59 protein-coding genes, 2 tRNA genes, 1 other RNA gene and 3 pseudogenes (1 of these 65 cut by a window edge) are annotated in these 54394 nt (G+C 69.9%); 41 read left to right on the top strand and 24 right to left on the bottom strand.

Annotated elements, in window-relative coordinates; translation table 11 throughout:
• A protein-coding gene (locus AB1K54_RS14965; RefSeq protein WP_371203557.1) for a CDP-glycerol glycerophosphotransferase family protein crosses the window boundary here: on the top strand, positions 1-779 show its 3' portion. Its footprint begins 670 nt before the window's first position; only the last 779 of its 1449 coding nucleotides appear in the window; the start codon falls outside the window, past its left edge; it ends in the stop codon at positions 777-779.
• Between the two features lie 54 nt (positions 780-833).
• Here the strand turns inward: AB1K54_RS14965 and AB1K54_RS14960 are convergent, their stop codons facing one another.
• Complete coding sequence (locus AB1K54_RS14960; RefSeq protein ID WP_371203556.1) at positions 834-1928, bottom strand: glycosyltransferase family 2 protein; 1095 nt, start codon at positions 1926-1928, stop codon at positions 834-836.
• A 41-nt stretch (positions 1929-1969) separates the two neighbouring features.
• Between AB1K54_RS14960 and AB1K54_RS14955 the strand changes: the two genes are divergently transcribed.
• A complete protein-coding gene (locus AB1K54_RS14955) occupies positions 1970-3256 on the top strand; it encodes a CDP-glycerol glycerophosphotransferase family protein (RefSeq protein ID WP_371203555.1) in 1287 nt (428 codons plus the stop codon).
• Positions 3257-3287: 31 nt separating this feature from the next.
• On the opposite strand, the gene AB1K54_RS14950 is transcribed toward AB1K54_RS14955, so the two are convergent.
• Positions 3288-4697, bottom strand: coding sequence for a phosphotransferase (locus AB1K54_RS14950; protein WP_371203554.1), 1410 nt, complete (start codon positions 4695-4697; stop codon positions 3288-3290).
• Between the two features lie 113 nt (positions 4698-4810).
• Here AB1K54_RS14950 and AB1K54_RS14945 point away from each other — a divergent pair, with 113 nt between their 5' ends.
• Positions 4811-5554: a dienelactone hydrolase family protein gene (locus tag AB1K54_RS14945; protein WP_371203553.1), complete on the top strand. Its 744-nt coding sequence runs from the start codon at positions 4811-4813 to the stop codon at positions 5552-5554.
• 27 nt (positions 5555-5581) lie between these two features.
• Here the strand turns inward: AB1K54_RS14945 and AB1K54_RS14940 are convergent, their stop codons facing one another.
• Positions 5582-5794 (bottom strand): SCO4848 family membrane protein, encoded by a 213-nt coding sequence (locus AB1K54_RS14940; RefSeq protein ID WP_371203552.1) that lies wholly within the window; start codon positions 5792-5794, stop codon positions 5582-5584.
• Positions 5795-6091: 297 nt separating this feature from the next.
• Here AB1K54_RS14940 and AB1K54_RS14935 point away from each other — a divergent pair, with 297 nt between their 5' ends.
• From AB1K54_RS14935 to AB1K54_RS14925, 3 genes are read left to right on the top strand one after another with little or no spacing between them, the layout of a single operon-like run.
• Positions 6092-6466 carry a GntR family transcriptional regulator gene (locus tag AB1K54_RS14935; protein ID WP_371203551.1) on the top strand — a complete coding sequence of 125 codons (375 nt, stop codon included), beginning with the start codon at positions 6092-6094 and terminating at the stop codon, positions 6464-6466.
• Positions 6463-7305, top strand: coding sequence for an ATP-binding cassette domain-containing protein (locus AB1K54_RS14930; RefSeq protein WP_371203550.1), 843 nt, complete (start codon positions 6463-6465; stop codon positions 7303-7305). The genes AB1K54_RS14935 and AB1K54_RS14930 overlap by 4 nt, the downstream gene beginning before the upstream one ends.
• Position 7306: 1 nt before the next feature.
• Complete coding sequence (locus AB1K54_RS14925) at positions 7307-7969, top strand: ABC-2 transporter permease (protein ID WP_371203549.1); 663 nt, start codon at positions 7307-7309, stop codon at positions 7967-7969.
• An 86-nt stretch (positions 7970-8055) separates the two neighbouring features.
• Here the strand turns inward: AB1K54_RS14925 and AB1K54_RS14920 are convergent, their stop codons facing one another.
• From AB1K54_RS14920 to AB1K54_RS14910, 3 genes are all read right to left on the bottom strand, one after another.
• Positions 8056-8262 carry a hypothetical protein gene (locus tag AB1K54_RS14920; protein ID WP_371203548.1) on the bottom strand — a complete coding sequence of 69 codons (207 nt, stop codon included), beginning with the start codon at positions 8260-8262 and terminating at the stop codon, positions 8056-8058.
• 9 nt (positions 8263-8271) lie between these two features.
• Complete coding sequence (locus AB1K54_RS14915; RefSeq protein WP_371203547.1) at positions 8272-9246, bottom strand: hypothetical protein; 975 nt, start codon at positions 9244-9246, stop codon at positions 8272-8274.
• Positions 9247-9340: 94 nt separating this feature from the next.
• Positions 9341-10033: an NTP transferase domain-containing protein gene (locus AB1K54_RS14910; RefSeq protein ID WP_371203546.1), complete on the bottom strand. Its 693-nt coding sequence runs from the start codon at positions 10031-10033 to the stop codon at positions 9341-9343.
• A gap of 383 nt (positions 10034-10416) precedes the next feature.
• Here AB1K54_RS14910 and AB1K54_RS14905 point away from each other — a divergent pair, with 383 nt between their 5' ends.
• Genes AB1K54_RS14905 through AB1K54_RS14895 form a run of 3 tightly spaced genes read left to right on the top strand, consistent with a single transcriptional unit; the run spans position 10417 to position 13364 of the window.
• Positions 10417-11529, top strand: a complete 1113-nt coding sequence (locus AB1K54_RS14905; RefSeq protein WP_371203545.1) for an ABC transporter ATP-binding protein — start codon at positions 10417-10419, stop codon at positions 11527-11529.
• Positions 11505-13070 (top strand): hypothetical protein, encoded by a 1566-nt coding sequence (locus AB1K54_RS14900; RefSeq protein ID WP_371203544.1) that lies wholly within the window; start codon positions 11505-11507, stop codon positions 13068-13070. The genes AB1K54_RS14905 and AB1K54_RS14900 overlap by 25 nt, the downstream gene beginning before the upstream one ends.
• Positions 13071-13097: 27 nt before the next feature.
• Positions 13098-13364 (top strand): DUF3039 domain-containing protein, encoded by a 267-nt coding sequence (locus AB1K54_RS14895; RefSeq protein ID WP_371203543.1) that lies wholly within the window; start codon positions 13098-13100, stop codon positions 13362-13364.
• A gap of 12 nt (positions 13365-13376) precedes the next feature.
• On the opposite strand, the gene AB1K54_RS14890 is transcribed toward AB1K54_RS14895, so the two are convergent.
• On the bottom strand, positions 13377-14723 hold the full coding sequence (locus AB1K54_RS14890) for a nicotinate phosphoribosyltransferase (RefSeq protein ID WP_371203542.1): 1347 nt from the start codon (positions 14721-14723) through the stop codon (positions 13377-13379).
• A 62-nt stretch (positions 14724-14785) separates the two neighbouring features.
• Between AB1K54_RS14890 and murI the strand changes: the two genes are divergently transcribed.
• Genes murI through rdgB form a run of 3 tightly spaced genes read left to right on the top strand, consistent with a single transcriptional unit; the run spans position 14786 to position 16961 of the window.
• Positions 14786-15613: a glutamate racemase gene (gene murI / locus AB1K54_RS14885; protein WP_371203541.1), complete on the top strand. Its 828-nt coding sequence runs from the start codon at positions 14786-14788 to the stop codon at positions 15611-15613.
• On the top strand, positions 15610-16356 hold the full coding sequence (gene rph, locus AB1K54_RS14880; protein ID WP_371203540.1) for a ribonuclease PH: 747 nt from the start codon (positions 15610-15612) through the stop codon (positions 16354-16356). Before murI ends, rph begins: the two co-directional genes overlap by 4 nt.
• A complete protein-coding gene (gene rdgB / locus AB1K54_RS14875) occupies positions 16299-16961 on the top strand; it encodes an RdgB/HAM1 family non-canonical purine NTP pyrophosphatase (RefSeq protein ID WP_371203539.1) in 663 nt (220 codons plus the stop codon). The genes rph and rdgB overlap by 58 nt, the downstream gene beginning before the upstream one ends.
• On the opposite strand, the gene AB1K54_RS14870 is transcribed toward rdgB, so the two are convergent.
• Positions 16958-17608: a TetR/AcrR family transcriptional regulator gene (locus AB1K54_RS14870; RefSeq protein WP_371203538.1), complete on the bottom strand. Its 651-nt coding sequence runs from the start codon at positions 17606-17608 to the stop codon at positions 16958-16960. The genes rdgB and AB1K54_RS14870 overlap by 4 nt on opposite strands.
• Before the next feature lie 93 nt (positions 17609-17701).
• Here AB1K54_RS14870 and AB1K54_RS14865 point away from each other — a divergent pair, with 93 nt between their 5' ends.
• The 3 genes from AB1K54_RS14865 to AB1K54_RS14855 all read left to right on the top strand — a co-directional run bounded on the left by AB1K54_RS14865 (position 17702) and on the right by AB1K54_RS14855 (position 20004).
• Complete coding sequence (locus tag AB1K54_RS14865; protein ID WP_371203537.1) at positions 17702-18286, top strand: hypothetical protein; 585 nt, start codon at positions 17702-17704, stop codon at positions 18284-18286.
• Position 18287: 1 nt separating this feature from the next.
• Positions 18288-18992 (top strand): DUF4386 domain-containing protein, encoded by a 705-nt coding sequence (locus AB1K54_RS14860; protein WP_371203536.1) that lies wholly within the window; start codon positions 18288-18290, stop codon positions 18990-18992.
• A gap of 91 nt (positions 18993-19083) precedes the next feature.
• The gene (locus tag AB1K54_RS14855) at positions 19084-20004 is read left to right on the top strand and encodes a cation diffusion facilitator family transporter (protein ID WP_371203535.1); all 921 of its coding nucleotides are present in this window, start codon (positions 19084-19086) and stop codon (positions 20002-20004) included.
• A gap of 26 nt (positions 20005-20030) precedes the next feature.
• Here the strand turns inward: AB1K54_RS14855 and AB1K54_RS14850 are convergent, their stop codons facing one another.
• Positions 20031-20444 (bottom strand): hypothetical protein, encoded by a 414-nt coding sequence (locus tag AB1K54_RS14850; RefSeq protein ID WP_371203534.1) that lies wholly within the window; start codon positions 20442-20444, stop codon positions 20031-20033.
• Positions 20445-20510: 66 nt separating this feature from the next.
• A complete protein-coding gene (locus tag AB1K54_RS14845; RefSeq protein ID WP_371203533.1) occupies positions 20511-23024 on the bottom strand; it encodes an ATP-dependent DNA ligase in 2514 nt (837 codons plus the stop codon).
• Positions 23025-23093: 69 nt separating this feature from the next.
• On the opposite strand from AB1K54_RS14845, the gene AB1K54_RS14840 reads away from it, so the two are divergent.
• Positions 23094-24002 carry a Ku protein gene (locus AB1K54_RS14840; protein ID WP_371203532.1) on the top strand — a complete coding sequence of 303 codons (909 nt, stop codon included), beginning with the start codon at positions 23094-23096 and terminating at the stop codon, positions 24000-24002.
• Positions 24003-24373: 371 nt separating this feature from the next.
• Positions 24374-24628, top strand: a complete 255-nt coding sequence (locus tag AB1K54_RS14835; protein WP_371203531.1) for a hypothetical protein — start codon at positions 24374-24376, stop codon at positions 24626-24628.
• A 175-nt stretch (positions 24629-24803) separates the two neighbouring features.
• Here AB1K54_RS14835 and AB1K54_RS14830 read toward each other — a convergent pair whose 3' ends face one another.
• Positions 24804-25577 (bottom strand): DedA family protein, encoded by a 774-nt coding sequence (locus AB1K54_RS14830; RefSeq protein ID WP_371203530.1) that lies wholly within the window; start codon positions 25575-25577, stop codon positions 24804-24806.
• Between the two features lie 427 nt (positions 25578-26004).
• Between AB1K54_RS14830 and AB1K54_RS14825 the strand changes: the two genes are divergently transcribed.
• Positions 26005-26859 carry a tyrosine-type recombinase/integrase gene (locus tag AB1K54_RS14825; protein ID WP_371203529.1) on the top strand — a complete coding sequence of 285 codons (855 nt, stop codon included), beginning with the start codon at positions 26005-26007 and terminating at the stop codon, positions 26857-26859.
• Between the two features lie 18 nt (positions 26860-26877).
• Here AB1K54_RS14825 and AB1K54_RS14820 read toward each other — a convergent pair.
• Positions 26878-26959: transfer RNA gene (locus AB1K54_RS14820), tRNA-Leu, on the bottom strand.
• Between the two features lie 308 nt (positions 26960-27267).
• Here AB1K54_RS14820 and AB1K54_RS14815 point away from each other — a divergent pair.
• The 13 genes from AB1K54_RS14815 to AB1K54_RS14755 all read left to right on the top strand — a co-directional run bounded on the left by AB1K54_RS14815 (position 27268) and on the right by AB1K54_RS14755 (position 36820).
• The gene (locus AB1K54_RS14815; RefSeq protein ID WP_371203528.1) at positions 27268-28509 is read left to right on the top strand and encodes a DUF6177 family protein; all 1242 of its coding nucleotides are present in this window, start codon (positions 27268-27270) and stop codon (positions 28507-28509) included.
• Positions 28499-28657 (top strand): hypothetical protein, encoded by a 159-nt coding sequence (locus AB1K54_RS14810; protein ID WP_371203527.1) that lies wholly within the window; start codon positions 28499-28501, stop codon positions 28655-28657. The genes AB1K54_RS14815 and AB1K54_RS14810 overlap by 11 nt, the downstream gene beginning before the upstream one ends.
• 128 nt (positions 28658-28785) lie before the next feature.
• Positions 28786-29139, top strand: coding sequence for a DUF6507 family protein (locus AB1K54_RS14805; protein ID WP_371203526.1), 354 nt, complete (start codon positions 28786-28788; stop codon positions 29137-29139).
• Positions 29136-31124 carry a DNA/RNA non-specific endonuclease gene (locus tag AB1K54_RS14800; RefSeq protein ID WP_371203525.1) on the top strand — a complete coding sequence of 663 codons (1989 nt, stop codon included), beginning with the start codon at positions 29136-29138 and terminating at the stop codon, positions 31122-31124. The genes AB1K54_RS14805 and AB1K54_RS14800 overlap by 4 nt, the downstream gene beginning before the upstream one ends.
• A complete protein-coding gene (locus AB1K54_RS14795; protein WP_371203524.1) occupies positions 31124-31576 on the top strand; it encodes a hypothetical protein in 453 nt (150 codons plus the stop codon). The genes AB1K54_RS14800 and AB1K54_RS14795 overlap by 1 nt, the downstream gene beginning before the upstream one ends.
• Before the next feature lie 261 nt (positions 31577-31837).
• On the top strand, positions 31838-32101 hold the full coding sequence (locus AB1K54_RS14790; protein WP_371203523.1) for a hypothetical protein: 264 nt from the start codon (positions 31838-31840) through the stop codon (positions 32099-32101).
• Between the two features lie 194 nt (positions 32102-32295).
• The gene (locus AB1K54_RS14785; RefSeq protein ID WP_371203522.1) at positions 32296-33483 is read left to right on the top strand and encodes a CpaF family protein; all 1188 of its coding nucleotides are present in this window, start codon (positions 32296-32298) and stop codon (positions 33481-33483) included.
• A complete protein-coding gene (locus AB1K54_RS14780) occupies positions 33480-34334 on the top strand; it encodes a type II secretion system F family protein (RefSeq protein ID WP_371203521.1) in 855 nt (284 codons plus the stop codon). Before AB1K54_RS14785 ends, AB1K54_RS14780 begins: the two co-directional genes overlap by 4 nt.
• Positions 34331-35260: a type II secretion system F family protein gene (locus AB1K54_RS14775; protein WP_371203520.1), complete on the top strand. Its 930-nt coding sequence runs from the start codon at positions 34331-34333 to the stop codon at positions 35258-35260. The genes AB1K54_RS14780 and AB1K54_RS14775 overlap by 4 nt, the downstream gene beginning before the upstream one ends.
• Before the next feature lie 18 nt (positions 35261-35278).
• Positions 35279-35470: a hypothetical protein gene (locus AB1K54_RS14770; protein WP_371203519.1), complete on the top strand. Its 192-nt coding sequence runs from the start codon at positions 35279-35281 to the stop codon at positions 35468-35470.
• A gap of 24 nt (positions 35471-35494) precedes the next feature.
• Positions 35495-35905, top strand: coding sequence for a TadE family protein (locus AB1K54_RS14765; RefSeq protein ID WP_371203518.1), 411 nt, complete (start codon positions 35495-35497; stop codon positions 35903-35905).
• On the top strand, positions 35880-36374 hold the full coding sequence (locus tag AB1K54_RS14760) for a TadE family protein (protein WP_371203517.1): 495 nt from the start codon (positions 35880-35882) through the stop codon (positions 36372-36374). Before AB1K54_RS14765 ends, AB1K54_RS14760 begins: the two co-directional genes overlap by 26 nt.
• Positions 36375-36379: 5 nt before the next feature.
• Positions 36380-36820 carry a pilus assembly protein TadG-related protein gene (locus AB1K54_RS14755; RefSeq protein WP_371203566.1) on the top strand — a complete coding sequence of 147 codons (441 nt, stop codon included), beginning with the start codon at positions 36380-36382 and terminating at the stop codon, positions 36818-36820.
• A gap of 37 nt (positions 36821-36857) precedes the next feature.
• Here the strand turns inward: AB1K54_RS14755 and AB1K54_RS14750 are convergent, their stop codons facing one another.
• Both AB1K54_RS14750 and AB1K54_RS14745 read right to left on the bottom strand, forming a co-directional pair.
• Positions 36858-37589 (bottom strand): alpha/beta hydrolase, encoded by a 732-nt coding sequence (locus AB1K54_RS14750; protein ID WP_371203516.1) that lies wholly within the window; start codon positions 37587-37589, stop codon positions 36858-36860.
• Between the two features lie 164 nt (positions 37590-37753).
• Positions 37754-39034: an MFS transporter gene (locus AB1K54_RS14745; RefSeq protein WP_371203515.1), complete on the bottom strand. Its 1281-nt coding sequence runs from the start codon at positions 39032-39034 to the stop codon at positions 37754-37756.
• A gap of 27 nt (positions 39035-39061) precedes the next feature.
• Here AB1K54_RS14745 and prfB point away from each other — a divergent pair, with 27 nt between their 5' ends.
• From prfB to smpB, 4 genes are all read left to right on the top strand, one after another.
• Entirely contained in the window at positions 39062-40174 is a 1113-nt protein-coding gene (gene prfB, locus AB1K54_RS14740) for a peptide chain release factor 2 (protein ID WP_371203514.1), read from the top strand.
• 74 nt (positions 40175-40248) lie between these two features.
• On the top strand, positions 40249-41304 hold the full coding sequence (gene ftsE, locus AB1K54_RS14735; protein ID WP_371203513.1) for a cell division ATP-binding protein FtsE: 1056 nt from the start codon (positions 40249-40251) through the stop codon (positions 41302-41304).
• Positions 41301-42215 carry a permease-like cell division protein FtsX gene (ftsX, locus tag AB1K54_RS14730; RefSeq protein WP_371203512.1) on the top strand — a complete coding sequence of 305 codons (915 nt, stop codon included), beginning with the start codon at positions 41301-41303 and terminating at the stop codon, positions 42213-42215. Before ftsE ends, ftsX begins: the two co-directional genes overlap by 4 nt.
• Before the next feature lie 106 nt (positions 42216-42321).
• Complete coding sequence (smpB, locus tag AB1K54_RS14725; RefSeq protein ID WP_371203511.1) at positions 42322-42798, top strand: SsrA-binding protein SmpB; 477 nt, start codon at positions 42322-42324, stop codon at positions 42796-42798.
• A gap of 21 nt (positions 42799-42819) precedes the next feature.
• On the opposite strand, the gene AB1K54_RS14720 is transcribed toward smpB, so the two are convergent.
• From AB1K54_RS14720 to AB1K54_RS14710, 3 genes are read right to left on the bottom strand one after another with little or no spacing between them, the layout of a single operon-like run.
• Positions 42820-44280 (bottom strand): MFS transporter, encoded by a 1461-nt coding sequence (locus tag AB1K54_RS14720; RefSeq protein WP_371203510.1) that lies wholly within the window; start codon positions 44278-44280, stop codon positions 42820-42822.
• A gap of 48 nt (positions 44281-44328) precedes the next feature.
• Complete coding sequence (locus tag AB1K54_RS14715) at positions 44329-45621, bottom strand: M20/M25/M40 family metallo-hydrolase (protein ID WP_371203509.1); 1293 nt, start codon at positions 45619-45621, stop codon at positions 44329-44331.
• A 53-nt stretch (positions 45622-45674) separates the two neighbouring features.
• Complete coding sequence (locus AB1K54_RS14710) at positions 45675-46343, bottom strand: SIMPL domain-containing protein (RefSeq protein ID WP_371203508.1); 669 nt, start codon at positions 46341-46343, stop codon at positions 45675-45677.
• Between the two features lie 281 nt (positions 46344-46624).
• Between AB1K54_RS14710 and ssrA the strand changes: the two genes are divergently transcribed.
• Positions 46625-46995: a transfer-messenger RNA gene (gene ssrA, locus AB1K54_RS14705) on the top strand.
• Positions 46996-47031: 36 nt separating this feature from the next.
• Here the strand turns inward: ssrA and AB1K54_RS14700 are convergent.
• A pseudogene (locus tag AB1K54_RS14700) lies at positions 47032-47262 on the bottom strand (hypothetical protein); the annotation flags it as partial.
• Between the two features lie 265 nt (positions 47263-47527).
• On the opposite strand from AB1K54_RS14700, the pseudogene AB1K54_RS14695 reads away from it, so the two are divergent.
• The 3 genes and pseudogenes from AB1K54_RS14695 to AB1K54_RS14685 all read left to right on the top strand — a co-directional run.
• Positions 47528-47671 (top strand): annotated as a pseudogene (locus AB1K54_RS14695) (helix-turn-helix domain-containing protein); the annotation flags it as partial.
• Positions 47672-48100 (top strand): Cro/Cl family transcriptional regulator, encoded by a 429-nt coding sequence (locus AB1K54_RS14690; protein ID WP_371203567.1) that lies wholly within the window; start codon positions 47672-47674, stop codon positions 48098-48100.
• A 2-nt stretch (positions 48101-48102) separates the two neighbouring features.
• Complete coding sequence (locus tag AB1K54_RS14685) at positions 48103-48690, top strand: hypothetical protein (protein WP_371203507.1); 588 nt, start codon at positions 48103-48105, stop codon at positions 48688-48690.
• Between the two features lie 469 nt (positions 48691-49159).
• Here AB1K54_RS14685 and AB1K54_RS14680 read toward each other — a convergent pair whose 3' ends face one another.
• The gene (locus AB1K54_RS14680; protein WP_371203506.1) at positions 49160-49741 is read right to left on the bottom strand and encodes a hypothetical protein; all 582 of its coding nucleotides are present in this window, start codon (positions 49739-49741) and stop codon (positions 49160-49162) included.
• Positions 49738-50583 (bottom strand): inositol monophosphatase, encoded by an 846-nt coding sequence (locus AB1K54_RS14675; RefSeq protein WP_371203505.1) that lies wholly within the window; start codon positions 50581-50583, stop codon positions 49738-49740. Before AB1K54_RS14675 ends, AB1K54_RS14680 begins: the two co-directional genes overlap by 4 nt.
• 94 nt (positions 50584-50677) lie before the next feature.
• Between AB1K54_RS14675 and AB1K54_RS14670 the strand changes: the two genes are divergently transcribed.
• A tRNA-Lys gene (locus tag AB1K54_RS14670) sits at positions 50678-50750 on the top strand.
• 195 nt (positions 50751-50945) lie between these two features.
• Here the strand turns inward: AB1K54_RS14670 and AB1K54_RS14665 are convergent.
• On the bottom strand, positions 50946-51299 hold the full coding sequence (locus AB1K54_RS14665) for a nuclear transport factor 2 family protein (RefSeq protein WP_371203504.1): 354 nt from the start codon (positions 51297-51299) through the stop codon (positions 50946-50948).
• 170 nt (positions 51300-51469) lie between these two features.
• Between AB1K54_RS14665 and AB1K54_RS14660 the strand changes: the two genes are divergently transcribed.
• Positions 51470-51805 (top strand): NIPSNAP family protein, encoded by a 336-nt coding sequence (locus AB1K54_RS14660; protein WP_371203503.1) that lies wholly within the window; start codon positions 51470-51472, stop codon positions 51803-51805.
• A gap of 60 nt (positions 51806-51865) precedes the next feature.
• Here the strand turns inward: AB1K54_RS14660 and AB1K54_RS14655 are convergent, their stop codons facing one another.
• From AB1K54_RS14655 to AB1K54_RS14645, 3 genes and pseudogenes are all read right to left on the bottom strand, one after another.
• A complete protein-coding gene (locus AB1K54_RS14655; RefSeq protein ID WP_371203502.1) occupies positions 51866-53059 on the bottom strand; it encodes a hypothetical protein in 1194 nt (397 codons plus the stop codon).
• Between the two features lie 433 nt (positions 53060-53492).
• Positions 53493-54257 (bottom strand): metal-dependent hydrolase, encoded by a 765-nt coding sequence (locus AB1K54_RS14650; RefSeq protein WP_371203501.1) that lies wholly within the window; start codon positions 54255-54257, stop codon positions 53493-53495.
• A 41-nt stretch (positions 54258-54298) separates the two neighbouring features.
• A pseudogene (locus AB1K54_RS14645) lies at positions 54299-54394 on the bottom strand (IS982 family transposase); the annotation flags it as partial.

Below are 54394 nucleotides of genomic sequence, written 5' to 3'. Positions count from 1 at the left end.
CGTGGCACGGCACGCCCCTCAAACGCCTCGCGCTGCACCGGCCCGGCTTCGACCCGCGCCGTATGGCGGCCGTCGTGCGCGAGTCGCGGCGATGGAACATCCTGCTCGCCCAGAATCCCTACTCGACGCGCATCCTCAGCAAGGCGTATGCGTTCCTGCGGCGGCCGATCTGGGTAGAGGGGTACCCGCGTGACGACGTGCTGGTGTCGGGCTCCGGCGACGCCACGCGCGCGGCGCTGGGCATCGACGCCGGGCAGCGCGTGCTGCTGTACGCGCCCACGTGGCGCGACGACCGCACCGAGATCGTCGACTTCGTCGATGCCGCCGCGCTGGCCGAGGCGACCGGCGCCGTCGTGCTGGTGCGCGGGCACTCGCGCACGCTGCTGCCGGGCAAGGATGCCGAGGGCCCGCGGGTCATCGACGTCACGGGCTTTCCCGACACGTCGCAGCTGCTGCTGGCAGCCGATGCGCTCATCACCGACTACTCGTCGGTCATGTTCGACTACTCGGTGACCGGCAAGCCGATGTTCTTCCTCGTGCCCGACCTGGAGCACTACCGCGGCGAGCTGCGCGGGTTCTACTTCGACCTGGCCGCGCATGCTCCGGGGCCGGTCGTGCGCACCCAGGACGAGCTTGCCGACGCGATCCGCGATCACGATCCGGCCCGCTTCGCCGCGGCGTACGCGATCTGGCGCGCGAAGTTCAACGAGCGCGACGACGGACACGCCGCCGAGCGCGTCGTGAGCCGCATCCTCGACCAGGGTCTCGTCGAGCGCTGATCGGCCCGGGCGTCGCCGTGGGGATCGAGTGCCGCCGCAGGCGGTGTGTCGAGATCACGGCAGCGGCGTGTTCCGGTCGCCGAGCCGTGAGGTGTCGACGGTGTCGTGTGCGCCTCGGGCGACGCCGATGAGAAAGCCCGACCCCCACGAGAGGTGCATCGTGGGAAGCACCGCGAACGTCCACAGCTTGTCGCGCCATCCCTTGCCGCCGCCCGGCCCGATCCCCACGATCAGCACGAGCACGACGTACGCCGCGACCGGCAGGTAGATGACCGATGCCGCCGCCGACGACCACCCCGACACGATCCCGGTCAGCTGCAGCACCGCGACGATGACCGCGAGCACGACGTCGAGCACGAGCAGCGGCGGTGCGAAGAAGCGCGCCGAGTTGCGGTGCCGGTAGCGGCGCACGAGCTCTCCGCGCCAGCGGCCGGTCGCGAAGAACTGGCGGACCAGGCGCGGCCAGCTCTCGCGCGGCCAGTACGTGACCGAGAGCGTCGGGTCGAACCACACCAGGTGCCCGGCGCGGCGGATGCGCAGGTTCAGCTCCCAGTCCTCGCCGCGGCGGATCGTCTCGTCGAACCCTCCGACCTCGTCGATGACGGCGCGGCGCATCACGCCGAGGTAGGCGGACTCGGCCTCGCCCTCGCGCGTGCCGCCGTGGTACGCGCCTCCGCCGAGGCCGACGGGGGAGTTGTAGGCGCGTGCGACCGCGCGCTGGAACGGCGCGCGCCCGTCTGCGCGCATGACGCCGCCGACGTTGGCCGCGCCGGTGCGATCGAGGGTCGCCAGCGCGCGGCGGGTGTACTCGGCCTCGAGCTCGGAGTGCGCGTCGACCCGCACGATCGTCGGGTAGCGGCCGGCTCGGATGGCGCGATTGAGCCCGATCGGGATGTCGGCGTCGGGGTTGTCGACGAGCACGATGCGCGGGTCGGCCGCCGCCAGTTCGCGCGCGAGCTCGGTCGTTCCGTCGGTCGACGGCCCGAGCGCGAGGATGAGCTCGGACGGCCCCGGGACGACCTGCGCGAGCGTCGACTCCACGGCGCGCCGCAGGTATGCGCGCTCGTTGAGCACCGGCATCACGAAGGTCACACCCGGGTCGGTGGTCGCAGATGCCGCCTCTGGACGACCGGGCTCCTCGACGTGCACTGCTCGATCATGTCACGCCGGTGCCTGGGTAGGCTGGAGGAGTGGCAGTCGTGAGAGATGGGAAGAAGGCGATCGCGCTTCTGCGCAAGGCTCTCGCGTCGAGGACCGCGGTGCGCGAGGTCCGCCAGACGATCGCCCAGCGGCCGCCACATCCAGAGCACCACTACAAGGTGGCCGTGTACTTCGCCGACGGCGCGGTGAACATGTACCAGATGCGGCAGTGGTACAAGCCGTTGGCCGGGCTTGCGGCCCAATGGCCTGTCGTGGTGTTGAGCCGCGTGGCGACCGGGGCCCGGGCGCTGCTGGCCGAAGACGCGCCCCCGGTCGCTTTCGTTCCGACCGTGCGCGACCTGGAGCGCTTCATCGCGAAGCAGGACATCCGGGTCGTGCTGTACGTGAACCAGAATACCCGCAACTTCCAGATGTTCCGCTACGGCCGGCGCTGGCACGTGTTCATCAACCACGGCGAGTCCGACAAGATGTACATGACCACGAACCAGTTCAAAGCGTACGACTACGCGCTTATCGCGGGGGATGCCGCGCGCGAGCGTCTCTCGCGCGTGCTGTGGGACTACGACCTCGGCTCCCGCACGATCGAGATCGGCCGTCCGCAGGCCGATCATTACTCGGGCACCCTTCCGTACACGCCCGACGAGCGCACGGTCGTGCTGTATGCGCCGACGTGGGAGGGGGACCGGCCGTCGGCGCACTACGGCTCGATCCGCACCCATGGCGAGTCGCTCGTGTCGGCGCTGCTCGCGACCGGTAGGCATCGCGTGATCTACCGCCCGCACCCGCGCTCGGGCGTCGTCGACCCCGAGTACGGGGCGGCGAACCGGCGCATCATCGACGCGCTCGCGGCGGCGAACGCGGCCGACCCCTCGGCCGGTCACTTCTTCGACGACGGCCCGGAGCTCGGCTGGCAGCTCTCGGCGTCCGATGTGGCGATCGTCGACATCTCGGCGATGGTCTACGACCGCCTGGCCGCCGACAGGCCGCTCATGATCACGCGCCCGCACGACGAGCGGGCGCTGGTCGACACACACGGCTATCTGTCGGCGTGCGAATGGCTGGATGCCTCGGCCGCGCCCGACATCGTCGCCGAGACCGACCGCGTGCTGAACGACCCCGACGCTGTCGCGCGCCTCGAGCAGTGGGTGCGCCACTACTTCGGCGACACCGCCCCGGGCTCGGCGACGCAGCGCTTCCACGCGGCGATCGCGGAGCTGATGCGAAAGTGGGACGACTGGCACGAGCGCTCGCTCGCCGGGGGCGAGGCGGACGACGATGAGGCCGGCGAGGCCGACGAGGCCGACCTGGACGACTGAGCGGCGCGGGTGGGCGCCGCCTGCGCGCGCGTCAGCCGGCGACGGAGGGCTGTTCGACCAGGCGCGTGATCGCGCGCAACGGGATCGAGACCCAGGTCGGCCGGTTGCGGGACTCGTAGATCGCCTCGTAGACGGCCTTGTCGATCTCGAGCGCCGCCAGGAGCGTGCGCTGTGCGTCCAGGTCGACGCCCGACACCGCGGCATACCCGTCGAGGAACGCCTGGCGTGCGTCGTTCGCCCACGCCAGCACGGTGTGCGAGGACCGGTCTGTCGCGTCCAGGCGAATGGAGCCGGCGACGTAGTCGAACGACCTGAGCATGCCCGCCACATCGCGCAGGGCGAGGTCGGGTCGCTGCCGCTCGAGCATGGGGCGCAGCGGCTCGCCTTCGAAGTCCACGATCACCCAGCCCCGCGCGGGGGAGTGCAGCACTTGCCCGAGATGCAGGTCTCCGTGCACGCGCTGCACCGCGGGCCATGGCCTCTCTGACGCCCGCGTGTACACGCGGGCGATCGCGTCGCGCTGCTCCTCGAGGCCGGGCACCTCGGCGATCGCCGTCGCCAGGCGCCGCGCCCACGCGGCGCCGACGGCCTGCCGGTCGCCGGGGAGCGTGTCGCGGGTCGGGAACGCGCGCGCGAGCGTCACGTGCACCTCAGCGGTCGCCTCGCCGAGTGCGCGGGCGCGGTCGGTGAAGTCCTCGCCGCGCGCGGCGGCGGTGAGCGCCACGCGCCACGCGTCTTCGACGTCGGGCAGGAACTCCTGCGCGAACGCGAGTGAGCCGGTGACCGTCCCTCCTGCGGTCGCGAGGTCGGGCCACTGGCCCTCCAGCGTTCCGACGGCGGCGGGCACGTGTGTCGACCCCGCGGCGGCGAGCGCGGTCTGCAGTTCGATGTCGGGGTTGAGGCCGGGGTGCACCTGCCGGAACACCTTGCAGATGACGGATGCCGCGGCATCCGGATCCCGGAAGATGATCGAGGTGTTCGACTGCTCGCCGCTCAGCACGCTCGCCTCGAGGTGGGCGGCTGCCTGCGGGTCGGAGCCGGCCGCGGCGCGGCCGACCGCGGTCGTGCGCGGACCGCGCGCGACTCCGCCCTCGGTGACGAGTCGGATGAGCGCGCGTGTGTATGCGGGGTCGTGGGGTCCGTCGACGAAGGTCGTGCCCGGCTCGGGGTCGCCGATGACGTGCTCGGCCGCGGCGGCGTCGAGTGTGGCCGTCGCGCGTGCGACGACGGGGATCTGGTACAGCACCGCAGGCAGCGCGCCCTCGTCGAGCACGAGGAACGTTCGTGCCTTCGCGCGCTCGGGCGCGGTCGGATCGTCGTCGGGCGCGGCGAAGTCGTGGTCGAACCACGCGACCAGGCGCAGGCTCGGCGTGCGTCCTTTGCCCGCGTACCAGCGCTGCCGGGGCAGCCACGCCGCCAGACACGCGAGCGTGCTGTCCATACAGTGACACTAGGGCGGCGCGTGGGGGCGTGTCGAGTGACCGCCGAAAGCGCCTGCGTGGTGCCGCGCGGACGAGGCATCCGTCCGCCGCCCGATTCTGGCACTATCGCGGTATGCACGAGCTCGAGAGCTGGGCGCGCGTCGAGGTCACGTCAGGCGGCGAGACCCGACCGGTCTATCGCAAGGGCGACGGGACCGGGGTGATCGTGATCCACGAGTTCCCCGGGATCGCGGCGTCTCTGGTGGCGTTCGCCGACGAGGTCGTCGCGCGCGGGCACACGGTCGTGCTGCCGCACCTGTTCGGCACCCCCGGCGCAGGCATGACGTTCGCGAACGTGGCCGGGAGCGTCTGGCAGTTCTGCGTCCGGCGCGAGTTCTCGGTCTTCGCGCGCGGGCGCACGAGCCCCATCGCCGGATGGCTGCGAGCTCTCGCGCGCCAGCTGCACGACGAGGTCGGCGGAACCGGCGTCGGCGTCGTCGGGATGTGCTTCACGGGCGGCTTCGCGCTGGCGATGATGGCCGATGCCCCGGTCATCGCCCCGGTGCTCGCCGAGCCCTCGCTGCCGGCCGCTGCCGGACTGCCTCGCGGCGCGCGCCTGCGCGGGGCCGATCTCGGACTCGGCCCCGAGGACCTGGAGGCGGTGCGATCGTCGTCGTGCGAGGTGCTGGGCCTGCGCTATCGCACGGATCCGGCCGTCGGCACCCGGTTCGCGACGCTCGAGCGCGAACTCGGCGACCGGTTCATAGCGGTCGAGTTCGAGGGCAAGGGTCACTCGGTGCTGACACGCGACCGGCAGCAGGAGGGCGTCGAGCGCGTGCTCGACTTCCTCGACGAGCGGCTCGCGGCGGCCGGATGACGGATCGGCGGCGCGGTTCGCGTCGCGTCAGAAAAGCGCGATGACCGCGACGATGGCGGATGCCGCGGCCAGCAGCAGCGCGATCCCGATGAGCACCGCGTGCACGATGAGGAACCGCGTGGGCTTACCGGCTTCATCGTGCGCGCGAGCGTCTTTGGCCACCCGCCGGTAGAACGTCGGCCACACGAGCACGTTGAAGAGAGCATTGAGCAGCAGCAGAACGATGAGGGTGACGGTCACCCTTCGAGCCTAAGCGGGTGCGCGCGAGCGAGCGCACGCCGGTCGCGTGCTGTCCCCATGTCGACGGCCCCGGGCAGCGTCCGAACACATGAACCAAACTCATCCCGACGCGGTTCTCGACGCCGACGAACGCGGCTGCGGGTCGCCGAGTCGACGGTTTGAGGGACTGTTGCACGAGTGGGTGGCATCCTGTCCTGACCCGCCTGACGAGTTCCAGTCGAGATCGCGAGTGGTCAGGTTTGCTTCCCGAGCGTCTATACTGAACATAGACAGTAGGTATGTTGGGAGGCATTCGGTATGCGCGTCATCGTCTCGTCGGTGTCTGGCGTCCCGCTCTACGAGCAGATCGTGGAACAGGTCCGGCAGCAGATCATGGCGGGCGAACTCGCGGCCGGGACCGCATTGCCGTCGTTGCGCGTGCTTGCCAGCGAGCTGCGCGTCAGCCTCATCACAACGACACGGGCATACAACGATCTGGCCGCCGAGGGGTTGATTGTGAACGTGCCGGGCAAGGGCTCCTTCGTCGCGCAGATCGACCCGGCCGAGGCCCGGCGCGCAACGCTCGATTGGGCGCGCGAACGGCTGCGGCAGGTCGTCGTTCGCACGCAGCACCCCGGGCTCGTATCGCTGGCGGAACTGATTGAGATGATCACGGAGGAATGGGAACGATGAACACGACCGGGAACGTCCTGGAGACGGCCGGACTGGTGAAGCACCGCGGCGGCTTCATCCTCGGGCCGCTGGACCTGCGCATTCCGCAGGGCTTTGTGACAGGGATGGTCGGGGCGAACGGGTCCGGCAAGACTACGACGCTGCGCACCCTGCTCGGCCTGATCCGCGCCGACGCCGGCAGCATCACGATCCCGCCGACGAACGAGGTCGGGATCGCGTTCGACCAGCCGTTCCTGCTCCCGGACTGGCGCATCCGCGATGCGGCCACCACCTACGCAGCCTTCCGGCCCGGCTGGGACCAGGCGTGGTTCGACCGGCTGGGCCGCCGGTTCGGGTTGCGCGGCGACACGAAGGTGAAGGAGCTGTCCCGCGGCGAGGGCAACAAGCTCATGATTGCGCTGGCGATGGGCAACCACCCCGAGCTGCTGATCCTTGATGAACCGACGAGCGGACTGGACCCCGCCGCACGCACCGATCTGGTCGATCTGCTGCGCGAGCATATGACTCGCGACGACGCCTCGCTGCTCTTCTCCACCCACATCACCAGCGACCTGGAGCACTTCGCCGACTACCTCGTGTTCATCGACGCGGGGCGCATTGTCTACCAGGGCGCGCTCGACGACCTCGTGCAGGACTTCGCCTATATCCAGGGATCACTGGACGATCTGACCCCCGGCAACACGCCGCTGATCCGCGGGCTACGTCGGGGCCGGGGCGGCTTCGACGGGATCATCCGCACCGCCGATTCCGCCGTGTTCGGCTCGGGGGTCAGTATAGAAGCGCCCACGATCGAGCAGATCGTCGTCCACCACCAGCGGCGCCCCGACGAGGAGGACTGACATGCCGAGCGTCGCCCGATTCATCAGACTGGACCTGCGATCCCTGCGACCGTACGCGAGGAACCTCATCATCCCGGTCGTCATCATCCTCGTCGCCGCGGTCCTGCCTACCCGCAGCCCATACGCGATGATCCCTGCGCCCGCCGTGTTCGCGGTCATCATCGCTCCGCAATACCTGTTCGGGAACGACGAGCGCGGCCGGCTCGACACCCTCTACACCGCGCTCGGTATCGCCCGCCGTCAGGTCGTCACCGGCCGCTACGCGACCAGCCTTCTGCTGCTCATTGGGCTCACCGCGGCCGGCTTGATCCTGGCCCCGGTGACCGCCCTCCTCCTGCGCGTCGAGCTGGACTGGGCGATCGCGGCGGCACTCGCCGCCGGCAGCGTCGGGATCGTCGGCGCCCTGCTCGCCGTCGAGTTGCCCGTCTACTTCGCGCTCGGAGCCACCCGAGCCCGCACGGTCGGGTTCGCCGTCCCCGCCGCGATCATCCTCGCCGTCGTCTTCGCAGGATGGGCCTTCCCCGATGCCGGAACGACCGTGCTCGGCTGGCTAGAAGGCACCAGCCCCGGCTGGCTGGCCCTCGCCGCGCTTGCAATCCTCGCCGTCCTCGGAACCGCGTCGAGCCTGTTGGCCGCACGGCTCTACGCCCGCCGCGACTTGTAGGCGAGGGAGCGCGAACTCGCCGCGTCGCGATCCTCGGGCACAACGACCTCGGGGCGGTCGACCCCTACCCGACGTATACGCGGCGCCTACGCGTCGCCGTCGTCGCCAGAGGGAACGGCCGGGACCACGATCGAGATCGACGAGACGCCGGGCGCGGCATCCGTCAGCAATGCGTCTGCGACCGCGATCGGCTCCGCCAGGCGCTGTGCGACCGATTCGGGCGGGAGCGGCTCGGAGGGCAGTCCGGCCCAGTCCTGAGGATCCTCCTGCGGCCGCAGCGTGAACTGACCCATGGCTCGACCCTACCTCGGCTCGAATGCGTCGTCGTCGGCGGGGTCGGCCCCCGACTCCGGCGTGCCATCCGTGAGCTCGCGGTCGTCACGCCGTCGCACGACGCCGCCCGCCCGTCGCGCCGCGCCTCCGACCGCCTTCGCGCCGCGGGTGACGCCGACAACGACGCTCTCGCCGGCACGCCGGATCGAGCGCGCCGTGAGCGACTCGATCGGGGTCGCGCCGGGCCTCGGCTCGAGCTCGGCGGGAAGGCCGATCGGTGCGGCGCCGAACGCGCGGCGCGAGTTCACCAGCACGCGACGGCCGAGGATGTGGTTGCCGGTGCCGCCGATCACCGCGCCGATGCCGAACGGGAGGGCCTTGCCGATGAACGATGCCCCGCCCTTCGCCGCGAACTGGCGGACGAACGCCGTCTTGAGCCGGTCGACGAGGGGTCCGACCGCGGCGCGGGGGAGCGTCTTGGTGATGAGCTCGCCCCAGTACCTGTCGCGCGTGACCCCCTTGCCGGCCATCTGCCCGGCCAACTGCGCCACGAGATCGACGCCCTCCTTGCCGAGCATGAGGGTCAGCACGAGGGCGCGAGCCCGATCGGGGTCGGCGACACGGATGCCGTGCACTTCGGCGACCGACTGCGCGAACAGCGCGGTCGCCTCGAGGAACGCCACCGTCTCGACGCCGCTCAGCGTCAGCGTGACGCCGGTGCCGATGCCGGGCACCACCGCAGTCGCACCGACGGCGGCGCCGCCGGTCGTCACGGCGGTCAGGTACCGGCGCTCGAGCATGCGCACGATCTGGTCAGCAGACGAGTCCGGATGACGCAGGCGGATGCTCCGCAGATGGGCGATCACCGCGGGACGCTGGATCGCGAGCACGCGGTCGAGAGCACGAACCGTGAAGGGATGCTCCGCGGATCCGGTCGGCGCAAGACCGCCGTCCCACGGTGCGTCGTCGGACAGCGAGTGGATGCGGTGCACCTTCTCGGCCATCACGCAGATCTTATGCATCGGACGCTGTCCGACGGCTGTGGATCGGTGGCGGTTGACGATCCGAGCAGAATCCGCCTCGGCCGGAGGGCCGGGATCAGACGTAGAGGTTGGCGCGCTCGAGGTCTTCGGCGAAGTCGACCTCGACCGCGTACAGGTCCGAGATGTCCATCGGCGCGAGGCGCAGGCCGTCTTCGAGGATCGCGAGTTCGAGCCCGCGCTCGAAGTAGTCCTGATCGTCGACGCGCTGCAACTGGCGGATGAAGGACTTCTTGTCGGCCGCTGAGATGTAGTTGATGCCCACCGCCTCGCCGATGCCGCCCACGACGGTCTTCGACAGTTCGGCGATGCATCCCTCGGCGTCGATGGTGTACTTGACCTCTTCGTCGCTGACCTTCGAGGTGTTGACGGTGACGAACGACTGCTCGCGCTCGATGAGCGACACGGCCCGGCCGAGCACGCGCGGATCGAAGACGACGTCGCCGTTCATCCACAGCACGCCGCCGCGACCGGTCGCGGTCAGGGCGCGCAGCAGGCTCTTGGACGTATTGGTCTGGTCGTAGCGGTCGTTGTACACGTAGTCGACGTGCGGGAACGCCTCGACGATCGTCTCGGCGCGGTAGCCGACCACGGTCGTGATCCGCGCCTCGCCGCCGAAGGCCGCACGGACGTTGTCGTGCTGCTGTCGCATGATGCTCCGGCCGTCGCCGAGCTCGGTGAGGGGCTTGGGAAGGGCGCGCCCGAGGCGCGAGCCCATGCCGGCCGCGAGGATGACGGTCTGAAGTGTCACGATGATGCTGCTCCTGGAGTGCTGTGTTAAGCGTCGGTTTACCGACACGACACCCCTTTGTGCTTCGTTCATGGTAGCGATAGGCCCCTGGGAGGGTGCAGAATGCGCGGCCTCTGTTGCCCTTTCGTGATAAAGCGCCCGCGAATGAAGTTTTCGTCACCTTACTGGGCCGAAAGGGACGCGGTTGATACGTTGGTGAGGTGACCCCATCTCTTCCGGTGCCACACGAATCCGCCCCGGGCGATCCGGAGCGGGATACCGCGCGCGTCCGCGTGCCCGATCTCGTGATCCTTCCTCCCCGCCCTCCTCTGCCCGGGGAATCGGCCGAACCGGTGCCCCCGGCCCCCGCGGCCGAGCCGAGAAAGCGGCCGGCGAAGCCGCGCTTGCGGTTTTCCCGCGCGGCCAAGGCGGCGCCCTCGGCGAGGCAGCCCGCGGCCGGCGCGATCCCCGCCGACCAGATCATCGTTCCCCCCAAGCCCCCGCTTCCGGCGCCGCCCGCGCCGCCGGTCGTCGAGCACCCCCCAGAGCCGGAGAACGAACCGGTCGCTCCGCAGGCCGCGCATGAGATCACCGCCCTCGCTCCGCCCGTGCCGCAGGCGCCGGCAGCGACCGCGGCGGCGTCCGTGGCCGAGCCCCTCTCGATCGCCGACGACGCGCCCGCCTCCAGCCGCCCGCCCACCGTCGGCATCACCGATGCGCTGACCGCGGAACGGGCGCTGCCCGCAGAGCTTGCGGGTGAGCCCGCGCTGGTGCTGCGCGGCGTGACCAAGTCCTTCGGCGGCACGGTCGCCGTCGACGGCGTCGACCTCACGGTGCCGTCCGGAGCCTTCTACGGGCTGGTCGGGCCCAACGGCGCCGGCAAGACGACCACACTGTCGGTCATTGCGGGGCTGCTGCGCCCCGACAAGGGGGCAGTGCAGGTGGGCGGCATCGACGCGCGGGCGAACCCGCGCGCGGCCAAGCGCCGGATGGGCGTGCTGCCGGACCGCCTGCGCACGTTCGACCGGCTCACCGGACGCCAGCTGCTCCACTACTACGGCGTGCTGCGGGGGCTGCCCACGGCCGTCGTCGAGAGCCGCGCGGCCGACCTCGCCCGTGCGTTCGACCTGACGGACTCGCTCGGCCGCGTCGTCGGCGACTACTCCGCGGGCATGACCAAGAAGGTGATGCTCGCCGGTGCGATGATCCACTCGCCGCGCCTGCTCGTGCTCGACGAGCCCTTCGAGTCGGTCGACCCCGTCTCGAGCGCGACCATCCTCGACATCCTCTCCACATATGTCGCCCACGGCGGGACGGTGATCCTCTCCAGTCACGGCATGGACCTCGTGCAGCGCGTGTGCTCGCGCGTCGCGGTGCTCGTCGCCGGCCAGGTGCTCGCCGAGGGAACCATCGACGAGGTGCGCGGCGAGCTCACGCTCGAGCAGCGTTTCGTCGAGCTGGCGGGCGGCCTTGGCGACGTGGAGGGCCTCGAGTGGCTGCATACGTTCTCGGACTGAGGTTCGCGACCCTCGCCGGGGCGTTCCGCGGCGGCATCGACAAGGTCGTCCGCACACTCCTGTGGCTCATCGTCGTCGCGGGCATCACGGTGCTCATGTGCTGGGCTCTGCTGAGCCTGGCGGATGCCGACACCGACGTCGCCCTGTCGGTCACCGTGCTCGGCGGCTCCGCCGTGACCCTCGGCTTCGCGCTGGCCCCGATCATCGGCGGTGCGGGCGACCCGCTGGACCCGCGCCGCTTCGCGGTGCTCGGGCTTGCGGAGGGGCGCCTGGCGCTGATGCTCGCCGTGGCGGGGCTCATCGGCATTCCCAGCCTGGCTCTCACCGTCGTCGCCTCGAGCGCGGCGGGGATGTGGAACGTTCAGGGCGTGCCGTGGACGGTGGGCGCGGCATCGGTCGTACTCGGCGTGCTCACCTGTTCGCTGCTCGGGCTCGTGAGCATGGCGCTGACGGCGCTGTTGCTGCATGAGCGGCGCTCGCGCGAGCTGTCGGGCGTGCTGCTGCTGGCCCTTCTCGTGGTGATCGTCCCGATCGGCGTCTTTCTCGCATCGCTCGAATGGGGTGGTCGGGTGCCGGGCGAGCTGGTCGAGGTGGTCGCGGTGCTCGCCGTCACCCCGATCGGCGCGGCCTGGGCGTATCCCGGGCTGGTCGCCGCCGGCGGCGACGCGGCCCTGAGCCTGGTCGTGGCCATCGCGACCGTGGTCGCACTCGGTGCGCTGTGGCTCGCCCTCGTGCACCGCCTGGTGACGACGACCGAGCGTCCGGCGGCGGTGCGGGAGCGCGGCGGGCTGGGATGGCTCGCCCTCACCCCGGGCACACCGGGCGGCGCGATCGCCGCCCGCAGCCTCATGTACTGGCTGCGGGACTCGCGCTACCTCGTGAATCTCGCGATCATCCCTGTGGTCGCGCTCGTCGCCATCGTGCCGCTGCTGGTCGCGGGCGTGCCGATGGAGATCGTCGCGATCGTGCCGGCGCCGCTGATCGCGCTGTTCCTGGGATGGCTGCCGCACAACGACCTCGCCTACGACTCGACCGCGGTCTGGATGCACGTGGCCAGCGGCGTGCGCGGGTTCTCGGACCGCGTCGGACGCCTCGTGCCGGTGCTGCTGGTCGGAGTGCCGCTGCTGGCGATCGCGATCTGCGTGTCGATCGCGTGGCAGGGCGACTGGGGGCTGCTTCCCGCGATGATCGGCGTGTGCGCGTCGCTGTACCTCGCCGGACTCGGCCTGTCGAGCATTTCGTCCATCGTCGCCCCGTACGCGGTGTCGCGCCCCGGCGAGAGCGCGTTCGAGCAGCCGCAGCGGATCGGGTCGGGCGGTGCGGTCATGCAGGCGCTCGTGCTCGCCGGCGCCGTCTGCGCCAGCCTGCCCGCCCTGTGGTGGGGGTGGCTCGCCCTGCAGGGCGAGCCTGAAACGGCCACCGTGGCGCTGTGGGGCGGAGTGGCGATCGGGGTGGCCGTGCTGGCGGGCGGCATCGCGCTGGGCTCGGCTGCGTTCGAGCGTCGCGGCGGGCGGATCATGGAGTTCGCCGAGTCCACCTGACAGGCGCCGCCGCTAGAATGACAGACCATGAGCACCCCCCTCGAAGGCCCTGACCAGGGCGGACTCGCCATCCTCGACCGCGAGCTCGAAGAGCTCATCCGTGAGGAGAACATCGAGCCGGGTGACCACGAGCGCTTCTCGCACTACGTCAAGAAGGACAAGATCCTCGAGTCGGCGCTCACCGGCAAGCCGGTGCGCGCGCTGTGCGGGAAGAAGTGGACGCCCGGTCGCGACCCCGAGAAGTTCCCGGTCTGCCCCACCTGCAAAGAGATCTACGCGTCGCTGAACTCGTAGCGACGGCTCCCGCTACTGCGCGTCGACGAACACCGTCGGTATCGCGGGCTCCGAGCGGCTGAGCGCGAGCGCGCGCACCGGCAGCTCCTCGCGCACGCGGGCGTGGTGGGCTCGCGCCGCCTCGACGCCCGCGGGGCCGAGGTAGGCGGCATCCGGCTCGCCACGTGTGGCCAGCGTCACCTGCAGCGCCCTCGCGTCGGGGTGCGAGGCGGCGGTCGCGTCCGGCTCGAAGCCGTCCGACACGACCACGAGCTCGCGCGTGGCGGTGCCGGCGGCGAGTTCGCGGAACGCCGACTTGCGACCGCCGCGCGACGCCTTGTCGGCGGACGCCTTCGCGACGCCGACCCACGCGCCTGAGGCATCCTGTCTGGCGACCAGCTTGTAGACCATGCCGGCCGTCGGTGCCCCGGAGCCGGTGACGACCGACGTGCCCACGCCGTAAGAGTCGACGGGGGATGCCGCGAGCGCCGCGATCGCGAACTCGTCGAGGTCGCTCGTCACTGTGATCTTCGTGCCCGTCGCGCCGAGCTCGTCGAGCTGGGCGCGCACCTCGGCCGCGACGACCGGCAGGTCGCCGGAGTCGATGCGCACCCCGCCGAGTGAGGTGCCGGCGACGCGGATCGCCGTGGCCACCCCCTCACGGATGTCGTACGTGTCCACGAGGAGCGTCGTGCCCGTGCCGAGCGAGGCGACCTGCGAGCGGAAGGCGTCCTCCTCGGTGTCGTGCAGCAGCGTGTAGGCGTGGGCGGCGGTGCCCATCGTGGGGATGCCCCATTCGCGACCGGCCTCGAGGTTCGAGGTCGCCCCGAACCCCGCGATGTACGCCGCGCGGGCCGCGGCGACCGCCGAGCGCTCGGCGGCGCGCCGGGAGCCCATCTCGGCGAGCGGCCGGTCGCCGGCGGCCACGCTCATGCGCGCGGCCGCGGTCGCCACCGCCGAGTCGTGGTTGATCACGCTGAGGGCGAGGGTCTCGAGCACGACCGCCTCGGCGAACGTGCCCTCCACGGTGAGCACGGGGGAGCCCGGGAAGTACAGCTCGCCCTCGTGGTAGCCGGTGATCGTGCCGGTGAAGCGGTACGACGCGAGGAAGGCGAGGGTCGCGGCATCCACCACCCGCTCGTCGCGCAGGAATCGCAGCTCGTCGTCGCCGAAGCGGAAGTCGCGGATGAGGCCCAGCAGCCGTCCGGTGCCGGCGACCACGCCGAAGCGCCGTGCGCCGGGCAGGCGCCGCCCGAACAGCTCGAACACGCACCGGCGGTGCGCGGTGCCGTCGCGCAGGGCAGCCTGCAGCATCGTGAGCTCGTACCGGTCGGTCAGCAGGGCGGTGCTCGGGGCGAGGTCCCGGGGATCGGCGCTCATGCGCGCCAGCCTAGTGACGTCGGCCGGTCGGGCGTCAAGGCTCTGGCGTAGGCTGGTTGATCGTGAACGACGCGCCGATCGGAATCTTCGACTCTGGGGTCGGCGGTCTCACCGTCGCCCGTGCCGTCTCGGCGATGCTCCCGCGCGAGTCGCTGCTGTACATCGGCGACACCGCTCGCTCGCCGTATGGTCCGAAGCCGATCGCCGACGTGCGCCGCTATTCGCTCGAGGTGCTCGACACGCTCGTCGAGCAGGGCGTGAAGATGCTCGTGATCGCGTGCAACACGGCCTCCGCCGCGATGCTCCGAGACGCGCGCGAGCGCTACGACGTGCCGGTCGTCGAGGTGATCGGGCCCGCGGTGCGCACCGCGATGTCGACCACCCGCAGCGGCCGGGTCGGCGTGATCGGCACGGCCGGCACGATCGGCTCGGGCGCCTACCAGGACATGCTCGAGGTCAACGAGCGCCTCACGGTCTTCGCACAGGCGTGCCCGCGCTTCGTCGAGTTCGTCGAGGCCGGGGTCACCGGCACCCCCGAGGTGCTCGCCGTCGCCGAGGAGTACCTCTCGCCGCTGCGGCACGCGGGCGTCGACACCCTGGTGCTCGGCTGCACGCACTACCCGTTCCTCGAGGGCGCGATCAGCTACGTGATGGGCCCGGATGTCTCGCTCGTGTCGAGCGACACCGAGACGGCGAAGGACGTCTACCGTCAGCTGGTCTCCCGCGACCTGCTCGCCGGTCCGGATGCCGCGCCCCACCACGTCTACGAGGCGACCGGCGCTTCCGCCGACGAGTTCCTCGACCTTGCCCATCGCCTGATGGGACGCGAGGTCTCGGCCGTGCGTCTCGTGCAGACCGGCGCTATCGACATCCTGAAGGGATCTTCATGACCGACATCATCCGTGCCGACGGGCGCACCGCAGACCAGCTGCGCACCATCACGATCGAGCGGGGGTGGAGCGCGCAGGCCGAGGGGTCAGCGCTCATCTCGTTCGGCGGCACGAAGGTGCTGTGCACCGCCTCGTTCACGAACGGCGTGCCGCGCTGGCTCGTCGGCAAGGGCAAAGGCTGGGTGACCGCCGAGTACGCGATGCTTCCCCGCGCGACCAACACCCGCAACGACCGCGAGAGCATCAAGGGCCGCGTCGGCGGGCGCACGCACGAGATCTCGCGCCTGATCGGCCGCGCGCTGCGTGCGGTCGTCGACACGAAGGCCCTCGGCGAGAACACGATCGTCATCGACTGCGACGTGCTGCAGGCCGACGGCGGCACCCGCACCGCGGCGATCACGGGCGCCTACGTCGCGCTCGCCGACGCGATCGAGTGGGGTCGCGAGAAGAAGTTCATCGGGCAGCGCTCCACGCCGCTCATCGACTCGGTCGCCGCCGTGTCGGTCGGCATCATCGACGGCGAGCCGATGCTCGACCTCGCCTACGTCGAGGACGTGCGCGCCGAGACCGACATGAACGTCGTCGTGACCGGCCGCGGCCTCTTCGTCGAAGTGCAGGGCACGGCCGAGGGCGCGCCGTTCGACAAGCGCGAGCTCGACGCGCTGCTCGAGCTGGGACTGGCCGGATGCGCCGACCTGCGCGAGCACCAGCTCGCCGCCCTGACGCCGGCGGACCCGGCGTGACCGGCCGCATCGTCCTCGCCACGCACAACCCCCACAAGGTCGAGGAGTTCCAGGCGATCGTCGCCGCGACGCGCCCCGACCTCGAGGTGATCGGCTACGACGGCCCCGAGCCCGTCGAGGACGGCGTGACCTTCGCCGAGAACGCCCTCATCAAGGCGCGTGCGGCTGCCGCGCACACGGGTCTTCCCGCGCTCGCGGACGACTCCGGCATCTGCGTCGACGTGCTCGGCGGTGCGCCCGGCGTCTTCTCGGCGTACTGGGCGGGACATGCGAAGGATGCCTCCGCCAATCTGAGCCTGCTGCTCGACCAGCTCTCCGACATCCGTGACCCGCTTCGCACGGCGCAGTTCGTGTCGACGATCGCGCTCGTCGTTCCCGCCGCCGGCGATCAGGCAGAGCACGTCGTCGAGGGGCGCTGGACCGGACGGCTCGCGGCCGCCGCCTCAGGCGGGGGAGGGTTCGGCTACGACCCGATCTTCATTCCGGACGGGCAGCCCGCGGGCGCGGAGCGCACGGTCGGGGAGTGGTCGGTCGCCGAGAAGAACGCGGACTCCCATCGCGCTCGCGCGTTCGTCGCGCTCGCACCCCTGCTCGGGACGATCTAGCCGACGCGATTGGCCGCGATCCCGGCCAGGAGGTCGCCGAGCACGAGGTCATAGTGCTCCTCCGCGCCGAAGCGGAGCATTGCGACCGCGACCGCGGCCGTTCGAGGGAACCGCGCGTCGGGCTCACCGGCGATGCGGTCGAGGCTCGGTTGCGCTTCGGCGGCGCGTCGCGCGATCGCGAACGACGCCCAGCCGTAGTTCAGGGCGACGATGCCGCTGAAGAGGGCGACCGCGTGGTCGCCGCGCGCCCCGAGCCGATAGAGGATCTCGAGCGCCTGCTCGCCGATCGGGACGGCGTTCGGTCCTGGAGCGGGATGCGCGATGAGTCCCGGAACCGCCCAGGCGTGCGCGAGGAGAAGCTCGAGATGGCGCCGGGCGAAGCCGCGCAGGTCGGCCAACGGGTCGGCAGTCGGCGCGGCAGCCTCCATGCGCTCCAGCACGCGGTTGAGCAGAGCCTCCACGAGTTCCTCGCGGCTCGCGATGTAGCGGTAGAGGCTCATCGGCGACGATCCGAGTTCGTCGGCCACGGCGCGGATCGTGAGGCGGTCGAGTCCGTCTGACGCGACGCGCTCGGCGGCGTCGAGGACCGCCGGTGCGCTCAGCGAGTTGCGGGGGCGTCGGGTGCGGGCTGAGGGGGCGTCGGCCACTCGGGGGAGCCTTTCTCGAGGAGTTCTTGCGTACATCGTACGCTATACGATAACGTACAGCGTACACCAACCTCTCGAACCCTCGGAGTCAGCATGTCCCTGCTTCGCTGGCTGCCCACTTTCCTCGCCTTCCCGCTCGGGGGCCTGCTCGCGATGCTGCTGCTCGGCGGATCGCTCGATCCGCTGCGCGCGCTCGTCGCCGGAGCGGTGGTGGGCGCTATCGTGGGCGGCACGCAGTGGCTCGCCCTCGGCAGCCGCGCCGGATGGCGGTGGCTCGTCGCCACCGTGGTCGCGATGAGCGGTGCCAGCGCAGTCGCCTTCCTCGTCTTCGGCGCGCCGGTGACGCCCACGGCGGCCGTCCTCACCGGTCTGGTCACGGGGGCGGCGGTCGGCGCGGCACAGGGACTCGTCCTTCGTGCCGGCGTGCGCGCCGGCGTCGTCTGGGCGTTCGTCGTGGCCGGCTGCTGGGCAATCGGATGGCTCGTCACCTCTGCCGTGATCGTCGACATCGACCGCGGGCACGCCGTGTTCGGGTCGAGCGGCGCGGCCCTTGTCACCCTGGTGACCGGCGTGGTGCTGCGGATGCTCCTCGGTCGCCGTGCCACGCGCCGCACCGAGCGGGGGGCCGAGGCCCCGCAGGCGCCGACGGCCACCCCGGCACACGTGACAGGGGCGTGACGTGGAGCTCACCGCCACCGGCATCCTGCTGATCGTCCTGCCCGTCGCCTTCAACGTCGCCTTCGCCGCGCTCGCAGCGCGCTTCGACTACCCCGACATCCTGCGGCGCCCCACGAGCGAGGTTCTCGAGCGCTTCCGCGCCGGGGGCTCGGGGCTCGTCCTGCTGTGGTGGGCGTTCGCGCTGACCGCCGTGCTGCTCACGCCCGCCGCGGTGCTCGTCGGCGCAGCCTTCGCCGACGCGCCGGCTGCGCTCGTGGTCGCGGGGATCGTGATCGGCGTGCTCGCGTCGGTCACCCAGTTCCTCGGGCTCGTGCGGTGGCCGTTCCTGGTGCCGTTCCTTGCGCGGGCCGACGCCGAGTCCGAAGCGTCGCCTGCGCGCCGCGAGGCGGTCGACATCGTGTTCCAGGCGTTCCACCGCTACCTCGGCGTCGCGGTCGGAGAGCACCTCGGCTACCTCTTCACCGGCGCGTGGACCGTCCTGACCGGCGCGGCGATCCTGGCGACCTCCGCGGTGACGTGGTGGCTCGGGCTCGCGGCGATCGTCGTCGGCGCACTTCTCGTGGTGTGCTCGCTCGAGTTCGTCGGGCCGTACGAATCGCGCGGGTGGTCCTTCGCCGGCGCGCTCGTGCCGTGGGTCTACATCGCGTGGTCGGTGTGGCTCGTCGCGCTCGGGATCGGCTTTGTCGTGGCCGCGGCGGCGGGCTGACGCCGGATGACGGTGGCGGGTGAGAACAAGACTCATTCCCGACTGCCCGCGCCGAGCCCGCGCGGGCGGCACATCGGCCTAGCCTGGAGTCATGCACGATCACGCGCCGACGCCGGGAGGCGGCATCCGCGGTGCCGGCAGCCGGCGCCTGCTGGCGATGTCGCTCGCGATCACGACCGTCGTGATGGTCGTGCAGATCGTCGGCGCGGCGATTTCGGGATCCCTCGCGCTGCTGGCCGATGCGGCCCACATGTTCACGGATGCCGCGGCCCTTGTCATCGCCCTGATCGCGAGCATCGTGGCATCCCGCCCCGCAAACGACCGCCGCACCTTCGGGTATCAGCGCGCCGAGGTGCTCGGTGCGCTCGTGAACGGCGTGATCCTTATCGTGCTGGCGGGATGGGTCGGGTTCGAGGGCGTCCGCCGGCTGATCGAACCGGGCGAGGTCGAGGTCGCCGGCACCCTGATGCTCGTCGTCGCGGTCGTGGGACTCGTCGCGAACGGCGTCGCGATGTGGCTGCTGAGCGCCGCCCAGCGCACGAATCTCAACGTGCGGGGCGCGTACCTGGAGGTGCTCGGAGACCTGATCGGATCGGCGGCGGTGATCGTCGCGGCGATCGTCATCGTCACGACCGGGTGGACGCAGGTAGACGCGATCGCCTCGCTGTTCATCGCGGTGATGATCATCCCGCGCGCGGTCGGCCTGCTCCGCGAGGTCGTGTCGGTGCTCGCCGAGTCGGCGCCCAAGGGCACGCACGTCGCCGAGATCCGCGATCACATCCTGTCGACCGACGGGGTCGTCGACGTCCACGACGTGCACGTGTGGCAGCTCACGCGCGGGGCGCCGGTATTCACCGCGCACGTCGTGGTGGACGCCGCCGCGCTCGCCGACGGCCGCGCGTCCGGCATCCTGACGCGGCTGCAGTCGTGCCTGTCGAACCATTTCGACGTCGAGCACTCGACCTTCCAACTCGAGCCCGCCGGGCACGTCGAGCACGAGGCCCACGCGTAGCGCGGGCGGGCCGGGGCCGCGGGGCTTCAGTCCCGGGCGACGAGGTGCTCGCGCGACGCAGCGTCCTCCTCGGCACTGTCGCCGCGGCGACGCTCGGGGCGTCGAGTTGCGGATCTGGAACCACCGTATGGATCCAGGACCGTCCGTTCACTGTCGTAGGCATCGTCCGCCCGGATGAGAAGCACGAGGCCGTCGCCGCCTCTGTGATCGTCTCTCACCACGCCCGAGACGGCTTGCGCATCACCGATCCGTCCGTGCTCGTGGTGAAGACCGAACCACGGATGGCCCGTGCCGCTGCGGGCGCGCTCCCGCTCGCGCTCGATGCTGCCGCTCCACCTCGGTCCCGCGCCGATCGCGGTCGCGCTCGTTTTCGGATTGTTCCCGGGCGCGATCGGTTCCGCGCTGCCTGCGACACGCGCAAGCCGGATCGATCCGGCCATGGCTCTGCGCGGTTGGCTGTTCCGGCATGACGGTCGACAGTGTCTTCAGAACGGACCCGGAGAGGCTCAGTCCTCGCGCCGCACCTCGGCGGGCGACTTGTCGGGTCGGAGGCCCCGCCAGCGCGCCATCCGCAGGATGCCCGCGGGGGTGAACTCGGCGAACTCGACCTCGCCGACGAGCCGCGGCTGCACCCACAGGGCGTCGGCGGCATCCGCGGCGGGCACGCCGACGAATGGGTCGACGTCCCTGCGCAGCGGCGTCAGCACCTCGCTCAGCGTCGCGAGTGTCGAGTCCGAGAACCCCGACCCGACCCGCCCGGCGTAGCGAAGGACGTCGCCGTCCGGCACGCCGACCAGCAGCGACCCGATCTGGTGGGCGCGATTCCCCTTGCCGGGACGGATGCCGCCGATCACGACCTCCTGCGTGCGGGTGAGCTTGACCTTCAGCCAGTCCTCCGACCGGATGCCGCGCCGGTACGGTGACGCCGGGTTCTTGACGACGACGCCCTCCAGCCCGAACCGGCGGCTGGCGGCGAGCGCCTCGTCGACGTCGTCGAACACCGGTGGCACCGTGATGGCCGCGATCGCATCATGGGCGAGGGGTTCGAGAATCTGCCGACGTTCCGCGAGGGGGAGGGCCGCAGCATCCGTCGTCCCGTGTGTCAGCACGTCGAACAGGTAGTAGTGCACCGGCGTGCGCGCGGACTCGCGCTCGATCTCGCGGGGCTTGGCGAGGTTCATGCGCGACTGCAGGCGCGGAAAGCTGGGTCGCCCGTGTGCGTCCAGCGCCACGATCTCGCCGTCGACGAGCGCGGGCGTCGGCCCGAGACCCGCGTCGACGCGCGTGAGCTCGGGGTACTTCGCCGTGATGTCGTTGCCGCTGCGGGCGCGCAGGTGCAGGCGTTCGCCGTCCCAGAAGCCGAGCGCCCGCATGCCGTCCCATTTGACCTCGGCCCACGCGCCGCCGCCGGAGGACCAGCGGCGCGCCGCTTCGCGCGCGATGCCCGCCGTGGCCGACGTAGCGAGCATGGGCCGGAACTGCGCGGTCGGCGGGACGGGCGCAGCGGATGCCGCGGGGGCCTGGTTCTCGCCGTGCGGCGATGCCCCGGTGTCGGCGTCGCTGGGTCGCTGGTCGTCCTGCTCGCTCGCGAAGACCCGCTCGCCGTCCGGCTGGGGCCGCCCCGTGGCATCCGTCTTCATGCGGTGCAGCAGCCAGGAGGACTTCTCGCCCTCACCGGCGGTGCGGATGAGCGCGAGCCGCACGCGGCCGAGCGGACCGCCCGGCCGGCCCTCGAGCGTCGCGATGATCTCGTCGTCGCGCCATTTCTCGAGGTCGTAGGTTCCGTCGTCCCAGATCGTGACGCTGCCCCCGCCGTACTCGACGGCGGGGATCGTGCCCTCGAAGGTCGCGTAGTCCATCGGGTGATCCTCGGTCTGGATCGCGAGGTTGTTGCGCTTGTATGAGTGCGGCACCCCGCGTGGCACGGCCCAGCTGACGAGCACGCCGTCGTGCTCGAGACGGAAGTCCCAGTGCAGGGCGGTCGCGTGGTGCTCCTGGATCACGAACGTCGGCTTCTCAGTCGACGGCGCCTCGCCGAGGGGGTTCGAGGGAACCGGTTCGGGCGTGCGGCCGGCGCTGCGCTTGGCGATGTACGGCGCCAGGGGGCCGGCGTCGGCCTCGCGCCCGCCCGCGTGAAAGCCGAGCGCAGCCATCGGGTCGCCCGTGGTGGCGACGCGCTCCAGCACTTCGGTGAACGTCAGCTGGCGAAGGCCGGGTTCGACGAGCTCATCCCACGTGCGCGGAGCGGCCACCGTGGGGTGCGGGCGCCCGCGCAGCGAGTACGGCGCGATCGTCGTCTTCGAGCCGTTGTTCTGACTCCAGTCGATCAGCACCTTGCCGGGCCGCTCCGTCTTCTTCATGCTGCTGACGACGAGGTCGGAGTGGTCGGCCTCGATCGCGCGCGCCAGCTCGTTCGCGAGGGCGGATGCCGCCTCCGGCGTCTGCCCGGGCGGCAGCGCGGCATACAGGTGGATGCCCTTGCTGCCGCTGGTCACCGGGTAGGGTTCCAGGCCCATATCGTCGAGGATCGCGCGCGCCCACCCGGCGACGACGGCGCACTCGTCCAGGCCCGCGCCCGGCCCGGGGTCGAGGTCGAGTACGAGCCGGTCCGCGGGTCCGCGCGAGCCGTCGGGCGCGAAGCGCCACTGGGGGACGTGCAGCTCGAGGCTGGCGACCTGCGCCAGGTAGGCGAGCGTGGGCACGTCGCCGACGAGGGGATACTCCTTGGTTCCGGTGGAGTGCGGGATCGGCATCCGCTTGACCCATGACGGCGCACCCCGCTCGAGGTCCTTCGCGAAGAACACCGGGCCCGGATCGGCCTCGGTGCCGACGCCGTCAGGCCAGCGCTTGCGCGTCACCGGACGGCCGAGGACGTGCGGGATCAGCACCTCGGCGACGCGCGTGTAGTAGTCGATGACCTCGCCCTTGGTGGTGCCCGTTGCGGGGTAAAGCACCTTGTCGAGGTTCGTGACGCGCAGGCGGCGGCCGCCAATCGTGACCGTCTGCTCGCCGGGCGCCATGGGCACACAGTAGTGCGGCTGATCGCGCAAGGGGTGGCCGCGTGTCGCGGCCTGGTGTTCACTGGTGCGATGAGGTCGATCTGGAAGGGCGCGCTCACGTTCGGGCTGGTCAACGTGCCCGTCAAGGTGTACTCCGCCACCGAGGATCACGACGTGCCGCTGCACCAGGTGCACGCCAAGGACGGCGGGCGCATCCGCTATCAGCGCATCTGCGAGATCGACGGCGAAGTCGTGCCGTACCAAGACATCGACAAGGCCTACGACGACGGCGAGCGCACCGTCGTGCTGACCAAGGAGGACCTCGCCTCGCTCCCCGCCGAGCGCAGCCGTGAGATCGACGTCGTCGAGTTCGTGCCGACCGAGCAGGTAGACCTGCTGACCCTCGACCGCGCCTACTACCTCGAGCCCGACTCGGCGTCGCCGAAGGCCTACGTCCTCCTGCGCAAGACGCTCGAGCAGACCGACCGCACCGCGATCGTGCGGTTCTCGCTCCGGCAGAAGACGCGGCTCGCCGCGTTGCGTGTGCGCGGCGACGTGCTGGTGCTGCAGACGCTGCTGTGGGCCGACGAGGTGCGCGAGGCGGCGTTCCCGGCGCTCGATGAGCCGGTGCGCATCTCGGCGAAGGAGCTCGAGCTGTCGGCATCGCTCGTCGAGAGCTTCGCGAGCGACTTCGACCCGTCGCAGTTCGAAGACGAGTACCAGGCCGAGCTGCGCACGCTCGTGCAGGCGAAGATCGAGCAGGGCGACGCGCTCGACACGGCCGCGACGTTCGGCGACCACGAGGACGAAGACGCCGGCGGCGAGGTCATCGACCTGATGGCGGCGCTGCGGGCGAGCGTCGAGAAGTCGCGTGCGGCGCGCGAGGGCGGCGAGAGGGCGGCGTCGGGAAAGAAGGATGCCGCGGCCCCCGCGAAGAGCCGGGCCGAGGCATCCGCCAAGAAGGCGGCTCCAAAGAAGAAGCCGGCCAAGGCCTCCTGAGAACGTCCCGCGCATCGGGGTGGGGTGGACGGCGACATCGCCGAACGAGGAGCGCGCGTGACGTGGAGCATCGACCTGCCGGGTGCCCGGTCGGTGTGCAGCACGACCGATGCCCGCGCCGCGGAGCTCGACACGGTGGCGACCGACGCCGAGAAACGCCTTCGGTGAGGCTCAGGCGACCCTTGCACGAGCGTCCGAGACATACGCAGCGCTCGCCGAGGTGGCCGCGGATCCGCTGTTGATCCGGCTCGCGGGAATGCGGCGCATGGTGAACACGGTCACCGACACCAGGTCGCACGTCGTAGACCTCTACGAGTCCGGTGACCTCGACATGGCCGCCGACACGCAGCGATCGGCGGCGGAGGCCGACGATGAGGTTCTCGATGGGCAGGGCCGAGGCATCCGTCCCGCCAGCGGTCACCGTCGTCTCGGCGCAGACTCTGCATGCAGTGGTGGAGCATCCGGGGTGGCTCGAGCCGAGCGAGTACGACGGCGCCGACCTCGTCCTGTCTTTCCGCGAGGACTTCTCGGGATTCCGGCCGAATCTCGTCCTCACCGCGGTGGAGAGCAACGCGCCCCTCGTCGACGCGTCGATCGCCGCGGTGCTGGCCGCGCCGTCGTGGTGAACGGCGACGTCAGCGAGGCGCTGTTCGCGCACATCCTGACCGCGTGCGACACCGCATTCTCGGGCTGAGCCGGACGGGCCCGGCGCGACGTCGAGCGGAGCGCGTCGGGTTAGCTGTCAGTATTGCTCGCGCGGAGTGCGCTGGCCTAGCGCGGAGTGCGTGCGGGCCTCTTGGTTCAGGCCTTGGGCGCGTCGCCGGGCTCGCGGCCGCGGTCGAACACCTCGGGGTCCAGGACGAGTGCCTCGGCCTCGGCGTGGTCGGTCACGACGTCCTCGCCGGCCGCAGCCGCCTTCTTCGCCTTGCTGCGCTCGCGCAGATAGTGCCACAGCGTGACGGCGGCCGTTCCGCCGACGGCGAGCAGCAGGATGACGTCGATGTAGTTCTCGACGAATGTCGCAACCGGGGGGATGAAGCCGATCAGATAGCCGAACACCGTCAGACCGAAGCCCCACAGCAGCGCGCCGATGAAGTTGTACAGCGTGTACTTCCACTTGTTCATGTGCCCGATGCCGGCGGCGACGGGCGCGAACGTGCGGACGATCGGGACGAACCGGGCAAGGATCACCGTCAGGCCGCCGAAGCGCTCGAAGAACGCGTTGGTGCGTTCGACGTTCTTCACACTGAAGAGGCCCGATTCCTTGCGTTCGAAGACCGCGGGACCGCCCTTGTGGCCGATGAGGTAGCCGACCTCCCCGCCGATGAAGGCCGCCAGGCCGATCAGCAGTGCGACCCACCACACGCTGATGCCGAAGGCCCCGTGCGGCAGGGTCGGGCTGGTGTGCGAGAGCAGGCCAGAGATGACGAGCAGCGTGTCGCCGGGCAGGAGGAACCCGATCAGCAGGCCCGTCTCGGCGAACACGATGAAGCAGACGACGGCGAGTGCCCACGGACCAGCCCAGGCGATGATCGCGGCGGGGTCGAGCCAGGGGATGAGCGCGATGTGATGCACGAGGAGATTCCCGTCGGTCGTATGGTCGGCTGTCGCGGCCAAGACGGCTTCGCGTGCGGAAGGTGGGACTTGAACTCTCAACCCGGCCCCGGAATCACCCGAAATCCGCGTGATTCCGCGGGTGGAGGGTCCCGCAGGATTACGTCAAATTAGGTGTTTCTGGGGGTGAATGTGTCCAAAATGTGTCCACGAACCGCACCCTGATCCTAACCCCTGGGCGACCTCGCCAACCCGTCGATCGGGACCGCCCGCCCTACCCTATTTGAAGACCCGTCCCGGACGCCCCACTGCCTCCGAGGCGTTTCGCGTTGGCTAGGGGGCTGGGCGCGCGGCCTAGGAGCGTTTCGACTTCTTCGAGAGTTCGTGGCGCGTCTACGTCGAGCCGCGCTGGGGCGGCGTCCCCATCCGCTCCATACGCTCTTCCGACGTGGAGGTGTGGATCGCAGAGGTGGCGACGGGCGAGGCGGTGTCCGCGCACAAGTACGAGGCTGAGAAGGGTAAGCCGCGCTCGGCCACCACGGTCCTGCGCGCCGTCGGCGTGCTGGCGGGCATCCTCGACACCGCAGTGAAGCAGAACCGCCTCACGAAGAACCCGGCCCGCAATACCGACAACCTGCCACGCAAGAAGTCCAAGAAGCGGCACCGCTACCTCAGCCACATGGAGGTGGGGCGCCTGGCCGATGCCGCGGGCGCGCGTGGCCCGCTCGTGCTCACGCTCGCCTACCTGGGGTTGCGCTGGGGGGAGGCCACCGAGCTGCGCGTGGGCGACGTGAACCCGCTGCGACGGCGTGTGCATGTGGAGCGCTCTGCGACGGCGGTCAAGCGCGTCATCCAAATTGGCCCGGTCAAGAGTTGGGAGGACCGTATCGTGCCGCTCCCCTCCTTCCTGATGGAGGTGATCGCCGAGGCGTGCGTGAACAAGAGCGCCGACGCGCTCCTCTTCCCTGAGCCAGGCGCTACCAAGCACGCGGGCATCCCCGACCTGCGCGACGATCGCAACGGGTGGTGGACGCTCGCCGTGCGCGAAGCGGGCCTGGACCGACTCACCCCGCACGACCTCCGCCACACCTGCGCGTCGCTCGCCGTGTCCGCCGGGGCGAACGTGAAGGCCCTCCAGCGGATGCTTGGACACAAGTCTGCGGCCATGACATTGGACATCTACGCGGACCTCTTTGATGACGACTTGGATCAGGTTGCGGGAGTGCTGGATCAGGCCCGATCCGATGCGCTTGTGTCCAAGAAGTGTCCACCGGAGGAGTCCGGCAAGGCTGTGCCCGCGTAATTCCGGGCCAAAACAGCGTGCGGAAGGTGGGACTTGAACCCACACGCCCGGAGGCACAGGAACCTAAATCCTGCGTGTCTGCCAGTTTCACCACTCCCGCGAGTAGATTCAGTCTACTGACCCCGCCGGGTGGCGGAGAGGGAGGATAACCCCCCGTTCCTGGGCGGCGAGGCGGTGCGCGGGTCTCCGTCGACAACTCCGGGGCCAGGTTCCCCGTTGCGACCGTCTTCTCGGAAACCGTGATCGACGGTGGCGGCGTCTTCGAGTCGGAGTTCTCGGTCCCCGTTCTCCCGGTTCGAAAGGATCATCATGGAGTTCGCACCTGCCCACTTCTCTCGCGAGGGGCGCTATTGGCTCGGCTGTGGATAACTTTCGGATGCCTCGGTGCGGTCTTGCGAGGATTCTCGTGTGACTTCCGCCGCTGCCCCCGCCGTGGTCGTGGAGCGTGTCCGGGAGCGGCTGCGCGCCGAGCGCGCCGACCCCGCGCGCGATCCAGAGTTCGCGGCGCAGATCGCTCGGGCAGAGGTCAGGCGGCACAACGACTTCGCCCTTGCGCGGGGGCTTGCCACCGTCGACGACGAGACGGCGTGCGTGCGCGATGTCTTGGCGACGGTCGCCTGCGGTGTGACATCGTGGTCCGGTACGGCGGCGTCGATGACGCCGGCTGATCGTAATCACGGCGGACGGACTCATCCGCTGACGCGTGCGCGATGGGGAAACACGGCGCTGACCTGGTCGGGCGCCACCGTGGCGCAGTTGACGCGGGGACGCAGCGACTGGGTTGCGTCAGTTCTGCGCGACGGACTTCGACCGTTCCTGATCACCCCACCCTCGTCGCGCGTATCGGTCGGCATGCTGACAGCGCTGCGGGCCACGCGCGGCGACTGGTTGATGGATGACGGTTCTCGGCTGAGGCGACTCAACGGCGACCCCGTCAAGCTTCCAGATCGATGGAACCCGCTCGACCCGGCTGCCGTGTCGGGTGGGTCGCCTCAGTACGACGGCTGGACGGGCCGCGTGCTGGACGCTGCGCAGATTTCTGTGTCTGTTCACCATCGGGCGGACGCCGGCGCCGTGATCGGCCGACCGGTCGAGGCGGTGCTGGGCGAAGATGCAGGCTGGGGGCTGTCCGAGCCCGTCACGCGCGCGTGGGATTCGCGTGCGCTGACGGAGGTGGCCCGCCGCAGGGTGCCTCGTCCGACGAGGTTCTTCGCTCGGTCAGAAGCTGGCGGCGCGGCCGGATTGGTTCGGAGGACCGATTCGGGCGTGTTCGAGGAGTGGAAGTTCGTTCTCCCGAGCGCTTCCGCACCAGACGCGGTGGCAGCGTTGCGTGTTATCGCCACGCGGCAAGACGTTCTCCTGGGCACCGCGTGGGCGTGCGCGGCGGGCGACGACGCCAGCGTCGGGCCAGAGCTCGCTGCAGGCCTGCGGCCACTCGCCGCGGTGGTGGGGCCGCGCGCACTGCGCCGTTCACCGTGGAGCCCGGACCCGCAGATCGCACAGGTCGAATGGGTCGGCAGTCGGCCGCGGATGCGCACACTGCTCGTAGATACGACCGCATCCAGCGACGCCGACTTGGCCATGTTGCTGCGCGGGGTCGACCCGGACTTGCTCGCCCGAGGACTTGGAGCCACGCCAGATGCCGAGTGAACACCTCATTCGCACCGCGTCACCGCTGGGCCTGGGTCAACTGGTGCTCGCTGCCGCAACGGTCGACGAAGCGCTGGTGGTGGTCGCCGCCGGCGGCCCGAGCGTCACGATCTCTACCGGCGAGGGCGAGGAACTCCTGCTGTTCTGACCATCTTTGCCCGACGAGCTCAGCGGCGGAACCTGGGTTGCGGAGGCTTACGAACTGTCCACCGACGCGCGGACCGGGTTGATTATCGAGGCACTTCGCGTCGTAGGCTCGGTGGCGCAGGAGGTGTGATGTCTTCGTGGTCGATTGATCCGGCCGGCGTGCTGCGCATACTCACTCGGGTGGAGACCGAGCAAGAGTCGCTGCTAAGGGCCGCCGCCGGGGTGGGTGATGCGTTCGAGACGTTCGCCGGCGCGACGGGGACGCTCCTCGTGGGCGCTGCTGGCGACCTGAGCACGGCTCTGATCGAGAACTCGGCGCTCATGGTGCAAGCGAACAGCCGCATCACCGCGTGCGCTGCTGGTGCTTCCTCCGCGACCGCCGCGTACGTGGCCGGTGACGAGGAGATGGCCGCCACCACGATCTCCACTGCCCTCGGCTGCGCCGCCACGGGAGATCTCGGGCCACTGGGCCTCCAGCCGTGAGTCTCGCGCAGATCGACCCCGAGGCGATCCCTGGAGCCGACATCGACTGCGGCAGCATCGAAGACGCCGGCACCAAGCTGTGCACCACCGCGAGCAGCATCGAGGTCGCCTCCGCCCGAGTTCAGGAATCCTGGCAACCACTGTCGGCGGTCTTCAACGCACCGGAGGCGCCCGCATTACTGGCGGCGATCATTCCGGCCGGTACCGACGCGACGACCTACGCGGCGCTGCTGAAAGGGTTCGGCGAAGCCGCGCGCACTCTCGCCGCCGACGTAAGGCCCCATGTCGAAGCGCTCAAGATCGTCCGCGCCGACGCCCGGGACTTCGTCGACGCTGTCTCAGGCGGCGTGACCGTCTGGCCGTGGGAGTCAGGGCACCCCGTTCTGGCGGACGGTCCGGTCGCTGCCGCGTGGAGGGGACAGCTGGGACCGACCACCATCCCGTGGCAAAACCACGGACCATCCGTGGACGTCAACACCGAACTGCTCAACCGGGTTAACACCGCTGTCGCCGCAATCCTCACTGCAGGCGGCGCGTTCCAGAGCAGTGTCCGCAAGCACATCCAACTGTGCCTTGCGCCGGTGGAACCAGTCACCGCTGATCAGCTCAACGCGACATCGGGCCTGCCGTGGGGTGAAGCCGGGCCGAAGGCCACCACGTGCAATGAAGGGTTCTGGGGTGGCATGGGCAATGCCGCCGGCGAGGCAATCAGCGGCTTGTGGGTCATGACGGCTGGCTGGTTGTACGACCCCGACGCCGCCGGTGCCGCCTGGACCGTTCTCGGCGAGGGTTTGGGCGCGTTGGGCATCGGGCTCATACGCACCCCTGGGCTCGTGGTTGTCAACGCACAAGGCTGGGACGGTGCGGAAGACACTCTCGATCCTGGGTACTACTCGTGGCTGCTCGAGACGCAGGAGTGGACTGTCCCGCGGCTGAACGCCCTCGCGGACGGGTTCGTCGGCTCCGAGGAAGAGTGGAACACCAACGGGGCTCAGGCAACAGGCAGCCTTGTCTTCAACATCGCCACGCTGCTGTTGCCCGTCAAGGGCGGGTCCGCACTTCTCAAGTCGGGCGCGGTGGGGTCCGTCGCCGAGCGCCTCGGCCTGAGCAGTCGGGTGGTGGAGTCGCTGACGCAGCCGATCAAATCGGCTGCCGGTGCCGTCGGGTCCGGCAGCGTCAAAGTCGGCGACGCAATGCGGGAATTGGCGACCACAGTCCGCCAGGCAACGGGCACCAGCGTCGACAACCTGCTCGCCCGCACGCAGGCCGCCGTCGATGACCTCTCTACGCGGCTGGGCGTCGCACAGCCCGCGTTCGGCGGGATCGGGCAGATCGATGGGTTTGCGCAGCGCGTGGACCCGTCCGGACACGTCGACCTCACGCCAGCGCGAATGGACTCCGTGGCTCCGGTGATCGACAGCCCGCGCCTGGATTTGGACCTTGGCGGGCAGGGCGGTCGTTTCGGTCCCGACGCGCCGGCGCCGTGGCAGCCGGCTTCGGTCGCCGAAGTGATCGGCGACCAGCCAGTGGTTCGGGACGGCTCGCACCTGCGCGCGGACGGCTCCCTCGAGCCCAACGTGTGGTACCAGACCGGTGAGCACGAGTACCTCTACCACACCGACGCCAACGGTCACATTGACCGCTGGATCACCGACGACCTGCAGCTCAAGACCCACGACGGCCGCCTCGACCATGACTCGGCCACGCCTGGCAAGCTTCCCGGCGACCATGCCGGCCACTTAGCTGCGGACCGTTTCGGCGGCTCCCCGAAGCTCGACAATCTCGTCAGTCAGCTGTCCACTGTTAACCTCGGCGAGTACCGCAGGCTCGAGAATCAGTGGGCCGCAGCTCTGGTGTCGGACCCGCCGGTTAGGGTGTCGGTGGACGTGAGGATCGTCACCGATCCGAGCACCGGCCGTCCCACGCGATTCAACGTGATCTCCGAAGTGGGCGGTCGCCGAATGGACAGGTTGCTGCTGAACTGATGGGAAAAGACATCGCGATGAGCGAACAAGCGATCCTCCACGATCTCGTCTCCTCCTGGGTGTCGCTGGGCCTTGAGTTCGCGGCCGGCGCCCCCGGCGTGTCGGCGCTGTACATCTACGTCTCCTCGGAAAGAGGGTCGATCTTCGCGAACGTGTATTACGAGCAAGACGGCATCGTGACCTTTCCCGACGACCTCGTTGGCGCGAAGACGTCTTCGGAGCGAGTTGGGCAGTTGCACGACTTTCAGTTCGAGGACTTGCTCCGCGCTGAACGCCAGTTCGCTGAGGAGAACGTGCCCGCGCCGACCGAGTACAAGATCTACTACGAGCCCGCCACGAGGAAGCTGGACGTACAGCTTTCGAGGGATCTCATCTACGCGAACGACCTGGACAAGATTCCTGAGCGCGGGATCGAGTACTGGCTCGGTGACCGCGCTCCCAAGCTGTTCTGACGACCGCACGAGACGGATGGTCCAAGCAATTGGTGCACGTCTCGGAGCTAGGGTGCGATCGTGTGACCGTCGGTGCAGACACGAGCGCGCGCGCCTTGCTGTCCGAGCCACCCGGTACCGTGATCATCGACGTGCTCGTCGCGTCAGATGCAACCGGCCGACCGACGCTCTTCGAGGTCAGATCCGTCGTCAATGGCGGGCCCCTCGACGTCTTCGAGTCGGAGTTCTCGGTCCCCGTTCTCCCGGTTCGAAAGGATCATCATGGAGTTCGCACCTGCCCACTTCTCTCGCGAGGGGCGCTATTGGCTCGGAAGAGAGCAGGAGACCGGCAAGAGGTATCTCGCGATCCCGGTCGCCAACGGCATCGCCGACTACGAGGAGTACTACGAGTTGGCTCCTGATGACTACGAGCGCTTCCTCGCGGATTCCGAGGCGGCCACCGAGTTCGCGGACGAGTGTCGCGAGCGCAAGAACGATGAGCGACTCATCCGAAGGCCCGGTTGGAACCGCGGGATCCCGATGTGAAGCGCGCGCGGGCAGCTCCTGTGTGAACCGATCCCGCGGCAGCGTATCGACCGGGTCTGCGCGGAGCAGCTCCCGCTGAAGAGCATCACGGTCGGTTGCGGCGACCTGAAGCGTCCGTCCCGCTTCTCCCGTCGCGCGCGCCCGGCTGTGGATAACTTTCGGATGCCTCGGTGCGGTCTTGCGAGGATTCTCGTGTGACTTCCGCCGCTGCCCCCGCCGTGGTCGTGGAGCGCGTCCGGGAGCGGCTGCGCGCCGAGCGCGCCGACCCCGCGCGCGATCCAGAGTTCGCGGCGCAGATCGCTCGGGCAGAGGTCAGGCGGCACAACGACTTCGCCCTTGCGCGGGGGCTTGCCACCGTCGACGACGAGACGGCGTGCGTGCGCGATGTCTTGGCGACGGTCGCCGGTTACGGCCCACTGCAGGCGTACCTCGACGACCCGACGGTTGAGGAGTTGTGGATCAACGCTCCCGACCGCGTGTACGTCGCCCGCGGCGGAGTGTCGGAACGCCTGCCGATCGTCCTCACCGATGGCGCCGTGCGCGACCTGGTCGAGCGGATGCTTCACTCCACGGGCCGGCGCGTCGATCTGAGCCAGCCCTTCGTGGACGCGTCGCTTCCCGACGGGTCGCGGCTGCACGTCGTCATCCCCGACATCACCCGCCGGCACTGGGCCGTGAACATCCGCAAGTTTCTGCCGTCGTTCGGGGATCTGGCCAGTCTCGTCAGGCGTGGATCGCTCGCCCCCGAGGCGGCGACGTTGCTTCACGAGGCGATGGTGTCAGGTCGCAGCATCCTGGTGTCGGGGGCGACGCATGCAGGAAAGACGACCCTGCTGGGCGCCCTGCTCGCAGCGTGCGCGCCGGGCCAGCGGATCGTGACGGTTGAAGAGACCTTCGAGCTGTCCGTCGACTCCCCGGACCTCGTGGCGATGCAGGGTCGTCAGCCGAGTCTCGAAGGTACGGGCGAAGTCACCCTGCGACGCCTGGTGAAAGAAGCGCTGCGCATGCGGCCCGACCGCCTCGTGGTCGGCGAGGTGCGCGACGCCGAGGCGCTCGACCTGCTGCTGGCGCTGAACACCGGCGTGCCGGGGGCGGCGACGATCCATGCCAACTCGGCGCGCGACGCGCTCGCGAAGCTCGCGGCACTGCCGCTCCTGGCCGGACGCAATATCGACGCGGGCTTCGTGCGGCCCGCGGTGGCGAGCACGGTCGATCTCGTGGTCCATTGCGAACGGGATGCCGCGGGCCGGCGTCGCGTGGCAGAGATCGTCGAGCCGGCCGGGGTCGTCGATGACGTGATCGAGGCGCGCACGCTGTATTCGGCCGACGCGCCCGGCGCGCACGGGTCCAGCGCCCGGATGCACGCGGAGCCGGCGGCATGACCCTCGTCTGGGGCGCGACCCTCGCGGTCGGCATCCTGCTCGTCGTCTCGCCGTGGCTGTGGCCTGCGCGCGAGCGAGTCGAGGCGCCGGAACCGGGCATCGTTCTGCGCCTGCTCGAAACGGCCGGTCTCTCGCGCGTCGCGCCGATGTCGGTGATGATCGGTTGCGCAGCCGGCGCCGTGTTCGCTGCGGCGCTCGCGTGGCTCGTCACCGGGGTGGGGGCGCTCGTTCTCGTCGCCGCGGTCGCCGGGGCATCAGCCCCGATCGTGTGGCTGCGCGCGCGGGCGTCTCGTCTCATGCGGTCGCGGCGCGGCCTCTGGCCCGACGTCTGCGATCTGCTCATCGCATCGGTTCGTGCCGGGATGTCTCTGCCCGACGCGGTCGCGAGCCTCGCAGTGTCGGCCCCGGCAGCTCTGCGGCCGCCGTTCCAGCACTTCGCGCATGACCTGGCGGCGTCGGGGCACTTCGACTCGAGCGCGCAGCGGCTCAAGACGGCTCTCGGCGACCCCGTCGGCGACCGGATCATCGAGACCCTGCGCATGGCGCGTCAGGTCGGCGGCACCGAGCTCACGCCCGTGCTGAGGTCGCTGGCCGCATCGGTGCGCGCGGATGCGACCCTTCGCGCCGAGGTCGAGGCGCGCCAGTCCTGGATCCGTGGCGCGGCGGTGCTGGGCGTGGCCGCGCCGTGGGTGATCCTCGCCCTGCTCGCCCTGCGTCCGGAGGGCGCTCGCGCGTACGGGAGTCCCGAGGGCGTGGCGGTCATCCTCGTGGGTGCGGTGGTGTCGTTCGTGGCGTACCGGCTCATGATGCGGGTGGGGCGCCTGCCCGAACCGAGGCGGTGGTTCGGATGACGTTCGCTCCCACCGCGGCCGCGCTCGCGGTCATCCTCGGCGGCGCGCTCGGCGTGGGGATCTGCCTGCTCCTGTCGGTCGCACCGCGTTGGGGTGCTCCTTCCCTCAGCCGCCGGATCGCCCCGTACCTGCGCGACATCACCGACCCGCGGGGAATCGCGACGCCCCCGCCGCCGGCGTCGTTCGATCTGCGATCGCTCTTGCGTGCGACCCGGGACGGGTGGGCCGCGAAGCTCGGCGGCTCCGCCGCGATCGATCGACGGCTCCGCCAGGCCGGGTGGACGATGGATGCCACGGCCTTCCGCGGACGTCAGCTCATGTGGACGGTGGGCGGCCTGGCAACGGGCGGCGTCTTCGTGGTCGTGCTGGTGCTCGTCGGCCGTGCGTCGGTGGCGGCGATCCTCGTGCCGCCGCTGTTCGCGGTCATCGCGGGCCTTGGCGCCGATGCGGTGCTCACACAGGCCGCGCGTCGGCGCGCCGCGCGAATCCAGGACGAGTTGCCCACGGTGCTCGAGTTCCTGGCGCTGTGCCTGGCCGCCGGTGAGGGGATCTTCGACGCGCTGCGTCGGGTCTCGGGCACCGGGGCGGGCGAGCTGACCGCCGAACTGCGCACCGCGGTGGTCGCCGTCGGCACAGGGTCGTCGCTGACCGACGCGCTCACCCGTGTTGGGCGCGACCTCGACGTGCCGATGCTGGCGCGCGGGATCGACCAGGTCGTCGCCGCGATCGAGCGCGGAGCACCGCTCGCCGACGTCCTCCATGCGCAGGCGCTCGACGCGCGCGAAGACGCCAAGCGCACCCTCATCGAGCAGGCGGGCCGCAAAGAGATCTACATGCTCTTCCCGTTGGTCTTCCTGATCCTTCCCCTCAGCGTGCTGTTCGCGGTGTTCCCGGGGATCCTCATGCTCCGACTCGGAATCGGCTAGACGAAAGGCCTTCACGAAATGATCCGCTCCTTCTGCACCCGCACCGCCGCGCGTCTGCGCCTGGTGACCGACGACGAACGCGGCGACGTGCCCGGCTGGGTGCTCATCACGCTCATGACCGCCGGCCTGGTCGTTGCGATCTGGATGCTCGCCGGCCCCGCGCTCGCGGGCCTGTTCGAGCAGGCGATCGAGCGCGTCTCGGGTTTGTGAGCAGTGGCGCGCACGCGGGGGTTCGTGGCGAGGCTGCGCCGTGCCCTCGCCGACGCGCATCTCGATGATGCGGGATCGAGTCCGGTCGAGTTCGTCCTGGTCGGGTCGCTGCTGACCTTCCTCACCCTCGCCGTCATGCAGTTCGGGCTCGCTGTCTACGTGAGAAACGTGGTCCAGGATGCCGCGGTCGAGGGCGCGTTCCACGCGGCGCTCGCCGATTCATCGATCGAAGACGGTGTGCAGCGCACCGAGCGGATCGTCGCACGCGCGGTCGGACCGCAGTTCGCCGAGAGCATCGAGGCGCGTGAGACCGACGCGTTCGGCTACCCCGCCGTCGAGATCACCGTGAGCTCGACACTCCCCATTCTTGGGCTGCTCGGCGTCCCGCGCACGATGGAGGTGACCGCGCATGCCCCTCTCGAATCGTTCGACTGACCCCGACGCACCCGCCACCGTCATCCGCACCGCCGGCGACTCCGAACGCGGCTCCGCCTCCCTCGAGTTCATCCTCGTGGGACTGCTGATGCTCGTCCCGCTGGTCTATCTCGTGGTGACGCTGGGGCTCGTGCAGGGCCAGTCGCTCGGCGTCGAGGCGGGCGCGCGGCACCTCGCGCGCGCCGTGTCGACCGCGACGGATGCCGCCGACGCCGATGCTCGCGCCGAGCGCGTGTTGGCATCGATCGCCGACGAGTATGGGATGGACCCGTCCTCGATCGAGGTCGCGATCGACTGCCGACCAGCGGGCGCGAGTTGCCCGCACGCGGGGGCGATGCTGCACGTCACGATCGCGGCCCGTATCGCGTTGCCGCTCGCGCCGCCCGTGCTCGGTCTCGAGCGGTTCGCGAGCATCCCGGTCGAGGCGAGCGCGGTGCAGAAGGTCTCGCGTCTGTGGGGCGGCTCGTGAGCAGGCTGGTGGCGATCATCCGGGCGCGGCTTGCCGCGACGGCCGCGGGCGACGGGGGCAGCATCCTTCCCCTCACGCTCGGCTACGGCGTGCTCGCGCTCGTGCTGGTGCTGGTGTGCGCGGACGCCACGAGCCTCTACCTCCAGCAGAAACGCCTCGACTCGGTGGCGGATGCCGCGGCCCTCGCCGGTGCGGACGGGTTCGCATTCGACGTGGTGGGCGGCGCGCCCGTCGCGACGCTCACCGACGAGGGCGTGCGCCAGCAGGCCGAGGCGCTGCTCGCCGAGTCGGGAACCGCCGCGGTGCTCGTCGACGCAGGCACCCCCGATGGCACGTCGGCGCGGGTGACGATCGCGGGGACGTGGCATCCGCCCGTCCTGACCCTGTTCGTGCCCGACGGGCTCGCACTGGAGGCGACCGCGACCAGCCGCTCCGCGCTGCGCTGACCCGGCGAGCCGCAGCCCGCCGGGTCAGCCCGACGGGCTACCGCAGGTGCCGGGCGAAGAACCGTGCCGCGTCCTCGCCGGCGAACGCGGGCACACCCGTGTGCCCGCCCATGTTGGCGTGCAGGCTCTTCTCGCGGGAGCCGAAGGCGTCGAACAGGTCGAGCGCTGCCTGCCGGTCGTTCCCCTCGTCGTCCCACTGCAGCAGGACGTGCAGCGGGATCGTGACGCGGCGAGCCTCGTCGAACATGGCGCGCGGCACGAAGCTGCCGGCGAACAGCCCCGCGGCCACGATGCGGGGCTCGACGACCGCCAGCCGGACGCCGATCGAGATCACCCCGCCCGAGTAGGCGACGGGCCCGCCGATCTCGGGCAGGGCGAGGAGAGCGTCGAGCGCGGTCTGCCATTCCGGGACCGCCCGCTCGACCAGCGGCAGCACCAGCCGGTCGAGGGTGTCGGCGCTCACCTGCTCGCCGGCCTCGAGCGCCCGGCGCAGGTCGGCGCGGGCCGCCTCGAGGTTGCGCAGCCTCGGTCGGTCGCCGCCTCCGGGCAGCTCGATGGTCGCCGCCGCGAAGCCGTCCGCGGCGGCCTGCCGGGCTCGGGCCTCGAGGCGCGCGTGCATGCGGCCCAGTCCACCGGGGTGGCCGAGCAGGATCAGGGGGACAGGTGCCGAGACCCGCTCGGGCGTCCACAGGATGCCCGGGATCTCGCCGAGCGTGAAGTCGCGTTCGACAATCCCGTCGCCCGGACGCGGGTCGGAGGTGAAGTGCATGGTCGTGCCTTTCGGGAGTGCTGTTGAGCGGCGCTCCCGGCGACCTATCGCCCGACCGTGACTCCAGAGCGGAGCGCCCACGTCGATTCGTTCATGGGTGCCACCTCCTCGTCCTGTCGTACGGCCTGTGGAAGCTTAGCAACGGTCGCGCGGTGCCGTTCGCGTCAGCGCACGCGCGGCACGAACCGCGGCACCCACCGCAGGAACCCGAAGGCCCCGACGAGGCCGATCACGCCGATGAAGCCCGTGGCGATCGCGATCGACGACAGCGCCGAGATCGCCGAGACGAGCAGCGGCGCGGTCGCGCCCCCGGCATCGGTCAGTGTGCGCCACGACCCGAGGAACGGGGCGGGGTCGCTCTTGGGCGCGAGGTCGGCGCCGAGGGTGAGCAGGATGCCGCTGGACAGGCCGTTGCCCACCCCGAGGACGGCCGCGAACATCGCGAACCACATCGCCGACGCGTCGAGGTCGTGCGTGAAGGAGAGCGCGAGGAATCCCGCACCCATCAGCACCATCGCCGGAAGCGACGCCCACAGCCTGCCGAAGCGGTCCATCACCTGCCCGCTGGCGTAGAACAGGGCGAAGTCGATCGCGCCCGAGATGCCCACGACGAGCGCGATGGTCTGTGCGTCGAGCCCGATCGACACGCCCCACAGCGGCAGCACGACCTGCTTCGCGGAGCGGACGGCCGAGAGCGATGCCGCGGCCAGCCCGAGTCGCGACAGCACGGTGCGGTTCGCCCACATCGTGCCGAACACGCCGGGCACCCGTCCGCGGTCGGCCTCCGGCAGGGTCACCGTCCCCGTGATCGCCTCGCCGGTGTCTTCCGACAGCAGCGCGTCGTCGGTCCCGGAAGCCGCCTTCTCGGGGTCGGGCCCGAAGGTGACCAGCAGCCCTGTGATCAGCAGGCACGCGCCGAAGAACCAGATCGCCGCGTGCTCGTCCCCGAAGATGGCCAGCAGCGCCGCCGCCACGAACGGCCCGACGAACGCGCCGAGCCGGTACGTGCCGCCCAGCAGCGACAGCGCCCGCGCACGGAACGACAACGGCACGCGGGTCGTCATGAACGAGTGGCGCGCGAGGCCGAACGCCGCCGCACAGAACCCGATCAGAAAGACGGATGCCGCGAACACGCCGAGCACGGGCGCGAAGGCGAGCGCCACTACGCCGACGAGCGAGATCGCCGTGGCGATCATCATGGTGAGGCGTTCGCCGATCCGCGCGACGGCCCACCCCGCAGGGATGTTGCCGCACAGCTGACCGACGACCAGCGCCGAGGCCACGAACGCGGCGATCGGCACGGTGGCGCCCAGCTGTGAGGCGATCACCGGAATGAGGGGCACCACGGCGCCCTGCCCCAGTCCGTACAGGAGCGTCGGCCCGTAGATCATCGGAGCCAACCGCCACAGCAGCCCCCGCACGTCGTCTGCGGGGAGGTTCGTCACAGGTATCCACGTTAGTGTGGGTTCGACATGCTTGAATTCGATCCGTCTGAGGACATCCAGGCCCTCCGCTCCACGTTCGCCGACATCAAGGCGGTGGTCGACGTCCCCGCGCTCGAAGCCGAGATCGCACGTCTGAGCGAGGCGGCCGGCGCTCCAGACCTGTGGGACGACGTCGAGAAGGCCCAGAAGGTCACCAGCGCCCTCAGCCACCGTCAGGCCGACCTCAAGCGCGTCACCGACGTCGAGCGCCGCCTCGACGACCTCGACGTGCTGGTCGAGCTCGCCAACGAGATGGGCGACGAGGACACCGCCGAAGAGGCGCGCCGCGAGATCGCCGAACTCGAAGACATCGTCGGCCAGCTCGAGGTGCAGACGCTCCTCGACGGCGAGTACGACGAGCGATCCGCGGTCGTCACGATCCGCTCCGGCGCGGGCGGCGACGACGCCACCGACTTCGCCGAGATGCTGCTGCGCATGTACCTGCGCTGGGCCGAGCGCCACAAGTACCCCGCCAAGGTGATGGACACCTCCTACGCCGAAGGCGCCGGCATCAAGTCCGCCACCTTCGAGATCGACGCGCCGTACGCGTACGGCACGCTGTCGGTCGAGGCCGGAACGCACCGCCTCGCGCGGATCAGCCCGTTCGGGTCGGCCGACAAGCGCCAGACGTCGTTCGCCGCGGTCGAGGTCATCCCCGTCATGGAAGAGGCCGTCGAGGTCGACATCCCCGAGGGTGACATCCGCGTCGACGTGTTCCGCTCGTCCGGCCCCGGCGGTCAGTCCGTCAACACGACCGACTCCGCCGTGCGCCTCACGCACCTGCCGACCGGCATCGTCGTGTCGATGCAGAACGAGAAGTCACAGATCCAGAACCGCGCCGCGGCGATGCGCGTGCTGCAGACCCGGCTTCTGCTCCTCAAGCGTGAGGAAGAGGCGGCGAAGAAGAAGGAACTCGCCGGCACCATCACCGCGAGCTGGGGCGACCAGATGCGCTCCTACTTCCTGTACGGCCAGCAGCTCGTGAAAGACCTCCGCACCGGCTACGAGGTCGGCAACCCGGCGGTCGTCTTCGACGGCGACCTGGACGGCTTCATCTCGGCCGGCATCCGCTGGCGCAAGCGCAAAGACGACGACGACTGATCCGGATTCGGATGCCGCACCCCGCGGGTGTCGCTGATCGACCCGGGGCGACCCGCGCTTAGGCTCGTTAGGCCATGATCCGGTTCGAGAACGTCACGAAGCGCTATCGCGGCACAGCGAAGCCCGCGCTCAGCAAGGTCGACTTCGAGGTGCTTCGCGGTGAGTTCGTGTTCCTCGTGGGCGCATCGGGCTCTGGCAAGTCGTCGTGCCTGCGCCTCATCCTTCGGGAAGAGACGCCCAGCGACGGCCGCGTGGTCGTGCTCGGTCGCGACCTGCGGTCGCTGTCCAACCGCAAGGTGCCGTACTTCCGGCGCCACATCGGCGCGGTCTTCCAGGACTTTCGTCTGCTGCCGAACAAGACCGTCTTCCAGAACGTCGCCTTCACGCTGCAGGTCATCGGCTCCTCGCGCGGGTTCATTCAGCAGGCGGTGCCCGAGGTGCTCTCGCTCGTGGGGCTCGCCGGCAAAGAGAAGCGGTTCCCGCACGAGCTCTCGGGCGGTGAGCAGCAGCGCGTCGCAATCGCCCGGGCTCTCGCGAACCGCCCGCAGGTGCTGCTCGCCGACGAGCCCACCGGAAACCTCGACCCCGGGACATCCATCGACATCATGCAGCTGCTCGCGCGCATCAACGAAGGCGGCACGACGGTTGTCATGGCCACGCACGAGGCGGGTTTCGTCGACCAGATGCAGCGCCGCGTGATCGAGTTGCAGGACGGCGCGTTGGTGCGCGACGAGCGCCACGGCGGCTATGGCGACCGGTCCGGCCTGCCGAGCCTCGCGCCGGTGCCCGAGCGGGGTGCGGCGGCGGTGGCCGCGCTCACCGCCGTGCTCGAGCTGCAGCGCGAGATCAACGAAACCCCAGCGCAAGACCTCGAGCCGGCCGCCGCCGAGGCGGCCGAGGCGGCAGCTGACGCGGTCGTGGTGCCTGCGTCCGACCCCGCGGGCGACCTCGAGGGCGAGGCATCCGTTCCCGCCCCCGAAACAGACCAGAAGGATGCAGCGCCCCCGCGCGCAGCGACGATTCCGCTGGTCGAGCTCGGCGAGGGCGACATCGCCGAGCTGGGCCTGGCTGAGAAACTCGGGCTTCGCGACGCCGACGACGACCACGACCAGGTGGGGCCGACGGCATGAGGGTCGGGCTCGTTCTCTCCGAGGCGTTCAGCGGCCTGCGCCGCAACGCCTCGATGGTGATCTCGGTCGTGCTCGTCACGTTCGTGTCGCTCACCTTCGTCGGCGCGGCGATCCTCATGCAGCTGCAGATCGGCACCATGCGCGACTACTGGGTCGACCGCGCGCAGGTCGCCGTGTACATGTGCACGTCGATCTCACAGTCGCCGACGTGCGTCGACGGCGTCGCCACGCAGGAGCAGCTCGACGCGGTGACCGAGAAGCTTCAGGGCCCGGCGCTGGCGCCGCTCATCCGCGACGTGCGGTTCGAGAACCGCGACGAGGCGTATGCCAACGCGATTCGGCTGCTGGGCGAGCAGTACGCGAGCGTCATCACGCCCGACCAGCTCAACGAGACGTTCCGCATCAACCTCGTCGACCAATCGCAGTCCGACGTGATCGTCGAGGCGTTCACCAACCAGCCGGGCATCGAAGAGGTTCGCGACGAGCTGCAGTACCTCGATCCGATCTTCTCGGCCCTCACGGTCGCGACCTACATCGCGGTCGGGATCGCGGTGCTCATGCTGATCGCGGCGGTGCTGCTCATCGCGACCACGATCCGGCTGTCGGCGTATGCGCGACGGCGCGAGATCGGGATCATGCGCCTGGTCGGGGCATCCAACCGGTTCATCCAGACGCCGTTCATTCTCGAGGGCGTGTTCGCGGCGCTGCTCGGCTCGGTGCTCGCCAGCGCCGCCGTGGTCGCGGGCGTGCACTTCGGCGTCGAGCAGTACCTGCGCGGGCGGGTCGAGTTCGTCACGACCTGGATCGACATGTCCGACGCGTGGCTGGTGGTTCCCGTGCTCGTGGTGATCGGCGTGCTCCTTGCCGCCCTGTCGGCCGGGTTCGCGATTCGGCGCTGGCTGCGCGCCTGAGCGCCCGCGGGCGTCGGATAGACTGACAGGCTGCCGCGCGCCCTCGACCGTCGGGGACACACCGTGCGGCCCGATCGTGCCGCGTCGTCGGCGAGGGGAGTGCGTCATGCCCAGGGAACGCGGTGAGAAGGTCGTCGCGACCAACCGGCGCGCCCGGCACGAGTACACGATCGAGAAGACCTACGAAGCCGGGCTCGTGCTGACCGGCACCGAGGTGAAGTCGCTGCGGCAGGGCCGCGCGAACCTGTCCGACGGGTACGCGTTCATCCAGGGCGGCGAGGCCTTCCTCGACGCGGTGAACATTCCCGAGTACTCGCAGGGGCACTGGACCAACCACGCGGCCAAGCGCACGCGCAAACTGCTGCTGCACAAGGACGAGATCGTGAAGCTCTCGCACGCGATCTCGGCGGGCGGCTACACGCTCGTTCCGCTGTCGCTGTACTTCAAGGACGGCCGCGCGAAGGTCGAGCTTGCGGTCGCGAAGGGCAAGCGCGAGTTCGAGAAGCGGCAGACGATCCGCGAACGCGAAGACAAGCGCGAGGCCGAGCGTGCGATGCGCACCCGCAACCGCCTAGGCGAATGACGGTGCCCGGCGGGGGGCCGACTACTGCGGCGTGCCCGGCTGCGCCGCAGCCTCCTCGACCGCGCGGTCGCTGAACGCCTGTTTCGGCACGAACACCAGCAGCACGGCGGCGACCAGCGCGGTGACGCCGCACACCACCCACACCGTGACGTAGCCGGCGAACGATCCGGCGGTGCTCTCGGCCGCCGCATCCGCAACGCCCTGCAGCAGTGCGATGCCGAACACGCACGACGCGATTGCACCGCCGACGGTCTTGACCGAGTTGGTGAGGCCTGTCGCGACGCCGGTCTGAGTGGGGGGAGCAGCGGATGCCGCCGCTGCCGGCAGCGCGGCGACGAGGGCTCCTGAGCCGAGGCCCACGATGACCATGTTCGCGATGACCTGCAGGTACGCGGCGTGGAAGGGCAGGAAGAGCAGGAACCCGACACCGACGAGCACGGCGGCGCCGATGAGAGTGAGGCGCGGCGAGGTGAGGCGGGCGATGAGCGGGAAGAGCAGTGCGCCGGTGATCATCGCGATGAGGTAGACGCCGATGATGAGCGAGGTTTGGAAGCCGGTCGTGCCGAGGCCGTACCCGTACACCTCGGGGTCGGTGCGGGCGAACGTCGACAGCGGCGCCTGCGCCCCGAGCACGCTCACGCCGAACAGACCCGCGGTGAGGAACACCGGTCCGAGCGCCGCAGAACGGAACATGCGCACGTCGATGAGCGGGTCGTCGTGGCGCAGCTCCCACAGGGCGAACGGCACGAGCAGCCCGACGCCGATGACCACGACGAGCCATGCCCACAGCGAGCCAGGGCCATTCAGGCGCAGCAGGCTCAGGCCGCCCGTGAACGCGATGAGCGCGATCGAGAGGAGGACCAGGCCAACGGTGTCGAGGCGGCCGCCCGTCGGGTCGGGGGACTCCTTCACCCCGAACAGCACGACGAAGAAGCACGCGACCACGAGCAGCGCCGGGACCAGGAGCACGATCGTCAGCGGCAGCGTGTCGACGAGCTGCCCGCCGACGAGGGCGCCGATGATCGCGCCGGACTCGAGCGCGGCGACCAGGAACCCGGCGGCACGGGCGGTGATCGTCGCGCGCCCCTCCATGCGCCGCGAACGCGACCAGATGAGCGCGATCTCGAGTGGAAGCCACACGACGTAGAACCCCTGAATGGCCCAGGCGGCGAGGAAGAGCGCGAACGAGTCGGTGAACGGCAGGACGAGGGATGCCAAGGCGGTGATGGCCGTCGAGATCACCAGCATGCGCTTGTGCCCGACCATGTCGCCGAGCTTCGCGAAGGCTGGCACGACCAGCGCCGAGAGCATGAGCTGCGTGCCCTCGAGCCAGTTGACGTCGGCGTCGTGGATGCCGAGATGCCGCGCGATGTCGGTCAGCATCGGGGTGTAGTAGCCCTGGATCACGCCACTTGTGAACTCGACGAACGCCAGGAACCCGACGACGCCGGCCAGTGTGCCGATGGTGACACGACGCGTCATCCGCGCTCCTTTGCGATTGCCGCCCCCTATCGCGTCGAGGGGGTCGGTTCACTGTAGCCGCTGCAGCAGCGCGCGATGGAATCGCTCCCCGCGCTCCAGGGCGGCGACCTCGACGCGCTCGTCGACCCCGTGGATCGACCCGCGCTGCGCCGCGGTCATCTCGATCGGCGCGAACCGGTAGACGGCCGGCGAGAAGCGGTGGAAGTGGCGCGAGTCGGTCGCGGCCATCATGACGTAAGGGACGGTCGCTGCGTCCGGATGCGAATCGCCCACGGCAGCAGTGATGAGGGCGAACTGCGGATTGCCGGTGGGGGACTCGGGCGACGGTTCGTCGCCCTCGACGACCTCGACCTCGACCGCGCGGTCGCCGATGCGTCGGTTCACGCGCTTGACGGTGCTCGCGACGGTCTCGCCCAGTGCGATCCGCAGGTTGAGGGTCGCCGAGGCCTGCGACGGGAGCACGTTGGCCGCCGTTCCGCCGGACTGCATCGTGGCGGCGACCGTCGTGCGCACGAGCGCGGCCGGCTCGCCGCCCATCGCCGCGAACAGGCGGGCAGTGAGCCGCGGGGCGCGTGAGAGCAGCCGGTACAGGATGCCGGGGAGCCCCGGCGTGCGGTCGGCGAAGAGGCGCAGCATCCGTGCGATCGCGGGCGGCGTGCGCGGACGGAACGTCGACGGGGTGAGCCGGTCGACTGCGCGCGCGATGCGCCCGACCGCGGTGCGGGCAGGGGGAGCCGAGGCGTGCCCGCCCTCGCCGCGCGCGGTGAGGCGCAGCGTCAGCACTCCCTTCTCGCCGACGCCGACCATCGCCGCGTGGCCCTGCACGAAGGGCAGCGGTGCGTCGACCACCGCACCGCCCTCGTCGATCACGAGCCACGGCACGATGCCGCGGTCGCGGAAGGATGCCGCGATCCGGTGCGCCGCGCCGCCGTAGGTCTCTTCGTTGCCGCCGAACGACAGATAGACGTCGCGCGCAGGGGTGAAGCCTTCGGCCAGGAGGTTCTCGACGGCGTCGAGGATCACCACCAGCGGGCCCTTGTCGTCGAGCGCTCCGCGCCCGTACACCCACCCCTCTTCGATGCGCCCGTCGAACGGGGGATGGGTCCACGCGTCGCTCTCATCGACCGGGACCACGTCGAAATGTGCCATCAGCACCACGGGGCCGTCCGGCGCCTCGCGCCGCCCTCGCCATCGGTAGACGAGCCCGAGGTCGTCGTGCCGCTCGAGCTCGAGATGCGCGTGCACGAGCGGGTACAGCTCCGGCAGCAGGTCGATGAACCCCTCGAAGGGCGCGGCGCCGCGCTGGTCGAGCTCGGCCGACACGGTGGGCAGCCGGATCATGCGCGAGAGGCGATCGGCGATGCCGGGGCGGGGCGCGGCGGCCGGCGCTGGACTCATCGGGCCGTGAACTGCGCCTCGACCGCGGCTGACACCACGATGTCTTCGGGCTGGAGGCTCACGGTGGGAGCGTCGGCCCCGTCACCGGTGGCGTAGGCCGCGCGAGCCATGCGGGGTGCTTGCAGCGCGGTGACGGACTCCTGCGCGAGAAGGCCGACGTCGGCGATCTGCGCGGGCGAGACGGTCGTCAGCCCGAGGGCGGACGCGTACGCCGTGGCGCGGGCCACGGCCACCTGCACGGCCTCGGCGGCGGTGTCGCGCTCGACCGCGACGCGGGTCTCGGGGGTGAGCTGCCAATCGATCCAGCGCAGCTGCACGCCCTCGCGCTCGGCGACCTCGGTCGCCCACCACGACAGTGCGGCGAAGTCCGTGAAGGTCGCCGTGACGGCGACGGAGGCGTAATGCACCGGCGCGAGCCGCTTGCCGTTGGGATTCCACGGCCGCTCGGACCACACCGAGACGCGCTGGCTGGTCCACTCCTCGACAGTGCCGGCCTCTTTGCGGGCGATGAGGTCGTCGCGCACGGGCGCGGTGAACGCCGCCATGCGCTGGACCACTGCGCCGCGCTCGGGGCCTTCGGCGCGGATCGTGAGGTGCGCGACTGCGCGTTCGGGCTGCAGGCGGGTCTCGTGCTGGCCCCTGACCGAGATGGTGACGTCGCTCATGGATGAGAGCCTACGCGGAGGGTGCGACGATCAGCCCGCATCTTTCGCGGCATCACGAAGGAGAGCCGGTCGCCGCGCGGCGACTGACGCACATCGCCCACCGGTGCCGTCGCGAAGGTCCGTCGTGTCCGCCGAGGTCCAGCCGTTCCGAAGAGCATCGGGCCGACCCAGGAATGGCCGTGGAGCGGCATCCGGTGTAGTCTGGAGTGCTCGGATGCCCCGGCACCCGAGCGAACACAACTCCACAGCGTGACAGCGGCCCTCTCTGCGAGAGGACTCACGGGGATGATCGGTTTCGACATCGCCTGCGAATCTGCGAGAAGCGGGCCGAGGATGCAGGGTTATCTCGTTAACGCCCTCTGCAAACCAATAACTGCCGAAACGAAGCAGTCCGAGTTCGCCCTCGCTGCCTGAGCAGCGAGCCCGACTCCGTCAATCCGTGACTGATCCCGTCACGGTCCTTGGCGTCATCTAGGGATCTTGCTGCGTGACGACGCCTGAGCGTCACGCGGGACTCTTATCAGGCTGGGCTCGTCGACTTAGGTGTCTGTGACAAAGGTCGGAGCCGAGCAGAACGCTCGCACAGACTGCGCCCGGAGAAGCCCCAGGCTTTCAGCGATGGACGGGGGTTCGATTCCCCCCATCTCCACCAGCCGTTGTCACAGAAGAGGGTCAGAAGCCCGCGGAATCACGCGGATTTCTGGCCCTTTTCGTTTCGTTGGCTCCAGCGCCGATTCGCGATTCGCCGCAATTTGCCCACACTTTCGGGGCTCGACCTCGGATCTGCCCACAACTCATACCTGAATGATCCGGCGAGCGCGGCGACGTCGGCGAGATCGTCCTCGAAGAGTTCGGCGTAGGTGTCGAGCGTCATCGCGGCGGACTTGTGGCCGAGCATCCGCTGCACCGCCGGGACGTCACCTGGAGACGCCGCCTCCGCGATCTGTCGGAATCTCTCGTCCAACTTCATCGAGAGGAAGCCAAGCTACTGCGCGAGCGCGACTCGCTCGTCGCAGACCTGCGCGATCAAGGCGTGCCCTGGTCTTCACTGGCGATGCGCACGGGCCTCAGTCGCCAAGCGCTGAGCAAGCGCGCTGTCGCCCACGAGAGCGAGCTTTGCGGACGGCGCCGCGGATTAAGGGTAGAATATGACTCTGAAGTCATACTCGTGATCGGAGGGTGCAATGAGTGCTTCAACGCTCATCCGCGCCGCTCGCAAAAGTCGGCGACTCACGCAAAAGCAACTCGCAGAGCGCACTCGCATCGATCAGAGCCGTGTTTCCAAATCTGAGGGCGGCCGCGATACGGAGTTCGGCACGGTAGAGCGATTGCTCGCAGGCGCGGGGCATCGGCTGTACTCCGCGCCTACCCAGCGCGACGACGCGGCGACCGCGGGCGAAGAGATCCGGCGGCGCTTGGCGGAGGGCGACACGGACCGCGCTCTCCGTGCGCTCCTGCAGCTCAACGACAACTTGCTGGCCGAGCGAGGACTGGTGCGAGGAATTCTCGGACTCGCCGAGCCGGCATCGACGCAGCATCAAGTGTGGGATGCCGCGCTCGCCGGTCTCGTCGCCTGGCGGTTGCGCGAGGAAGGGCTGCCCGCACCCGAGTGGGTGTCTGATCCCAGCCGATATCTCCATACGCCCGCGACGCTCGAGGTCGACCCGGCCGACCCGACTCCGCCCACGTCGGAAGTGCCCGACGAGTTCGCCGAGCGCGGCGTGCTCGTCTGGCGCGACACTTTCGCGAGCGTCTGAGCATGGCGACGACTCTCGGCAGGGAGGACATCCTCGACGGGCTCAGGGCGCTCATCACGGAGCTGCGCGCCTCTCGCCAGGTCGCAGGTATCCGGATCGTCGGTGGAGCTGCTCTGGCGCTGCGCTACTTCGACCGTGGCACGACGCAGGATCTCGACTCGCTCCACATCGATCCGGGAAGCGACGACGAAGTCACAGCGGCCGCCGCGAAGGTGGCTCAGTCCCGCGGGTGGGATCCGGGCTGGCTGAACTTCGACGTCGAAAAGGCTGATGCGCTTCCCACGTTCGGCCGCAGGCCTGTCGAGTGGGAGACCATCTACGACCACGACGGCATCGTGATCCAGGTTGCGGCGAAGGAAGCGATGCTGGCGATGAAGCTGCGCGCCAACCGGCCCGGTCGCGATACGAACGACATCCGCCAGCTCCTGCGGCTGTGCGACGTCACGACACTCGATGAAGCCGAAGAGCTCTACGAAGACTTCTATCCGGGCGATGCACTCTCGGATCGTGCCGTGAAGATGGTCGTCGCCATCCTCGAGGGCGGGCTACCGGACGAGGTTCCCTCGCCAGGGCCGATCGAACTCCAGTGACGCGATCGAGATGACACCTCGATGAGTGCTCCGACGGCGAGAGGACAGTGCTCGGGCCCCGCTCCGCTCCCGCCGCTCGCTCTTTGCAGACTCCGCGCTCCGCGCTCCGCTTAGCAACCGCTCGCTCTGGGCACTACGCCGACCCGACCATTGATTCGGCCGGCTGTCGGAGCGACCTCCAATCTGAGCGCGCGGGGGAGGCGCAGCATCCGATTTGCCCACAATCGAGGAGAATCGGCACCGATCCAGACGGTTCGGGACGGTTCAAGAAGACCTGAACACTCGCGTAATTCCGCGGTTCTGGGCCCGATTCCGCGAAACGGCGCGAAGGCTACGCAGAATTCGATTCCCCCCATCTCCACCAATGCCGTTGTCACCACGAGGAAGCCCCTCGATCCCGCACAAGAGGAGGGATCGAGGGGCTTTCGTCGTCTATGGCCACCCTGCTCGCGACGGCCCTGCCCGAGCGTCAGCCCTGCGGCCAGTCGACCAGCAGCAGACCGAGTTTCGTGTCGGCCATCTTCACCGTGCCGCCGGTGAAGAAGTATGTGATGCCGTAGCCGTCGGCGTCGGTCGTCATCGCCGATTCGGGGTTCTCGGTGATGTACACGCCGCCGTCGGCCTCTTGACGCGTCCAGCCCTGCGCCACCAGTTCGTCCTGCGCCGTGCGCGCCGCGTGGTCGGGTGCGAGCGCCCAGCCGAAGACCTGCACGCGGTCGCTTGCAGGCCCGGTGAAGTCACCCCACACGCACGTGAGACCGTCGAACTGCGTGGAGCCGATGTAGAACGGGTCCTGGCGGGGGGCCCAGTTCACCTTCGCGAAGTCGGCGGCGGTGGTGGCGTCGATGATCGTCTCGCACGTGGGCTCAGCCGCCGGGGTGGACGGGACGGGCGTCGGAGTGGACGCCTCGGCAGGCTGCTCTACGGCGGGAGCGGTCGCGACGGCTTCGGGATCGCTGGTGCTGCCCGTCTCGGAGGCGCAGGCAGACACCAGGAATGCCGCCGCGGCGATGGCGAAGGCTGCGCCGAGGCGGGGGAGGGGGCGGATCATCGGGGGTTCTCCGGGGGGATCGGGGTGTGCAGAAGGTCGAGGAAGGTCTGGTGCAGGGCGCCGTTGGTCGCAAGCGCCGAGCGCTGCGAGATCGACTCCGAGCCGTCGAAGGCGGTGAACCGTCCGCCCGCCTCGGTGACGATCGGCACGTGCGCGGCGATGTCGTACTCCTTGACATCGAACTCGGCCACCAGCTCGAGGCGGCCCTCGGCCAGCAGCATGTATGGCCACGCATCGCCGTACCCGCGATCGCGCCACACCGAGGAGGTCAGTCGTTCGAGGGCGTCGAGCTCGCCGGCATCCCGCCACTGGGCGATGCTCTGGAAGCTCACGCTCGCCTCGCCGAGAGCCTCGATCGTCGAAACCGAAAGGCGACGGATGCCGCCACCGGTCGTGTTCGTCCACGCGCCGAGCCCCGTCGCACCCCACCAGCGCCTGCCGATCGCGGGCTGGCTGACGACGCCGACCTGCGGCGCCCCGTCGATCGCGAGCGCGATGAGGGTCGACCACATCGGGATGCCCTTGAGATAGTTCGCGGTGCCGTCGATCGGGTCGATGATCCACTGCCGGCGCGCGTCGCCGGTGATGCCGTACTCCTCGCCGAACACGCCGTCGGCGGGGCGCTCGGCCTCGATCAGGCCGCGAATCGCACGCTCGGTCGCGAGATCGGCCTCGGTCACATGCGTGGCGTCCGCCTTGACACTGACCTCGAGGTCGGCGGCATCGAAACGGGCCATGGATGCCGCATCCGCCGCATCGGCCAGCCGCAGCGCGAGCTCGAGGTCGGCCTCGAGGCTCCACCCGGGCACGCCGCCGTCAGCGGGTGAAGAGGGGGACGTCACGTGACCAGACTAAGCGTCGATTCCCGCGCTCGATTTCACGGTGACACAATCGTGATGCTAGAGTTGATCCTCGGTTGCCCGCGAGGTCAACTGCGCGCCTCTAGCTCAATCGGCAGAGCAATTGACTCTTAATCAATGGGTTCAGGGTTCAAGTCCCTGGGGGCGCACCGCCTGAAAAATACCCGAGCCCCGTGATTCTCACATCACGGGGCTCGGGTTTTCGGTCTTTGCGGGGCATCTCGGCGAGTGCTTGCGCGTGAGGCTGCGCTGTCGCCTCTGCGCAGAGGCTTCGACGCGCGGCAGGGGGAGGCGGCACGGACCGGTGCAGGTGGCTGAGCGCGCCCACCATCCCGACGCGGCGGTCACTCATCGACCACCAGCGCCGGTTCGTCTATGGCCCACTTCCAGGTGCCGTCGTGCTGGCGGCGGGCAACCTCGGCGGTGACCGTACCTCCGGGCAGTCGTGTGGAGGTCAGCGCGAGGTCGCCGTTGATGATCGCGTCGGCCTGCTGGCCGAGCGTCACGGTGATCCCCGTGGCCAGCAACTCCGTCCAGAATCGACGGATCGGGGCAGATCCGACGGCCTGTCTGTCGCCGCTGCCGAGTATCGCATCATCTTCGTAGAGCGCGACGAGCCCTTCGACGTCACCACTGTTGACGCGTTCCACCAGCAGCTGTGCGAGACGGTTGGGCTCGTTTGCTCGTTCGATGATCATGAATGCTCTCCGTTCGGGCCTTACGCGCCCGGATCGTTGTCTTCGGCAGTTCGGCCGATGTTGATGCCCGCTGGGCTGTGACTCTATCCAGGGGCGCCGACACCCGACTCTGGGCAACCCGAACGAGGTGCTGCTGTCGGATGTGCGCCGCAGGCCGATAGATTCGACGCGTGATCGTCGAAATCCGCACGTATCGGCTCAAGGCCGGTGAGCGAGACGAGTTCGTCCGCGTCATGCTCGAAGAATCTGTGCCGCTGCTTCGTTCATCGGGTATTCGGGTCGTTTCGGCCGGAGGATCACTTGGTGATCAGGATGAGGACGCGTTCCTGATTCGCGCGTTCGGCTCGCTCGCGGAGCATGAGGAGCAGGAAGCCGCGTTCTACCGCAGCGACCCGTGGGTCACCGGACCCCGCGAAGCGATCGTCTCCAGAATCGAAAGCTCGCACAATGTGTTGATCGAACTCTCCGAGGATCAGGTCGACGCTCTGGAGGGCATCCCGCACTGAACGGGGCCAGAGCGGCCGTACCCACTCCACGAGCGGGCCGGCCGTCTCTGCTCTGGCGTCTCACCTCTCGGCGCCGGGGCCGCCATTCGGCTCATCGGCCCTGCGGCGGTCGACCGCAGGCACGCTGGTCGCCCAGTGCGTCGCGCCCACGATGACGCCGCCCAACGCGAGTGCCGCGAATGCCAGCGCTGCCGGTAGCGCGGGCGCGGCGCCGGTGACGGCCAGCGTCGACACCTTGGCTGGCGACGCGGTCCCGGGAATGTGTTGCGGGGTCTGGTCGTCGGCGGGCGGTGTTGCTTGATCGGGCGGTGTTGTTTGTTCGGGCGGTGTTGTTTGTTCGGGCGGCGGCGTGGGTGCTCCGACCTCGACATGCACCGTGAAGGTGACCGAGCGCATCCACTGGTCGACGGCAGTGATCTGCACCTCGTCAGGACCGGAGTAGCCGGCTGCGGGAGTGTAGCGCAGGGTCTGGCCGATCAACTCGACCCTGGCGCCGGTCACCCCTGCCGGTCCGGGATCGAAGGTCCAGCCCGAAGGCAGGACGACATCGACCTCTGTCTGGAATGGGGTGGCAACCCAGATGTCGCCGATCAACGCGACCGGAGGCAGCACCGTCAGCATCAGGGTGGCCCAAGTCTCGGTGCCTCCTGGAGGAGTGATCGAGTAGGAGATGACGAACACGCCGGTCTGTCCCTGCACGACCGTCACGAGCACCGTCTTGTCTGCACCGACGATCCACATCGAGAGCCCGCTTCCAGGCGTGTCGAGTGCGACCGTCGACTCCGGCGGTGCCCCAGCGGCCGCCAGCACGTCGAAGGGCGCCGCGGTGTCACCCATTGTGATCGTCTGTGTCAAGTGCTGCGCGACGATGTCGGCCTGCACCTGCCAGGTGAACGCGAAGGTGCCGCTCGCTCCCTGCGCCTCGTTCGGAACGTCCCACGGCACACCCAAGGTGAGCGTGAACGGCGCAGTGGACTGTCCGGGCTGAAGGACCGCGTCTGCCCAATCGGTCGTCCAGAGGAAAGTGAACTCGGCGGCGGAGCCGTCCACCGACGAGCCGGAGAAGTCGACCGATACGTTCACCGCGAGGTCGTTCACCATCGACATGGGGCCGAAGGTATAGCACGCGGCTGGCCGGACCCTGTCCGGAACGGCATCACCGAACACGAGCGGGCCGGCCGAGGTGATCGAGATGTCTGAAGCGGGCAGAATGACGCAGGGATCGTACTGCTCCGGGTTCCACTGGTCGTACACGGCGTCGGGGTTCTGCCAGGAGGGCGCCTCGGCGTGGGCGGCCAGCGGCAGCGCCAGCACGAATATGCTCGCCGCCACCGCGGACGCGATGGTTCTGTATGGAGTGCGCATGACGAGTCTCCTCTTCGCACCAGGGTCCGCGGACTCCAGAGGAATGGGATCGTGGGTTCGTCGCCAATGCCCGACCCTCACGGCGAGAGGGGCGAAACCGCCTCGATCTGGGTGAGGCGATCAGACTCTGAGCGCGACTCACCGATCCGACAGCCGTCGAGGCGTGCGCGGCCGATGAGCCATGGATGGATCAGGAACTTCGTCGAATCCGGACTCTCCTTTGTGAGAGAGGGACCTAATTATCGGGGGAAATTAGTATATCACACACAACTCCCGGCGCTGTGGGCGGAGGAGGGCGCGGCCGCACCGCACGCTCGTTCGCTTAGATCGGGCCGTAGACGACGAGCGCCGACGCACCCAAGCCCCATAAGGCGTAGCAAGCCAACGGGAGTGTGAGCAGCCACTCGCGTTTGGAGCCCGCGTGCCCGAGGATCGGGATCGCGAAACTGCCGTTCGCCTTCCACACCTGGCTGACGATCGGCAGCCCGCGCACGAATCTGGGCGCCCTCCAGCGCAGCGGCCAGAGGATCGGCACCCCCTCGACCGTGAGCACATCCCCGATGAGGTGCGCGACGAAGCCCACCCCGATGCACACCGGCAGCCAGGAGACCGCGTGAGGACCCGATGCGAGCACCGCTGCCGCCGCCAGGGCGCCGACCAGCCACGCCGTGGACCAGCTCTTCACCAGTGTGAGCACCTTGACGGCGAACGCGGTGCAGGCGGCGACCGCGGCGGCCGACCCGAACTGCAGCGGATGATCCCACCCCTGGGGGGTCCACTGCACGAAGGAGAGCCCGATCGTCGCGGTGATGACGCCGACGAGCGCGAGCAGCGAGTGCATGCCGTGCCGGTGTCCGCCGCTCAGCGTCTCGACCGCGCCCGCCGCGACCTTGCCCAGCACCGGGACCGAATGGGCGATCGTCGCGTTGTGGTGATCGGCGTCCGGCAGCAGTGCTGCGCCGGCGGCGACGAGTGCGCCGAGCAGGACTGCCGACGGCGCGAGCGGGTAGAGGCCGAGGGCGGGTACAGCGGTGGCGGTGACGGCGACCCAGGCGGCCGCTCCGCTGATCGCGTGCGAGCTTCCCATCATGGGCGGTGGTACTCCTAGATGAGTGAGTCCGATCGTCTTCAGTGGTCGTAGGCGATGAGGGAGCGTTTGGCGGGGGCGCCGGTGACCCAGTTGTGCCAGATGCCGGCGGCGAGGGCGAGGAGTCTGGCGGCGAC

Origin of the sequence: Microbacterium sp. BWT-B31, assembly GCF_041379855.1 — a bacterium.
Classification (GTDB): domain Bacteria; phylum Actinomycetota; class Actinomycetes; order Actinomycetales; family Microbacteriaceae; genus Microbacterium.
The sequence above is the reverse complement of the archived record's forward strand: the minus strand, read 5'-3'. Positions and strand labels throughout refer to the sequence as shown.

Excerpts from the sequence above, each read along its gene's own strand:
- AB1K54_RS14950 (WP_371203554.1), bottom strand. The coding sequence starts at position 4,697 with ATGGACAGCACGCTCGCGTGTCTGGCGGCGTGGCTGCCCCGGCAGCGC.
- AB1K54_RS14945 (WP_371203553.1), top strand. The coding sequence starts at position 4,811 with ATGCACGAGCTCGAGAGCTGGGCGCGCGTCGAGGTCACGTCAGGCGGC.
- AB1K54_RS14935 (WP_371203551.1), top strand. The coding sequence starts at position 6,092 with ATGCGCGTCATCGTCTCGTCGGTGTCTGGCGTCCCGCTCTACGAGCAG.
- AB1K54_RS14930 (WP_371203550.1), top strand. The coding sequence starts at position 6,463 with ATGAACACGACCGGGAACGTCCTGGAGACGGCCGGACTGGTGAAGCAC.
- AB1K54_RS14925 (WP_371203549.1), top strand. The coding sequence starts at position 7,307 with ATGCCGAGCGTCGCCCGATTCATCAGACTGGACCTGCGATCCCTGCGA.
- AB1K54_RS14920 (WP_371203548.1), bottom strand. The coding sequence starts at position 8,262 with ATGGGTCAGTTCACGCTGCGGCCGCAGGAGGATCCTCAGGACTGGGCC.
- AB1K54_RS14915 (WP_371203547.1), bottom strand. The coding sequence starts at position 9,246 with ATGGCCGAGAAGGTGCACCGCATCCACTCGCTGTCCGACGACGCACCG.
- AB1K54_RS14895 (WP_371203543.1), top strand. The coding sequence starts at position 13,098 with ATGAGCACCCCCCTCGAAGGCCCTGACCAGGGCGGACTCGCCATCCTC.
- AB1K54_RS14890 (WP_371203542.1), bottom strand. The coding sequence starts at position 14,723 with ATGAGCGCCGATCCCCGGGACCTCGCCCCGAGCACCGCCCTGCTGACC.
- rph (WP_371203540.1), top strand. The coding sequence starts at position 15,610 with ATGACCGACATCATCCGTGCCGACGGGCGCACCGCAGACCAGCTGCGC.
- rdgB (WP_371203539.1), top strand. The coding sequence starts at position 16,299 with ATGCGCCGACCTGCGCGAGCACCAGCTCGCCGCCCTGACGCCGGCGGA.
- AB1K54_RS14865 (WP_371203537.1), top strand. The coding sequence starts at position 17,702 with ATGTCCCTGCTTCGCTGGCTGCCCACTTTCCTCGCCTTCCCGCTCGGG.
- AB1K54_RS14855 (WP_371203535.1), top strand. The coding sequence starts at position 19,084 with ATGCACGATCACGCGCCGACGCCGGGAGGCGGCATCCGCGGTGCCGGC.
- AB1K54_RS14850 (WP_371203534.1), bottom strand. The coding sequence starts at position 20,444 with ATGGCCGGATCGATCCGGCTTGCGCGTGTCGCAGGCAGCGCGGAACCG.
- AB1K54_RS14845 (WP_371203533.1), bottom strand. The coding sequence starts at position 23,024 with ATGGCGCCCGGCGAGCAGACGGTCACGATTGGCGGCCGCCGCCTGCGC.
- AB1K54_RS14840 (WP_371203532.1), top strand. The coding sequence starts at position 23,094 with ATGAGGTCGATCTGGAAGGGCGCGCTCACGTTCGGGCTGGTCAACGTG.
- AB1K54_RS14835 (WP_371203531.1), top strand. The coding sequence starts at position 24,374 with ATGAGGTTCTCGATGGGCAGGGCCGAGGCATCCGTCCCGCCAGCGGTC.
- AB1K54_RS14810 (WP_371203527.1), top strand. The coding sequence starts at position 28,499 with ATGCCGAGTGAACACCTCATTCGCACCGCGTCACCGCTGGGCCTGGGT.
- AB1K54_RS14805 (WP_371203526.1), top strand. The coding sequence starts at position 28,786 with ATGTCTTCGTGGTCGATTGATCCGGCCGGCGTGCTGCGCATACTCACT.
- AB1K54_RS14795 (WP_371203524.1), top strand. The coding sequence starts at position 31,124 with ATGGGAAAAGACATCGCGATGAGCGAACAAGCGATCCTCCACGATCTC.
- AB1K54_RS14790 (WP_371203523.1), top strand. The coding sequence starts at position 31,838 with ATGGAGTTCGCACCTGCCCACTTCTCTCGCGAGGGGCGCTATTGGCTC.
- AB1K54_RS14780 (WP_371203521.1), top strand. The coding sequence starts at position 33,480 with ATGACCCTCGTCTGGGGCGCGACCCTCGCGGTCGGCATCCTGCTCGTC.
- AB1K54_RS14775 (WP_371203520.1), top strand. The coding sequence starts at position 34,331 with ATGACGTTCGCTCCCACCGCGGCCGCGCTCGCGGTCATCCTCGGCGGC.
- AB1K54_RS14770 (WP_371203519.1), top strand. The coding sequence starts at position 35,279 with ATGATCCGCTCCTTCTGCACCCGCACCGCCGCGCGTCTGCGCCTGGTG.
- AB1K54_RS14760 (WP_371203517.1), top strand. The coding sequence starts at position 35,880 with ATGCCCCTCTCGAATCGTTCGACTGACCCCGACGCACCCGCCACCGTC.
- AB1K54_RS14750 (WP_371203516.1), bottom strand. The coding sequence starts at position 37,589 with ATGCACTTCACCTCCGACCCGCGTCCGGGCGACGGGATTGTCGAACGC.
- prfB (WP_371203514.1), top strand. The coding sequence starts at position 39,062 with ATGCTTGAATTCGATCCGTCTGAGGACATCCAGGCCCTCCGCTCCACG.
- ftsE (WP_371203513.1), top strand. The coding sequence starts at position 40,249 with ATGATCCGGTTCGAGAACGTCACGAAGCGCTATCGCGGCACAGCGAAG.
- ftsX (WP_371203512.1), top strand. The coding sequence starts at position 41,301 with ATGAGGGTCGGGCTCGTTCTCTCCGAGGCGTTCAGCGGCCTGCGCCGC.
- smpB (WP_371203511.1), top strand. The coding sequence starts at position 42,322 with ATGCCCAGGGAACGCGGTGAGAAGGTCGTCGCGACCAACCGGCGCGCC.
- AB1K54_RS14720 (WP_371203510.1), bottom strand. The coding sequence starts at position 44,280 with ATGACGCGTCGTGTCACCATCGGCACACTGGCCGGCGTCGTCGGGTTC.
- AB1K54_RS14715 (WP_371203509.1), bottom strand. The coding sequence starts at position 45,621 with ATGATCCGGCTGCCCACCGTGTCGGCCGAGCTCGACCAGCGCGGCGCC.
- AB1K54_RS14710 (WP_371203508.1), bottom strand. The coding sequence starts at position 46,343 with ATGAGCGACGTCACCATCTCGGTCAGGGGCCAGCACGAGACCCGCCTG.
- AB1K54_RS14685 (WP_371203507.1), top strand. The coding sequence starts at position 48,103 with ATGGCGACGACTCTCGGCAGGGAGGACATCCTCGACGGGCTCAGGGCG.
- AB1K54_RS14680 (WP_371203506.1), bottom strand. The coding sequence starts at position 49,741 with ATGATCCGCCCCCTCCCCCGCCTCGGCGCAGCCTTCGCCATCGCCGCG.
- AB1K54_RS14665 (WP_371203504.1), bottom strand. The coding sequence starts at position 51,299 with ATGATCATCGAACGAGCAAACGAGCCCAACCGTCTCGCACAGCTGCTG.
- AB1K54_RS14650 (WP_371203501.1), bottom strand. The coding sequence starts at position 54,257 with ATGGGAAGCTCGCACGCGATCAGCGGAGCGGCCGCCTGGGTCGCCGTC.